52 protein-coding genes (2 of these 52 running past the window's edge) are annotated in these 56,588 nt (G+C 65.9%); 25 read left to right on the forward strand and 27 right to left on the reverse strand.

Going from position 1 to position 56,588, the window contains the following annotated elements; translation table 11 throughout:
* From MU449_RS15500 to MU449_RS15510, 3 genes are all read right to left on the reverse strand, one after another.
* On the reverse strand, nucleotides 1-508 hold the 5' portion of the coding sequence (locus MU449_RS15500; RefSeq protein ID WP_244739611.1) for a glycosyltransferase. It extends 623 nt beyond the left edge of the window; the window shows 508 of its 1,131 coding nt (coding positions 1-508); it begins with the start codon at nucleotides 506-508; its stop codon lies off the left edge, out of view.
* Complete coding sequence (locus MU449_RS15505; RefSeq protein ID WP_244739613.1) at nucleotides 505-1,788, reverse strand: glycosyltransferase; 1,284 nt, start codon at nucleotides 1,786-1,788, stop codon at nucleotides 505-507. Before MU449_RS15505 ends, MU449_RS15500 begins: the two co-directional genes overlap by 4 nt.
* 87 nt (nucleotides 1,789-1,875) lie before the next feature.
* On the reverse strand, nucleotides 1,876-4,677 hold the full coding sequence (locus tag MU449_RS15510; RefSeq protein WP_244739615.1) for a calcium-binding protein: 2,802 nt from the start codon (nucleotides 4,675-4,677) through the stop codon (nucleotides 1,876-1,878).
* Nucleotides 4,678-4,921: 244 nt separating this feature from the next.
* Here MU449_RS15510 and MU449_RS15515 point away from each other — a divergent pair, with 244 nt between their 5' ends.
* From MU449_RS15515 to MU449_RS15555, 9 genes are all read left to right on the forward strand, one after another.
* Nucleotides 4,922-6,646, forward strand: coding sequence for a type I secretion system permease/ATPase (locus MU449_RS15515; protein WP_244739617.1), 1,725 nt, complete (start codon nucleotides 4,922-4,924; stop codon nucleotides 6,644-6,646).
* Nucleotides 6,643-7,932, forward strand: a complete 1,290-nt coding sequence (locus MU449_RS15520; RefSeq protein WP_244739618.1) for an HlyD family type I secretion periplasmic adaptor subunit — start codon at nucleotides 6,643-6,645, stop codon at nucleotides 7,930-7,932. The genes MU449_RS15515 and MU449_RS15520 overlap by 4 nt, the downstream gene beginning before the upstream one ends.
* 127 nt (nucleotides 7,933-8,059) lie before the next feature.
* Complete coding sequence (locus MU449_RS15525; RefSeq protein ID WP_244739620.1) at nucleotides 8,060-9,556, forward strand: ABC transporter substrate-binding protein; 1,497 nt, start codon at nucleotides 8,060-8,062, stop codon at nucleotides 9,554-9,556.
* Between the two features lie 57 nt (nucleotides 9,557-9,613).
* Nucleotides 9,614-10,552, forward strand: a complete 939-nt coding sequence (locus MU449_RS15530) for an ABC transporter permease (protein WP_244739621.1) — start codon at nucleotides 9,614-9,616, stop codon at nucleotides 10,550-10,552.
* Complete coding sequence (locus MU449_RS15535; protein WP_244739622.1) at nucleotides 10,552-11,403, forward strand: ABC transporter permease; 852 nt, start codon at nucleotides 10,552-10,554, stop codon at nucleotides 11,401-11,403. Before MU449_RS15530 ends, MU449_RS15535 begins: the two co-directional genes overlap by 1 nt.
* 1 nt (nucleotide 11,404) lies before the next feature.
* The gene (locus MU449_RS15540) at nucleotides 11,405-12,529 is read left to right on the forward strand and encodes an amidohydrolase/deacetylase family metallohydrolase (RefSeq protein ID WP_244739624.1); all 1,125 of its coding nucleotides are present in this window, start codon (nucleotides 11,405-11,407) and stop codon (nucleotides 12,527-12,529) included.
* A gap of 16 nt (nucleotides 12,530-12,545) precedes the next feature.
* Entirely contained in the window at nucleotides 12,546-13,547 is a 1,002-nt protein-coding gene (locus MU449_RS15545; protein ID WP_244739625.1) for an ABC transporter ATP-binding protein, read from the forward strand.
* Complete coding sequence (locus MU449_RS15550) at nucleotides 13,544-14,506, forward strand: ABC transporter ATP-binding protein (protein WP_244739626.1); 963 nt, start codon at nucleotides 13,544-13,546, stop codon at nucleotides 14,504-14,506. Before MU449_RS15545 ends, MU449_RS15550 begins: the two co-directional genes overlap by 4 nt.
* A complete protein-coding gene (locus MU449_RS15555; protein WP_244739628.1) occupies nucleotides 14,496-14,993 on the forward strand; it encodes a RidA family protein in 498 nt (165 codons plus the stop codon). Before MU449_RS15550 ends, MU449_RS15555 begins: the two co-directional genes overlap by 11 nt.
* Here the strand turns inward: MU449_RS15555 and MU449_RS15560 are convergent.
* Nucleotides 14,981-15,775: an IclR family transcriptional regulator gene (locus tag MU449_RS15560; RefSeq protein WP_244739630.1), complete on the reverse strand. Its 795-nt coding sequence runs from the start codon at nucleotides 15,773-15,775 to the stop codon at nucleotides 14,981-14,983. The two genes, MU449_RS15555 and MU449_RS15560, sit on opposite strands and share 13 nt — an antisense overlap.
* 80 nt (nucleotides 15,776-15,855) lie before the next feature.
* Between MU449_RS15560 and MU449_RS15565 the strand changes: the two genes are divergently transcribed.
* Entirely contained in the window at nucleotides 15,856-17,082 is a 1,227-nt protein-coding gene (locus MU449_RS15565) for an aminotransferase class V-fold PLP-dependent enzyme (RefSeq protein ID WP_244739631.1), read from the forward strand.
* A 19-nt stretch (nucleotides 17,083-17,101) separates the two neighbouring features.
* Here MU449_RS15565 and MU449_RS15570 read toward each other — a convergent pair whose 3' ends face one another.
* The 10 genes from MU449_RS15570 to MU449_RS15615 all read right to left on the reverse strand — a co-directional run bounded on the left by MU449_RS15570 (nucleotide 17,102) and on the right by MU449_RS15615 (nucleotide 27,550).
* On the reverse strand, nucleotides 17,102-18,187 hold the full coding sequence (locus tag MU449_RS15570; protein WP_244739632.1) for an ABC transporter ATP-binding protein: 1,086 nt from the start codon (nucleotides 18,185-18,187) through the stop codon (nucleotides 17,102-17,104).
* Nucleotides 18,188-18,233: 46 nt separating this feature from the next.
* On the reverse strand, nucleotides 18,234-19,448 hold the full coding sequence (locus MU449_RS15575) for an ABC transporter substrate-binding protein (RefSeq protein WP_244739635.1): 1,215 nt from the start codon (nucleotides 19,446-19,448) through the stop codon (nucleotides 18,234-18,236).
* A gap of 16 nt (nucleotides 19,449-19,464) precedes the next feature.
* The gene (locus tag MU449_RS15580) at nucleotides 19,465-20,379 is read right to left on the reverse strand and encodes a carbohydrate ABC transporter permease (RefSeq protein WP_244739636.1); all 915 of its coding nucleotides are present in this window, start codon (nucleotides 20,377-20,379) and stop codon (nucleotides 19,465-19,467) included.
* Between the two features lie 10 nt (nucleotides 20,380-20,389).
* Nucleotides 20,390-21,268, reverse strand: a complete 879-nt coding sequence (locus MU449_RS15585) for a carbohydrate ABC transporter permease (protein ID WP_244739637.1) — start codon at nucleotides 21,266-21,268, stop codon at nucleotides 20,390-20,392.
* Nucleotides 21,268-22,428, reverse strand: a complete 1,161-nt coding sequence (locus MU449_RS15590; RefSeq protein ID WP_244739638.1) for a Gfo/Idh/MocA family protein — start codon at nucleotides 22,426-22,428, stop codon at nucleotides 21,268-21,270. The genes MU449_RS15585 and MU449_RS15590 overlap by 1 nt, the downstream gene beginning before the upstream one ends.
* Before the next feature lie 103 nt (nucleotides 22,429-22,531).
* Nucleotides 22,532-23,440, reverse strand: a complete 909-nt coding sequence (locus MU449_RS15595) for an ROK family protein (RefSeq protein WP_244739639.1) — start codon at nucleotides 23,438-23,440, stop codon at nucleotides 22,532-22,534.
* Nucleotides 23,416-24,513: an N-acetylglucosamine-6-phosphate deacetylase gene (gene nagA / locus MU449_RS15600; RefSeq protein ID WP_280517813.1), complete on the reverse strand. Its 1,098-nt coding sequence runs from the start codon at nucleotides 24,511-24,513 to the stop codon at nucleotides 23,416-23,418. The genes MU449_RS15595 and nagA overlap by 25 nt, the downstream gene beginning before the upstream one ends.
* The gene (locus MU449_RS15605) at nucleotides 24,507-25,589 is read right to left on the reverse strand and encodes an alanine racemase (protein WP_244739641.1); all 1,083 of its coding nucleotides are present in this window, start codon (nucleotides 25,587-25,589) and stop codon (nucleotides 24,507-24,509) included. The genes nagA and MU449_RS15605 overlap by 7 nt, the downstream gene beginning before the upstream one ends.
* A gap of 9 nt (nucleotides 25,590-25,598) precedes the next feature.
* Nucleotides 25,599-27,059 (reverse strand): M81 family metallopeptidase, encoded by a 1,461-nt coding sequence (locus MU449_RS15610; RefSeq protein ID WP_244739642.1) that lies wholly within the window; start codon nucleotides 27,057-27,059, stop codon nucleotides 25,599-25,601.
* The gene (locus tag MU449_RS15615) at nucleotides 27,059-27,550 is read right to left on the reverse strand and encodes a hypothetical protein (protein ID WP_244739644.1); all 492 of its coding nucleotides are present in this window, start codon (nucleotides 27,548-27,550) and stop codon (nucleotides 27,059-27,061) included. The genes MU449_RS15610 and MU449_RS15615 overlap by 1 nt, the downstream gene beginning before the upstream one ends.
* A 102-nt stretch (nucleotides 27,551-27,652) precedes the next feature.
* Here MU449_RS15615 and MU449_RS15620 point away from each other — a divergent pair, with 102 nt between their 5' ends.
* The 6 genes from MU449_RS15620 to MU449_RS15645 are packed head-to-tail and all read left to right on the forward strand — an operon-like array spanning nucleotide 27,653 to nucleotide 34,626.
* The gene (locus MU449_RS15620; RefSeq protein WP_244739646.1) at nucleotides 27,653-28,540 is read left to right on the forward strand and encodes a MurR/RpiR family transcriptional regulator; all 888 of its coding nucleotides are present in this window, start codon (nucleotides 27,653-27,655) and stop codon (nucleotides 28,538-28,540) included.
* A 3-nt stretch (nucleotides 28,541-28,543) separates the two neighbouring features.
* Nucleotides 28,544-29,311 carry an SDR family oxidoreductase gene (locus tag MU449_RS15625; RefSeq protein WP_244739647.1) on the forward strand — a complete coding sequence of 256 codons (768 nt, stop codon included), beginning with the start codon at nucleotides 28,544-28,546 and terminating at the stop codon, nucleotides 29,309-29,311.
* A complete protein-coding gene (locus MU449_RS15630) occupies nucleotides 29,308-31,206 on the forward strand; it encodes a beta-N-acetylhexosaminidase (RefSeq protein WP_244739648.1) in 1,899 nt (632 codons plus the stop codon). Before MU449_RS15625 ends, MU449_RS15630 begins: the two co-directional genes overlap by 4 nt.
* Nucleotides 31,206-32,636 carry a M81 family metallopeptidase gene (locus tag MU449_RS15635; protein ID WP_244739649.1) on the forward strand — a complete coding sequence of 477 codons (1,431 nt, stop codon included), beginning with the start codon at nucleotides 31,206-31,208 and terminating at the stop codon, nucleotides 32,634-32,636. Before MU449_RS15630 ends, MU449_RS15635 begins: the two co-directional genes overlap by 1 nt.
* Nucleotides 32,636-33,907, forward strand: a complete 1,272-nt coding sequence (locus MU449_RS15640; RefSeq protein ID WP_244739650.1) for an MFS transporter — start codon at nucleotides 32,636-32,638, stop codon at nucleotides 33,905-33,907. Before MU449_RS15635 ends, MU449_RS15640 begins: the two co-directional genes overlap by 1 nt.
* Nucleotides 33,904-34,626 carry a copper homeostasis protein CutC gene (locus MU449_RS15645; protein WP_244739651.1) on the forward strand — a complete coding sequence of 241 codons (723 nt, stop codon included), beginning with the start codon at nucleotides 33,904-33,906 and terminating at the stop codon, nucleotides 34,624-34,626. The genes MU449_RS15640 and MU449_RS15645 overlap by 4 nt, the downstream gene beginning before the upstream one ends.
* Here MU449_RS15645 and nagB read toward each other — a convergent pair.
* From nagB to MU449_RS15660, 3 genes are all read right to left on the reverse strand, one after another.
* Nucleotides 34,608-35,375: a glucosamine-6-phosphate deaminase gene (gene nagB / locus MU449_RS15650; protein WP_244739652.1), complete on the reverse strand. Its 768-nt coding sequence runs from the start codon at nucleotides 35,373-35,375 to the stop codon at nucleotides 34,608-34,610. The genes MU449_RS15645 and nagB overlap by 19 nt on opposite strands.
* Entirely contained in the window at nucleotides 35,372-35,776 is a 405-nt protein-coding gene (locus MU449_RS15655; protein WP_244739653.1) for a RidA family protein, read from the reverse strand. The genes nagB and MU449_RS15655 overlap by 4 nt, the downstream gene beginning before the upstream one ends.
* Before the next feature lie 64 nt (nucleotides 35,777-35,840).
* Complete coding sequence (locus tag MU449_RS15660; protein ID WP_244739655.1) at nucleotides 35,841-37,028, reverse strand: replication initiation protein; 1,188 nt, start codon at nucleotides 37,026-37,028, stop codon at nucleotides 35,841-35,843.
* Between the two features lie 506 nt (nucleotides 37,029-37,534).
* Here MU449_RS15660 and MU449_RS15665 point away from each other — a divergent pair.
* Nucleotides 37,535-38,911 (forward strand): AAA family ATPase, encoded by a 1,377-nt coding sequence (locus MU449_RS15665; RefSeq protein ID WP_244739656.1) that lies wholly within the window; start codon nucleotides 37,535-37,537, stop codon nucleotides 38,909-38,911.
* A 4-nt stretch (nucleotides 38,912-38,915) separates the two neighbouring features.
* On the forward strand, nucleotides 38,916-39,989 hold the full coding sequence (locus tag MU449_RS15670; RefSeq protein WP_244739657.1) for a ParB/RepB/Spo0J family partition protein: 1,074 nt from the start codon (nucleotides 38,916-38,918) through the stop codon (nucleotides 39,987-39,989).
* A 702-nt stretch (nucleotides 39,990-40,691) separates the two neighbouring features.
* On the opposite strand, the gene MU449_RS15675 is transcribed toward MU449_RS15670, so the two are convergent.
* Together MU449_RS15675 and MU449_RS15680 are read right to left on the reverse strand one after the other, a co-directional pair.
* Nucleotides 40,692-41,378, reverse strand: coding sequence for a superoxide dismutase (locus MU449_RS15675; protein WP_244739658.1), 687 nt, complete (start codon nucleotides 41,376-41,378; stop codon nucleotides 40,692-40,694).
* 60 nt (nucleotides 41,379-41,438) lie between these two features.
* Complete coding sequence (locus MU449_RS15680) at nucleotides 41,439-42,707, reverse strand: Hsp70 family protein (protein WP_244739659.1); 1,269 nt, start codon at nucleotides 42,705-42,707, stop codon at nucleotides 41,439-41,441.
* Between the two features lie 196 nt (nucleotides 42,708-42,903).
* Here MU449_RS15680 and MU449_RS15685 point away from each other — a divergent pair, with 196 nt between their 5' ends.
* The gene (locus tag MU449_RS15685) at nucleotides 42,904-43,455 is read left to right on the forward strand and encodes a CHAP domain-containing protein (protein ID WP_244739660.1); all 552 of its coding nucleotides are present in this window, start codon (nucleotides 42,904-42,906) and stop codon (nucleotides 43,453-43,455) included.
* Here the strand turns inward: MU449_RS15685 and MU449_RS15690 are convergent.
* Complete coding sequence (locus MU449_RS15690) at nucleotides 43,415-44,332, reverse strand: LysR substrate-binding domain-containing protein (RefSeq protein WP_244739661.1); 918 nt, start codon at nucleotides 44,330-44,332, stop codon at nucleotides 43,415-43,417. The genes MU449_RS15685 and MU449_RS15690 overlap by 41 nt on opposite strands.
* 97 nt (nucleotides 44,333-44,429) lie before the next feature.
* Between MU449_RS15690 and MU449_RS15695 the strand changes: the two genes are divergently transcribed.
* Nucleotides 44,430-45,932 (forward strand): catalase, encoded by a 1,503-nt coding sequence (locus MU449_RS15695; RefSeq protein WP_244739663.1) that lies wholly within the window; start codon nucleotides 44,430-44,432, stop codon nucleotides 45,930-45,932.
* Between the two features lie 28 nt (nucleotides 45,933-45,960).
* On the opposite strand, the gene MU449_RS15700 is transcribed toward MU449_RS15695, so the two are convergent.
* Nucleotides 45,961-46,827: an aldose epimerase family protein gene (locus MU449_RS15700; RefSeq protein ID WP_244739665.1), complete on the reverse strand. Its 867-nt coding sequence runs from the start codon at nucleotides 46,825-46,827 to the stop codon at nucleotides 45,961-45,963.
* Between the two features lie 113 nt (nucleotides 46,828-46,940).
* Here MU449_RS15700 and MU449_RS15705 point away from each other — a divergent pair, with 113 nt between their 5' ends.
* The gene (locus tag MU449_RS15705; RefSeq protein WP_244739667.1) at nucleotides 46,941-47,570 is read left to right on the forward strand and encodes a trimeric intracellular cation channel family protein; all 630 of its coding nucleotides are present in this window, start codon (nucleotides 46,941-46,943) and stop codon (nucleotides 47,568-47,570) included.
* Nucleotides 47,571-47,607: 37 nt separating this feature from the next.
* Here the strand turns inward: MU449_RS15705 and MU449_RS15710 are convergent, their stop codons facing one another.
* The 5 genes from MU449_RS15710 to MU449_RS15730 are packed head-to-tail and all read right to left on the reverse strand — an operon-like array spanning nucleotide 47,608 to nucleotide 53,195.
* A complete protein-coding gene (locus tag MU449_RS15710) occupies nucleotides 47,608-48,543 on the reverse strand; it encodes an ABC transporter substrate-binding protein (protein ID WP_244739669.1) in 936 nt (311 codons plus the stop codon).
* A 20-nt stretch (nucleotides 48,544-48,563) separates the two neighbouring features.
* Nucleotides 48,564-49,562 carry an ABC transporter permease gene (locus MU449_RS15715; protein ID WP_244739671.1) on the reverse strand — a complete coding sequence of 333 codons (999 nt, stop codon included), beginning with the start codon at nucleotides 49,560-49,562 and terminating at the stop codon, nucleotides 48,564-48,566.
* Complete coding sequence (locus MU449_RS15720) at nucleotides 49,559-51,046, reverse strand: sugar ABC transporter ATP-binding protein (RefSeq protein WP_244739672.1); 1,488 nt, start codon at nucleotides 51,044-51,046, stop codon at nucleotides 49,559-49,561. Before MU449_RS15720 ends, MU449_RS15715 begins: the two co-directional genes overlap by 4 nt.
* Nucleotides 51,043-52,146, reverse strand: coding sequence for a Gfo/Idh/MocA family protein (locus tag MU449_RS15725; protein WP_244739674.1), 1,104 nt, complete (start codon nucleotides 52,144-52,146; stop codon nucleotides 51,043-51,045). Before MU449_RS15725 ends, MU449_RS15720 begins: the two co-directional genes overlap by 4 nt.
* Entirely contained in the window at nucleotides 52,143-53,195 is a 1,053-nt protein-coding gene (locus MU449_RS15730; protein WP_244739676.1) for a sugar phosphate isomerase/epimerase family protein, read from the reverse strand. Before MU449_RS15730 ends, MU449_RS15725 begins: the two co-directional genes overlap by 4 nt.
* A 120-nt stretch (nucleotides 53,196-53,315) precedes the next feature.
* Here MU449_RS15730 and MU449_RS15735 point away from each other — a divergent pair, with 120 nt between their 5' ends.
* The 4 genes from MU449_RS15735 (at nucleotide 53,316) to MU449_RS15750 (ending at nucleotide 56,272) form a co-directional block, all read left to right on the forward strand.
* Nucleotides 53,316-54,320: a LacI family DNA-binding transcriptional regulator gene (locus MU449_RS15735; protein ID WP_244739677.1), complete on the forward strand. Its 1,005-nt coding sequence runs from the start codon at nucleotides 53,316-53,318 to the stop codon at nucleotides 54,318-54,320.
* A gap of 102 nt (nucleotides 54,321-54,422) precedes the next feature.
* On the forward strand, nucleotides 54,423-54,983 hold the full coding sequence (locus MU449_RS15740) for a transglycosylase SLT domain-containing protein (RefSeq protein ID WP_280517815.1): 561 nt from the start codon (nucleotides 54,423-54,425) through the stop codon (nucleotides 54,981-54,983).
* A 90-nt stretch (nucleotides 54,984-55,073) separates the two neighbouring features.
* Entirely contained in the window at nucleotides 55,074-55,781 is a 708-nt protein-coding gene (locus MU449_RS15745) for a cytochrome c oxidase assembly protein (protein ID WP_244739679.1), read from the forward strand.
* The gene (locus tag MU449_RS15750; protein ID WP_244739680.1) at nucleotides 55,778-56,272 is read left to right on the forward strand and encodes a CopD family protein; all 495 of its coding nucleotides are present in this window, start codon (nucleotides 55,778-55,780) and stop codon (nucleotides 56,270-56,272) included. The genes MU449_RS15745 and MU449_RS15750 overlap by 4 nt, the downstream gene beginning before the upstream one ends.
* Here MU449_RS15750 and MU449_RS15755 read toward each other — a convergent pair.
* Nucleotides 56,250-56,588, reverse strand: partial view of a DUF2231 domain-containing protein gene (locus MU449_RS15755; RefSeq protein ID WP_244739681.1) — the 3' portion only. Its footprint extends 180 nt past the window's final position; 339 of the gene's 519 nt are visible here — the last part of the coding sequence; its start codon lies beyond the right edge, outside the window; it ends in the stop codon at nucleotides 56,250-56,252. The two genes, MU449_RS15750 and MU449_RS15755, sit on opposite strands and share 23 nt — an antisense overlap.

Raw genomic sequence — 56,588 nt, forward strand, 5'->3', positions numbered from 1 at the left:
ACATCCGGTCGGCAAGGTCCGCCCAAGCCGGCTGGTCCAGTGCGGGATGGAACGGCGCAAGAAGCCCCGCCGCTCCGTCATAGGCCGCGCGATGCCCCGGATCGCTGCGGTCGCCATGCTGGATCACCTTCACATGCGGGACCGAGCAGATGCGGGCCAGCTGCGCCACCTCGGCCGATACGTCGCTGATCATCAGGGCGGGGTTGGCCTCCATGAACCAGGCGGCCATGCGGCCCATCGCCATGCGAATGCCGGGCCAACCGACCGGGGCGCAGTGCAGGGTGTGGGGGGTGGGGATCCAGTCCATTCCCACCTCGGCCCCCGACGGTTCGAACAGGGACGGGATGCGGTGAACGGTCGCGCCGGGGCGCAGGGTGGGAAACATGTCGTCGCGCGCGCAGAAAATCGTCACCGGGCGGGTCGCGGGCAGGGCGTTGACCACCGCCGCACACCGCTCCGCATGGCCCCGTCCCTGATGGTGGACGAAATAGCCGATGGGCCGCGTCATGCCGCGCCCTCGGCCATCATCCGACGGAGGGGGGCGGGCCGCGCCGTGCGCAGGCTGCGATACAACGTCAGGCTTTCCAACGCATACCGGTCCCAGTCGTAGCGCCCCACCCCCGCACGCGCCTTGGCCGAGGCGCGATCCCAAGCCGCGGCATCACCGATCAGCGCGCGGCAGGCGCGGGCGATGTCAGCGGGGTCTTGCGGGTCGATCAGGTGGCCGTGGTCCAGATCGCGCAGAATGGCCGACGGGCCGCCATGCCGCGTGGCCACCACGGGCAACCCTGCCTGCGCCGCCTCCAGCAGGGTCAGGCCGAACGGTTCGAACAGGGCGGGATTGACGAACACGCCACGGGTTTCGGCGGCCAGACGATAGAGCCCCGCCACGTGGTGCGACGTGTGGGCCGGGGGCAGCGCGAAGATCTCCTCCATCCCCGCGCCCGCCTGCCGCAAGTCCTCCACCAACCGGCGCGCGGCGGGTTCGGCGGTGGCGTGCTGGCCCGCAAGGATCACCAGATTGGCCCGGTCGCGCAGCGCCGCATCGCAGGCAAAGGCGCGCACGAGGGCGATCAGGTTCTTCTTGGCCACCGGCCGCGCGATGGCCAGAACCATGGGCCGGTCCATATCCGTCAGCCCACCGGCCAGAAGCGCGCGCGCATCCTTTGCGTCGCCCTCGGGCAGAAGCGTCACGCCGGGCGATATGCGTCGGGCGCGGACCATGGCGTTGGGATCATAGGCGGTGATCTGACGCTCCACCTCATCCCGGCTGGACACGATGATGGCTGCGGCGGTGCGGATGGCCCGGCGTTCCGCCTCGATGCGGCGACGCTCCACCCCGCCGCCGACCTTGTCCAAGGCCAGCGAGTGGGGGGTATAAACCACCGGAATGTCGAACGAGCGTCCGACGGCCAAGGCCACCTCCGCCGCGTCGGCGAAATGGGCGTGGATCACGTCGGGCCGGGGCCCCTTGCGCAGATGGTCGCGAAGGGCGGCGGTCAGGGCGGGAACCTCGTCCCACAGGGCGGCCTTGGTCAGATAGGTCGGGGTCTGCGTGCGCAGGCGGATGATGTGGCCGTTGGGGGCGAACGCCTCACGCGCCGTCATGTAATGGGGGCCGAAGGTGTCGAACGCGCGGGTCACGATATCCACCCGCGCGCCGCGCTGCGCCTGCCGCGTCGCGGCCCCGAGGATATAGGCGATGTGGCCGCCCGTATCTTCGGACAAGCCGTATTCGACGGGCGGTGCCTTGAGGCAACCGCCGAGGGCGACGTGCAGGATGTGCATGGATGATCTCACGAATTGGTGACTATCAACGTGGCGTCGCGTGAATGGTTCCCCGCCCACGCGACGCATCGTCGCATATTCTGCGCGTCAGAAGTAATCGACGTGGTTTTCGGTCAATGTCCCTTGGAAATTCTGCAGGAACAGCAGGTCGCCGTTGTCGAAGGTGATGGTCGTTCCCAACCCGTTGACCGTCATGCGGTCCTGCAGTGCGGCCAGGGTCATATCCCCGCCCACAAGCTGGGCGTTGATATGCAGGATGTCATTCTCGCGGAGGGAGAAGTCGGTGACCGTAAGCTGATCGTCGCCGAAATCGAACACGAATGTGTCCGACCCGCTGCCGCCCGTGGCCACATCCTGACCGGAACCGCCCGAGATCCAGTCGTTGCCGCCACCGCCCAGCAGGATGTCGTTCCCCGCCTCGCCATAAAGACGGTCGTTCGCCAGACCACCGTCCAGCACGTCGTTGCCGTCGCCGCCATGAAGCGTGTCGGTCCCGCCCCCGCCGTTCAGCGTGTCGTTCCCGGCCTCGCCGTATAGGAGGTCGCTCGAATCCTCGCCATACAGCTGATCGTCGTCGGCGCCGCCGTAAAGCGTGTCCTGACCCAGACCGCCATAAAGGACGTCATTGCCACGATCGCCATACATGAGGTCGTTCGACCCTTCGCCATAAAGGGTGTCGTTGTGGTTGCCCCCGTACATCGTGTCGTTGCCGTTGCCGCCGTACATCAGATCGTTGCCGCCCTCACCCAGCATCATGTCGCTGCCATCGCCCCCCTCCATGACATCGCTGCCGCCGCCCCCGTTCAGAAGGTCGTTGCCCGCCCCGCCATAGATGGAATCGTTGCCGTTCTCGCCATAGATCTCGTCATTGCCCCCGTCGCCATAAAGGACGTCGTTGTGCAGGCCGCCATAGATGGTGTCGTTGCCATTGCCGCCATAGACGGTGTCGGTCCCCACACCGCTGTGGATCCAGTCGTTCCCGCCGACGCCATAGATGAGATCGTTGCCCGCCCCGCCGGTGATGCTGTCATCGCCGAAGCTGTTTTCCGGGTCGCCATAGATGGTGTCGTTGCCGTCCCCGCCTTCCAGCGTGTCGGGGCCCTGACGGCCCTGCAACAGCTGATCGGACGAGATGGGATCGACCGGTTCGACATTCCCTTCGGCGGGCAGAAGGGCGCCCACCACCTCGTCGATCCGCTCGCCCATGCCGATGATCACGATCTCGCCCCCGCCGGGAAGGGTGACGCGCAGATCGAGGGGGCCGGTGCCGTCGAAATCGAACGCCTGAGCGTTGGCGCGAAACGCGTCCGGCCCGAAGTTCCGTTGGTTGACGATCAGCGCATCGCCTTCGGACGGGGCGAAATCGACCAGAATCGTCCGACCGTGCGGATGGGCGACGAAGGTGTCGCCGCCCGCGCCGCCATACATCTGGCTGATGCCCGCGCCGCCGAATATGCTGTCATCGCCCCGGCCCCCGAACAGGTGATCGTGACCGCCGGCACCGCCATGCACCGTGTCGTTGCCGTCCTGCCCATACAGGAAATCGTCATAACGGCTGCCCATGACGCTGTCATTGCCCGTGCCGCCATAAAGGAAGTTGTTGGCCTGATCGCTGCCCGTCAGCGTGTCGTTGCCGCCATGGCCGAAGGCGACACCAAGATATTGCGCGATGTCGAACGGGTTGCCGGGATTGTAATCGGGGTCGTTCGTCTGATTGCGCAGAAAGCCGCGGATCAGTTGCACATCGACATTCTCGGCCCCCGCATGGGCCGCATCCTCCCCGCCAAGCGAAAAGGCGTCCATCGCGGCGGCATAGCTGCCCTGCTGCACGAAGCGCAGCGTGCCGTCCGGGTCCATCCGGGACAGGTTGGATTCGCCATACTGGCTGCCCGTGAACCAGCTTATCGCCACGCCGTGATCGGCAAACCAGTCATAGGCGCCGGTGAACCCCTGCACCTCGGGCCGGTCCGAGATCAGGTTGTAGGCCTGATTGCCCTGGGCGTTGGTCTCGGTCAGGATCATCTCATCGGCCAGGATCGGTCCATAAATCTCGTCCAGACGCGCGCGCACGTCATCGGGATCGGACATGCCGCCCGTGCCCAGCCATCCGGGATAGAGGTGCGCGGACCACACGAGGCTGTCGCCCAGACCCTCGCGGATGTAATCAAGCGCGCTGCCCGACCCCATGGAGATATCGGCCAGCTGCTGGAATTGCGCGGAATAGTTCCAGCCGCCCACCATGATCTTGGCATCGCCCGCCCGCTCCTCGATCATCTGCCCCAGCTGGACCATGTGTTCGGCATAAAGGGCCACGAACTCGTTCAGGGCCTGCGGGCGGTTGGACGACAGCTGGGTGGCGGTGTTGTAGGCGGCGGGTTCGTTGACGATCTCATAGCCATAGACCGCGTCCTGCACCGCGGGATGCCCGTCCATCCAGTCGAGCATCTGGGTCCAGGCCGTCTCCATCGAGGTATAGACCTCTCCGGTCAGGGCATCGCGCATCTGGCCCACGGCATCCGGGCCGCTGGCGGTCAGCTCCTGCGCCTCGCCGTTCATCTGGACCATGATCAGGGTGAACCCCTCTTTCACCGCCGCTTCAAGGAAGCGTTCGTATTGCGGATGAAGGGTGCCGTCGGCGTTGAAGCTGTGGGTGTTGAACGGCATCCGCAGCGTCGTCACCTCGGGCAGGGCGTCGCGCAGGCGCGCGGCATAAAGCTCCGGGTTGCCCGTCATCGCGACCGGGATCGTCTGGAAGTCGCTCTGCCACAGGTAGTATTTGCTGTTCGACGCCTGATTTTCCGCATAGGTGCCGTTCGCCTGGTCGATGGCGATCTGATCCTCGGCCATGACCTGAAGGTTGATGATGTTCAGATGAGATGTGCTGGCCATACGTACCGTCTCCATACAATGCAGGATGGGTTGAAACGAAAGGGCGCGCGGAGCCGGAACGAAAAAGACGACCTGCGCACCGGGGAATGCCTGTTCAAACGTCGATCTCGGATTAAAATACAACTTAGGGTTGAGTAGCGGGGGATGCAAGAGTGGCCCATCGGCACATTCGAACGCATGGCAAGGGCCGGACCACCCGCAGCCCACGCGTCGCGCCAGGGGCGGGTCAAGGCGGCCAATGTCGATGACCGGACCCTCTGCCGCGCGCGGGCGCTTCGAATTGTGGCGGACCCTCCGGCGATCGGGTTGGATCGGGGGGGCGATCCTGATCTTCTCGGGTCTTGCGAACCTTCTGGTGCTGGCCGGACCGCTCTATATGCTCCAGGTCTATGACCGGGTCCTGCCGTCACGGTCCACGTCGACGCTGGTCGCATTGTCGGTCCTTCTGGTGGTGTGCTTCGTGGCAATGGGGCTTCTGGATCATGCCCGCGGGCGGCTGGCGGCGCGGGTCGGGGCGGCGTTTCTGGATGATCTGGATCTGCGGGTGCTGCGGGCCGGGACCGAGCTTGCGCGAACGGATCCGAAGAACCCCGCCGCGGCCTCTGCCCTGCAGGATCTGGAAAGCGTGCAACGGGTGATCGCTTCGCCTGTGTTGCTGGCCCTGTGCGACATGCCATGGGTGCCGATTTTCGCGGGGATCATCTTCGTCCTTCATCCGGTGCTGGGGGCGGTGGCGGTGGCGGGCACCGTGGTGCTGGTCGTGATCACCCTGCTTAACCAGTGGATGACCAAGAAGCCGTTAATCGCCGCCGGGCGGCTGGGTCTGGCGGCCGATGGACTTGCCACGACCTTTCGCCGCGATGCCGACACGTTGCGCGGGCTGGGGATGCAATCGGCGGCGCAGGAACGCTGGATGGGCATCCGTCGGCAGGGCAAGGGGGCGGGCCTGCGCGCCAGCGATCTCTCGGGCGGATTTTCGGTGCTGACCAAGACGTTTCGCCAGCTTTTGCAGTCGATCATGCTGGGCGTCGGCGCATGGCTCGTCCTGCAGGAGGAGATCGGGGCGGGCGCGATGATCGCAAGTTCCATCCTGATGGGCCGGGCGCTGGCCCCGACCGAGATGGTGATCGGCCAATGGGCGCTGGTGACCCGCGCCCGCGAGGGCTGGCGGCGGCTGTCCGGCCTTCTGACGGCGGTGCCCCCGGCCCCGGCGCGCACCGCCCTTCCCCGCCCGGCGGCCCGGATCGTCGTGCGGGAACTCGCGATCTATCCGCCGGGCGAGGCGAAGGCGCTGCTGCGCAACATCGGGTTCGAGGTGCGGCCCGGTCAGGCCGTGGGCGTCATCGGGCCGTCCGGGTCGGGAAAATCCACGCTGGCCCGCGCGCTGACGGGGCTGGCCCGCCCGACCGCGGGCGACATCCGGCTGGGCGGCGCGGCGCTGGATCAATACGACCCCGACACCTTGGGCGGGCTGATGGGATATCTGCCCCAGCAGGTCACCCTGTTCGAGGGGACGGTGGCCGACAACATCGCCCGCCTGACCCCCGATCCCGACGCCGCCGCCGTCGTGCGCGCGGCGGAACGGGCGGGGGCGCATCAGATGATCCTTGGCCTGCCCCATGGGTATGACACGCCCCTGTCCCCCACGGGCGCCCCCCTGTCGGGCGGGCAGGTCCAGCGTCTGGGGCTGGCGCGGGCGCTGTTCGGCGATCCGGTCTGCCTGGTGCTGGACGAGCCGAATTCGAACCTCGATCAGGACGGGACGGCGGCGCTGAACGGGGCCATCCGCCATGTGAAGGCGGCGGGCGGGGTCGTGTTCATCATGGCGCATCGGCCCGCCGCGATTCAGGAATGCGATCTGCTTCTGGTGCTGGACAAGGGAACGCAGCGCCTGTTCGGCCCGCGCGACACGGTTCTGCGCGACATGGTCCGCCCGCGCGAGGCCGCCGGCGAACGGGGTGTCGCATGATCGCCGGAACGCGCAAGGCGCTCATCACCGGGTTCGTCACCGCCCTTCTGTTGTTCGGGGGCGTGGGGTCATGGGCCACATTCTCGCGTCTGGACGGGGCGGTGATCGCCCCCGGCGTCGTGCAGGTGCAGCAGAACCGACAGGTCGTGCAGCATCCCGATGGCGGGGTGGTGGACCGGATCTTCGTGCAGGAGGGGGACACGGTCGCGGCGGGCGACATTCTGGTCCGGCTGGACGATGTCGATCTGCGCTCCGACCTTACGGTCGTGGAGGGGCAGTTGTTCGAACTTCTGGCCCGCAGCGCCCGGTTGGAAGCGGAACGCGACGACGCCAAGGCCCTGACCTTTCCCGACGATCTGCTGAGCGAGGCACCCGGCCATCCGGCCATCGCGCCCCTGATGGCCAGCCAGACCGCGCTGTTTCAGGCGCGGGCCGACACGCTGCGCCAGGAAATCGGGCAGATCGAAGAACGCGGCGCGCAGGTGCAAAGCCAGATCGAAGGCATCGACGTTCAACTGTCCTCGATGGAAACCCAGCAATCCCTGATCGCGCGCGAACTGGATCTGCAGCGGCAGTTGCTGGATCAGGGCCTGACGCAACTGTCGCGGGTTCTGGCGCTGGAGCGCGAGGAGGCGCGCCTGATCGGGGAGGTCGGAAGCCTGATCGCCGAGCGTGCACAGGCGCGAAGCCGCGCCGCCGAATACAATCTGGAAATCCTGAGGCTGGAAAAGGGCCGCCGCGAAACCGCCCTGACCGAATTGCGCGAACTGGGGTTTCAGGAACTGGAACTGGCCGAACGGCGCCACGCCCTGATCGGTCAGCTGTCGCGGCTGGACATCCGCGCCCCGGTCGACGGCGTGGTGCTGGATCTGGCCGTCACCGCCCGGCGCGCGGTGCTGAAACCCGCCGATCCGCTGCTGTTTCTTGTGCCGCAGGACCGTCCGCTGCGGGTCGTGGCGCAGGTGTCGATCGGCGATGTGGACGAGGTTCGGCCGGGCCAAGAGGTTCGGCTGCAATTCTCCGCCTTTCCGGCCCGGACCACGCCCCAACTGAGCGGCCATGTCCTGACCGTGTCCGCCGATGCGCTGGAGGATCGACCCTCGGGCCAGTCCTTCTACCGCGTCGATATCGCCCCCGACATGGATGACATCGGGCTGCCGGGGGATTTCCGTCTGGTCCCTGGAATGCCGGTGGAGACGTTCATCCGCACCGGCGAACGCTCTCCTCTCGCCTATCTTTTGCACCCGTTGGGCGTTTATTTCGACAAGGCGTTCCGCGACAGTTGACCGCGACGGCCCAATAAGGGCGAAATATAATCCGCAGCTATGGAACATGATTGACAGCAATGGGTCATTGCGCGCTGAATATTATTGCGCACTATATGTCATTATAAAAGAATACAGGGAGCCTTCGATGTCATTCCGCGCCACCTGCCTCGCCTCGGCCGCCGTTGCCCTTTGCGCCGGCCCGCTGTCGGCCCAGACCGTGATCGACGTGGCCATCATCGGCGATGCCGACACGTTCGATCCCATGATCTCGACCAAGGATGTCGTCAGCATCGTCACCCAGCATATCGTCGAAACCCTTTATACATTCGACGAAAACTGGCAGGTCGTCCCGCTTCTGGCCGCGGCCCTGCCGCAGGTCGGCGACGATGGCACCACCTATGTCATTCCCCTGCGCGAAGGCGTCACCTTCCATGACGGGTCCACGATGGACAGCGCGGACGTCGTCGCCTCATTGACGCGCTGGACCGAGGTGGCAAGCCGCGGCATGGCCGTCGCGGACAAGATCGCCGCGATCGAGGCGACCGGCCCGTCCGAGGTGACCATCCGCATGACCGAACCCTACGCGCCGCTGCCGACCCTTCTGGCGTTCTCGAACTCGGCCGCCGCGATCTATCCCGAAGAGATCATCGCCCCGCAGATCGCCGAACCCGTGGGCACAGGCCCCTACAAGCTTCAATCCTATCAACCCGACCAATACACGCAACTGGTCCGGTTCGACGACTATACCCAACCCGTCTCGGGCGACCGGGCACAGACCCCGGACGAGATCCGTTTCGTGCCCGTGCCCGACACCAACACCCGGGTCGAAGGCCTGCTGTCGGGCCAGTTCGATTATGCCGACAGCCTGTCCACCGAAGCCTTCGACCGGATCGCGGCATCGGACGTGGCCGAACCCGTCCTGCTGGAACCGTTCGGCTTTCCGTTGATGGCCATCAACCACAAGCAAGGGCTGATGACCGACCTGAACATCCGGCGCGCGGTGCAGGCCGCCCTGCCCTATGACGACATGCTGTTCGCGGCCTTCGGGGACGAGAAGTTCTTTCAGACCGACGGGGCGCTTTATCCCGAAGGATGGCCCTGGCACACCGAGGCAGGGACCGAGCTTTACAACATCAACGACCCCGAAAAGGCCGCCGAATATCTGGAGGAGGCCGGATATGACGGCCAGCCCCTGCGCATCCTGACCTCTCGTCAATACGAGTTCCATTACCAGATGGCCGAGGTCGCGCGCATGGCGCTGGAGATGGCGGGCTTCACCGTTCAGATGGACGTGGTCGATTGGGCGACGCTGGCACAGAACCGCGACAACCCCGAACTCTGGGACATCTACATCACGCATTCGCCCTTCCTGCCGGAACCGACGCTGACCTCCTCGCTCTTCTCCACCGCGCGGGAAGGATGGGCGAACCCGACCAAGGACGAGATTCTGGACCGGTTCACCCGTGAAACCGATCCGGCCAAGCGGGTGGCGATCTATGCCGAGCTGCAACAGCAGGTCTATGAGGATGTCGGCATGTTGAAAGTCGGCAATTTCAACGCGCTGCAAGGCAAATCACGCGCCCTGTCGGGGGTCGTGCCCTCGCCCTGGCCCGCCTTCTGGAACGCCGACATCACGCAGTGACGCAACGCCACGGGGCCGGCACCGGTCCGGCCCCTCGCAAGGCATCATGAGAGACCCATGCGCTATCTTCTGAACCGTCTGATCGGGATGATCGTCGTCATCCTGCTGGTGCTGACCATCGCCTTCATCCTGGTTCGTCTGGCCCCGGGCGATCCCGCGTCGTTGATGCTGGGCCCCGACGCCACCCCGGAGGAGGTGAACGCCCTGCGCCTGCGCCTTGGCCTGGATCAACCGATCATCGTGCAGTTCGGGACGTTCCTGTCCAATGCCCTGCGGGGCGATCTGGGACAATCGCTGTTCTTCAATCAGCCGGTCACGACCGTTCTGGCCAGCCGGGCGGAACCCACGATCTTTCTGGCGCTGTTCTCGCTTCTGGTGGCGCTGGTCATCGCCACGCCGGTGGGGATCTGGGCCGCCTATCGTCGCGGATCGTTTCTGGACCAAAGCTCCATCACGACGGCGATGCTGGCGGCCTCGGTGCCCAGCTTTCTGACCGGTCTGATCTTCCAGCGATATCTGGCGACGGATCTGGGATGGTTCCCCGCCTCGGGCTATGGCAGCGCAGGCGCCGATTTCGCGGAACGGATGCGGCATCTCATCCTGCCGTCGATCACGCTGGGCATCACGAATTCGGCGTTGATCCTGCGCTTCACCCGCGCCTCCATGCTGGAGATCTTGGGCGAGGATTACGTGCGCACCGCCCGCGCCAAGGGTATGCGCGAACGGCGCGTGATCCTGCGCCACGCACTGAAAAACGCGGGCATTCCGATCATCACCGTCGTGGGGCTGACCTTTGCCCTTCTGGTGTCGGGCGCGGTGGTGACCGAACGGGTGTTCAACCTTCCGGGCATGGGAAATCTGGTCGTGAACGCCGTTCTGCGCCGGGATTATCCGGTGATCCAGGGGACGTTGATCGTGGTCGCGGCGCTGTATGTGCTGGTCAATCTCATCACCGATCTTCTCTATCTCGTCGTCGACAAAAGGGTGAAATACTGATGGCCGCCGCAAGCTCCGCCCCCGGCGTTCGCCGCCTTTTGCTGCAACGTCCGTCGGTTCTGGTCGCCCTGATCGTGTTCGTGACCATCGTGGCCGCGTGCTTCCTGTTGCCCACCCTTGGGGTGACGCAGATCGGGGGCATGTCGGTGCGCAACCGCCTGACGGGGCCGGGAGGAGAATATTTGCTGGGCGCCGATGCCTTTGGCCGCGACGTGCTGGGGCGGCTGATGGTGGCGGGGCAGACCTCGCTCGGGATCGGGCTGGGGGTGGCGCTCCTGTCCTCGGCGGCGGGGATCGCCATCGGCCTGGTGGCGGGGTTCTTTCGCCGCCTGGACACGTCGCTGTCGCGCGTGATCGACGCGATGATGGCCTTTCCCGACATTCTTCTGGCGCTGTCTCTGGTGGCGATCTTCGGCGGGTCGATGATCAACGTCATCCTGGCGCTGTCCATCGTCTATGCCCCGCGGATCGCGCGGATCGTTCGCGCCTCCACCCTCGTGATCCGCGAACTGCCTTATGTCGAGGCCGCCCGCGCCTTGGGAACCCGCACCCCCACGATCATGATCACCCATGTGCTCCGCAACATCCTGTCGCCCATTCTGGTGCAGGCCACCTTCATCTTCGCCTATGCCATGCTGGCCGAGGCGGGCCTGTCCTTTCTGGGCATCGGCGTCGATCCCACGATCCCCACCTGGGGCATCATGGTCAACGAAGGGCGGCAGTATATCGACAACGCCTTTTTCCTGATCCTCTTTCCCGGCCTTGCCATCGCGCTGTCGGTCCTGTCGCTGCAGATCGTGGGCGACGGATTGCGCGACGCGCTGGATCCGAAACTTGCCAAGGAGACGTGACGTGCCGCTCAGACTGACCAACTTCAAGGCCGTGGGGTTCGACGGCCACGCCACCGAAATCCACGTGGATGCCGATGGTCGCATCGCGCCCGGCGCGATCGACGGGGCGAAGGTCCTGGATCTGAACGGGGCCTTCCTGTCCCCCGGATGGTGCGACCTGCATGTGCATGTCTGGCACGGGGGCACCGACATTTCCGTCCGCGCGGCCGAGGCGGGGCGGCCCACGGGCGTCACGGCCATGGCCGATGCGGGATCGGCGGGCGAGGCGAGTTTCCACGGCCTGCGCGAATACATCATCGACCCGGCAAGCGAGACGATCAAGGCCTTCCTCAACATCGGATCCATCGGGCTTGTGGCCTGCAACCGCGTGCCCGAACTGATCGACTGGCGGTCTATCGACATCGACCGCACCCTTGCGGTCATCGAGGCGAACCGCGACGTGATCTGCGGCATCAAGGTCCGCGCGTCGGGGGTGATCGTGGGCAGCTGGGGCATCACCCCGGCCAAGATCGCCAAGCGCGTGGCCGAGATGACGAACCTGCCCCTGATGGTGCATGTGGGCGAACCCCCGCCCCTGATCGACGAGGTGTTCGAGCTGCTGACCCCCGGCGACATCGTCACCCATTGCTTCAACGGCAAGGCGGCGGGGTCGATCCGCGACACGGCGGCGCTGTTCCAGATGGCGCAGGACATGGCGGCGCGCGGGATCCTGATGGATATCGGCCACGGCGGCGCCTCGTTCAACTTCAAGACGGCCCGCGACTCGATCGCCGACGGGCTGCGGCCCTTCTCCATCTCCACCGACCTGCACCAGCATTCGATGGCCAAACCGGTCTATGACCTGGCCACCACCGTGTCCAAGCTTTTGGCCGTGGGTCTGGATTTCGACGATTGCGTCGCGGCCACGACCAACGCCCCGCGGTCGGTTCTGGGCCTGACGGGGGCCGAGGGCCTGTCCCCCGGCCTCCGCGCCGACTTCACCGTCTTCGATCTGGAGGAGGCGGCCATCGACGTGCTGGACAGCCAGGGCAACCACATGGTGATGGATCGCGTCTTCGAACCCCGCTGGACGATCCTTGGCGAGGACGCGCAGACGGCGGCCCGCCGCCTGCCACCTGAAAGCTGACGTGAAGGAGACCGCGATGCAGATGCCCGATGACACGATCCTGTCGGTGCAGGGCCTGAGGGTAGGCTTCGGGCGGGGACAGGCAGCCGTGGCCGCGCTACGCGATGTCAGCTTCACCCTGGGGCGCGGGCGCACGCTGGCTCTTGTGGGCGAAAGCGGGTCGGGAAAATCCGTGACCTCGTTGGCGCTGATGGGTCTGCTGCCCCCTTCGGGACGGGTGATGGCAGGGCAGATGCTGTTTCGCGAACGCGACGGGCGGACGATCGATCTGGCGACGCTGGACACCGCCGGATACCGCCGCCTGCGCGGGCCGGGCATGTCGATGATCTTTCAGGAACCGATGTCCTCGCTCAACCCCCTGTTCACCATCGGCGACCAGATCGGTGAGATGCTGGTGCTGCACGAACGCCTGACCGGGGCCGAACGCCAGCGCCGCGTGATCGAGATGCTGGAACTGGTGGAGATTCCGGGCGCCGCGGCCCGCGCCCGCGCCTATCCGCACGAACTGTCGGGCGGGATGCGGCAACGGGTGATGATCGCGATGGGAATGATCTGCCGCCCCGACCTCTTGATCGCGGACGAACCGACCACCGCGCTGGACGTGACCATCCAGGCGCAGATCCTGGACCTGATGCGCCGGCTGCAAAAGGACATGGGCATGTCGATCCTGTTCATCACCCACGACATGGGCGTCGTGGCCGAAATGGCGGATGAGGTGGCGGTCATGTATGCCGGCGCGGTCGTCGAACAGGCGGGGGTGGAGGATCTGTTCGATCATACGCGCCACCCCTACACGCAGGGCCTTCTGGCCTCCATCCCGCGCGATGGCATGGCCGAGGGCGCGCGATTGGTCCCCATTCCCGGCAGCGTTCCGCCGCTGGTGGCCCTGCCGCCGGGCTGCGCCTTTGCCCCCCGATGCCCTCATGCGCAACCCGTCTGCCGCAATCCGGTGACGCTTGAACCCAAGGCGCCCGGCCACCTGTCGGCCTGCCTGTTCGATTTCGCGGGGGCCGCATGACATCCCCCTTGCTGGAAATTCGCGGCCTTACCAAGCATTTCGCCACCCCGTCGGGGGTCGTTCAGGCGGTGGGTGGGGTCGATCTGGACATTCCCCGCGGCTCCATCACTGGGCTCGTGGGCGAAAGCGGGTCGGGCAAGACGACGCTGGGGCGAACCGTCCTGCGTCTCATCGAACCGACCCGCGGCACGATCCGCTTCGACGGCACCGAACTGACGGACCTGAACGATAAGGCGATGCGCGACATGCGCCGCCGGATGCAGATCATCTTTCAGGACCCCGTCTCGTCCTTGAACCCGCGCCTGAAGGTGGGCGACCTGATCGCCGAAGGGCTGGTCGCCTATGGCATCGGCACACGGCGCGACCGGCGGGACCGGGTGGCGGCCCTGCTGGAGGAGGTGGGCTTAAGCGCGGATCACATGACCCGTTATCCCCACGCGTTTTCGGGCGGGCAGCGGCAGCGGATCGGCATCGCCCGCGCGCTGGCGCTGGAGCCGGAGTTCATCGTCGCCGATGAAAGCGTGTCGGCGCTGGACGTGTCGATCCAGGCGCAGGTTCTGAACCTTCTTCTGGACCTGCGCCAGCGTCGCAACCTGACCATGCTGTTCATCGCCCATGACCTGTCGGTCGTGAACTATCTGTGCGATCAGGTGGCGGTGATGTATCTGGGCCGCCTGATGGAAGTGGGGCCGACCGCCGGGGTGCGCGACGCCTCGGCCCATCCCTATACCCGCGCCCTCACCTCGGCCATCCCGGTGCCGGACCCGCGCGCGGCGCGCCACCGCACCCTGTTGCAGGGCGATATTCCCAGCCCCCTCTCCCCCCCGTCGGGCTGCGTGTTCCGCACGCGATGCCCTCATGCCGAGGACATCTGCGCCCAAGGGGATCCTGCGGCCCATCGGGTCGGCCCCCATCACGACAGCTACTGCAAAAGAACCGAGGCCTTGTATGGACAGTGACACCCTGGCGACCACGCCCGAAACCCGTCTTGCCGCCATGGGCATCGACCTGCCCCGCGCCGCGCCGTCCCCCATCGGATCGTTCCGCAACGTGCGGCAAAGCGGCGGCCTGATCTACGTCTCGGGTCAGGGGCCCGTCCGGGCCGATGGCACGCTGATCCGGGGCAAAGTCGGCAGCGACGTCACCGCCGAGGAGGCGCGCGACCATGCGACCCTGGTCGCCGTGAACATCCTGTCCGCCTTGCGCGACGCCTATGGCACGCTGGATCGCGTGGGCGGGGTCGTGAAACTTCTGGGTCTGGTCAATGCCGCCCCCGATTTCGAACGCCATCCCTTCGTGATCGACGGGGCGTCCGATCTTCTGGCGCAGGTGTTCGGCGAACCGGGGGTTCATGCGCGATCTTCGTTCGGGGTGGGATCCCTGCCCAACCGCATCACGGTGGAGATCGAGGCGATCTTCGAACTGGCGCCGGATCAGCCGCGATGATGCAGGCCAAGCGCCCGTTCGACCGAAAAGGCCGCATCCCGCACGGCGCGGGCGATCAGATCGAACCGATCCTGCACCCGATGCTTGGGCATGACGACCGACATCGTCAATTCGCACGTTCCGTCCAGCCCGCGGATCGGCGCGGCGATGCAGGCGACCTCGTCCTCGGACGTGTCGATCTGCACCGACAGGCCGTCGTGGAAATCCCGGTGGGCCATGCGCGACAGTTTTTCGGGGTCGGTTTCGGCAAGGCCGGTATTCGATGGTCGGGCGCAGGCGCGGAACACCGCCAGACGCGCCTCGTCCGGCAGATGGCCTACCAAGAGCCGCCCCGAGGCGGTCCAGTTCAGCGGCACCCGCGTTCCCACATCCGAGGTGACGCGAAACGGTCCGGTCCCTTCCGCCATGGCCACGACCTGCATCATGCCCTCATCCCGGGCGCAGATCTGGACCATTTCGCCCACCCGTTCGTTCAGGGCGAACATCGCCCGCTCCGCCTCGCCGAACGCGCTCATCCGCGCGCGATAGGCGAGGCCGTAGCGCATGAGGCGCGGTCCCAGCCATGCCCGCCCGTCGCTGCCGCGCGACAGCATCGCCCGCTCCTGCAGTTCGTCGATCAGCTTGTAGACGGTGGAGGGCGGCGCGCCCGTGACCTTGGCCAGTTCATACGCCGTCATCGGCTGATGCCGTTCGGTCAGGATATCCAGAATCTGCAATGCCCGGTCGATGCCGCTGGTGCGCGACCGGCGTGCCGGATCGGTCGGTGTGCCCTGATCGTCCATGTCGCCCCTGCCCCATATCCATGCTATTGGGCCACCTATCACAGTTATGGAACTTTCCGCAAGAACCCGGAGATTGTCGAATGATACGAAACACCCCCCATCCCGTCGATTGGTCCTGGCACGATGCCGCAGGGTATGGCCGGATGATCAACGTATCGGGCACCATGACATCGCTTGGCGGGTCGATCACCACCGCGCGGGTGGCCGAGGCGACGGCCGCCGTCATGCCCCGCTTCGTGCGCATCCACGAATTGCAGACCCGCGCGTCCGAGGTCATCGCCCGCCTGACGGGGGCGGAAGCGGGGTTCCTGACCGCGTCGGCCAGTGCCGGGATCACGCTGGCCGTCGCCGCGACGATAACCGGACTTGATCCCGCCCGCGCCGAGGCGCTGCCCACCGACCCCGGCCCGCGCAACGCGGTGGCGGTGCAGATGGGGCATCTGTGCGAATACGGCGCGCCGGTGTCGCAGGCTATCGCGCTGGCCGGGGGGCGCACCCGCATCGTGGGGCAATCGACCTCGGTCAAGGATTACCAACTGGACGCGGCCCTGGACGACACCTGTGCCGCCGCGCTCTATGTCGTGTCGCACCATGTAGTCGATTACGGGATGATCCCGTTGGAAACCTTTGCCAAGATCGCCCATGCCAAGGGCATTCCGGTCATCGTCGACGCCGCGTCGGAATACGACCTTCGCGGGTTTCTGGAAAAGGGGGCGGATATCGTCATCTATTCCGGTCACAAGTTTCTGGGGGGACCGACCTCGGGCATCGTGGCGGGGACGAAGGATCTGGTCCGTGCGGCCTATCTGCAGAACACCGGAATCGGTCGGGGGATGAAGATCGGCAAGGAAAGCCTGGCCGGGGCCATCGCCGCCATGGAACAGTGGATGGAGCGCGACCACGCCGCCATCCGCACCGAGGAGACGCGGGCCCTGACGCTGTGGCAGGATGCGATAGCGGGACTGGACGGGATCACGCCGATGCGCATCCCCGATCCAACCGGCAACCCGCTGGAGCGGCTGCAGATCTGGATCGACCCCGCGCAGGCCGGCGCCTCGGCCGCGCAATTCGCCGAAGCGTTCGGGCGGGTGGACCCCCCCCTGATCGTGCGCGGGCACGAGGTGGAGAAGGGATATCTTCAACTGGACCCGTGCAACCTCATGCCCGGACAGGCCGAGATGGTGCGCGACATTCTGGTGCATGTCCTGTCGGACGGGCCGACGGCGGCGGCCATCGACGCCGAGGCCGCGCGGGCGGCGGCCCGCAACGGGGGCACGGACAGCTATCTGAACTGGCTGGCGGACTGAACCTCCGCCGCCTTCGGGGTCACGGGCGGGGCAGCGCCTGCCCGTCCGATCCGAACAGATGACAATCGGCCGCCGCGAAGCCCACGGACAAAGGACGGTCCGGCACGACGTCGGCATTGCCGGGCAGCAGAAGGCTGAACGTCGTGGCCCCCCCGTCCAGACTGGCATGGGCCACCGTCTGCTGGCCCAGATGTTCGACCACCGTCGGCGTCACCTCGATCATCGCATCGCCGGGTCCGGGGTGGATGTGTTCGGGCCGAATGCCAAGGGTCATGTCCTGACCGACCCGCCCCGGCCCGCCCGGAATGGCCAACGCCAGCCGTTGGCCCAGAAACTCCACCGTCAGGCCGCGGGCATCTTCCTCCACGCAGCGCACGGGGATCATGTTCATGCGCGGGCTGCCGATAAACGTGGCCACGAACATGTCGCGGGGGTTGAGATAAAGCTCCAGCGGCGTGCCGATCTGGGCAATGCGCCCCTGCCCCAGAACCACGATGCGGTCGGCCATCGTCATCGCCTCGACCTGGTCATGGGTGACATAGATCATCGTCGCGCCCAACTGGCGGTGCAGGCGGGTCAGTTCCACGCGCATGTCACCGCGCAGCGCGGCGTCGAGGTTCGACAGCGGTTCGTCGAACAGGAAAATCTTGGGTTCGCGCACGATGGCCCGCCCGATGGCCACCCGCTGGCGCTGGCCGCCCGACAACATGCCGGGTTTCTGCTGCAAACGCTCTTCAAGATGCAGGATCCTGGCCGCCGCCTGCACCTTGTCGCGGATGACCGCCTCGGGCGCCTTTTCGACCCGCAGGGGAAAGGCGATGTTTTCAAACACCGACATGTGGGGATAAAGGGCATAGCTTTGGAACACCATCGCGATGCCGCGCTTTACCGGCGGCAGGTCGTTCACGCGCGCGCCGTCGATCAGGATGTCGCCTTCGGTGGTGGAATCCAGCCCCGCGATCATCCGCAGCAAGGTCGATTTCCCACAGCCCGACGGGCCGACGAAAACTACGAATTCCCCATCCGCCACATCGAGCGAGACATCCTGCACCGCGTCATAGGTGCCGAAGGATTTTACGATATTCTTCAGGGAAAGCTGTCCCAAACCCGTCTCCTTGAAAAGGGTGGGGGGCAGGACGCCCCCCGCGCGCTTATTTGTAGTCTTCCAGCTCGTCTGCGGCCTTGGTCAGTGCCGCCTGCGGTTCGGCCTGACCCGTCACCACCGACTGCACCATCGCGATCATCACGTTCTGGAACCCCTTGTAATCGGTGAACAACGGCTCCGGCCCGCCATATTCGATGCCCGCGATCAGCGGCCCCCACCACGGGGTGTCTTCCACCAGCTGGTCCACCCCGGCCGAGGGGCGCAGCGGCGTCAGCCCCGCATCGGAGGTGGATTCGTATTCGAACTGGATATCGGGCGAGGTGATGTATTTGGCGAACTCGATCGCCTTGTCCTCCACCCCCGACCCGTCGAAGATCGCCAGACTGTCGGTGATCAGAAGCGTGCCCGGCCCCTGCGCCGACGGACCGAGCGGCAAGGGCGCGATGCCCCATTCCATGTCGGTTTCCAGCAGACGCACCGCCGCGCCCGACCCGTTGTGGATCATCGCCACCCCGCCATCGAGGAAGATCGCGCGCACCTCGTTTTGTTCATACGCGGTCGGCCCTTCCTCGGACCACGGCACCATCGCCTTGTAACCTTCCAGCGCGGCCAGAACCTCGGGGCTGTCGAGCGTGATGTTGCCGTCCGCGTCGATCACCTGCCCGTTGTTGGTATACACCCAGTGCAGGAACTGGTGCATCGTGTTGTCGAAGGTTTTCGCGACCAGACCGAAGCCGGGGGTGCCGGTCTTTTCGGTGATGATCTTGGCGAACTCGATCTCCTCCTCCCACGTTTTCGGGGGGGTGTCGGGGTCCAGACCCGCCTCGCGGAACAGGCCCTTGTTCCAATAAAGCGCCTTGGTGGAAAATGCGATCGGCACGCCCCACTGGGTCCCGTCGAACGTCACCGTTTCGGGGATGTTGGGGTAGTAGCTGGCCTGCTCCTCCTCGGTCATCGGCACTTCGACGATGAGGTCGGACAGGGCGAATTCCTTAAGGGTGCGCGACCCGACATAGGCCATGGCGGGCGGGGTTCCGGCGGCGGCCAGCGTCGTCGCCTTGTCCTGGCATTGCGCCCATCCCACCACCTCGGGCGAGACGGTCCAGCCCTCGTTTGCGGCCTCCCATTCGGCGATGTATTTTTCGTGCACGGGATCCAGACGGTCCCCGCAATAGATCCAGCTGATATCCTCGGCCGACGCGGGAATGGCGGCCAGGGCGGTCGTGCCGGTCAGCGCCAGCGCGAATACGGATGGTTTCACGATACTCTCCCGTTGGTTATTGTTTCACCGCGCCGGCGGTCAGACCGCCGACGAGATACCGTTGCAGAAAGAAGATGATGATCAGCGCCGGGGTGATCCCCACGAAGGACGCGGCCATCAACTCGTTCCAGATCACCTCCTGCTTGCCGAAATAGGCGAAAAGACCCACCGGCAGCGGCATGTATTCGGTGCGCGAATTGAAGGTCAGCGCGAAGATGAACTGCTGGGCATAGGCGCCGATGAAGGTGGTGATCGCGACAACGGTGATGCCCGGCGCGGCCACCGGCAGGATCACGCGGCGCAACGTATAGAGCTGCGACGCGCCGTCCATATAGGCGGCCTCGTTCAATTCCTTGGGGATGCGCATCATGTAGGTTCGCAGAAGCCAGATGGCCGACGGGATCAGGAACGCCACCCCCGGCACGATCATAGCCCAATAGGTGTTCAGCATCCCGAAGGTCCGCATCAGGCGGAACAGCGGGATCAGCAGCACCGCGCCCGAAAACATGTTGATCGCCAGAAACGCCCCCAGCACCGGCCCCATCCCCTTGAACGAGAACCGCGCGAAGGCATAGGCGGCGGGAATGACCAGCGCCAGCACCACCACCGTCACCACCGACGAGATGAGGAACGAGTTGACGATATACCGCCAGAACCCCGGCACGCTGGTCCACATGGTGCGATAGGCGGCGAAGGACCCGTTCTCCGGCCAGAAGCTATAGGGGGTGGAGAACAGTTCCGACAGGGGTTTGAGGCTGACGAGGAAGCCTTCGACAAAAGGGGCGAGGATGAAGATCAGGAACAGCACGATCCCGGCATAGATCCCCACCACCTCCCACCAGCGGTAGTGGTCGATCATCGCGCCGTCGCGCGCGCGTTTGCGGCGGCGTGCGGGGGGCGGGACGGGAACGGGCTGGGTGGCTTCGGTCATCGCGCGCCTTTCAATGCTGGGCCGACAGGCGGCGGGTGACACGGAAATAGGCAAGGCAGAACAGCGACAGGAAGATGCAGATCACCACCGCCCGGGCCGCCCCCTCGCCATAGCGTTTGGATCCGATGGCTGTCTGGTAAGTGTCGATGATCATCGTCGTCGTCTGTCCGCTGGGGCCCCCTTGGGTCAGGATCCAGATGATGTCGAAACTGTTGAACGTGGCGATCAGCGACAGCATCGACATGGTGATGATCGCGGGCGCCATCAGCGGCAGGGTGATGCGGCGGAACCGATACCAGCGCCCGGCCCCGTCGGTCCATGCCGCCTCGTAAAGATCGCGGGGGATGGATTGCATGGCGGCCAGGAAATAGATCGTGACCATCGGCACCCCGATCCACACATCGGTGACGATGGTGGCCCAGAAGGCCGTGCTGCCATAGGCCAGAAACGCCACCGGCCCGTCCGTCAGCCCGAACCGCTGCAACAGGCCCGAGATCATGCCGAACTGGCCGTTGTACATCCAGCCCCACATGAAGATGCCGATCGCCATCGGCACGATCCACGGCGGCATGGTCAGGATGCGGAACAGGCTGCGCCCCGGCACGGCGGAGTTCAGAAGGACCGCGCCATACATGCCGATCACCATCTTCAGAAGGACCGAGCAGAAGGTCCAGACGAAGGTGCGCAGGATCACCTCGGCAAAGGTCGCGTTGAAGATGCGTTCATAATTGCGGGTGCCGACCCAGTTTGTCACCCGGCGCAGGGACGCGTCGGTGAAGGACAGTTGGAACGTCGCCACCAGGGGATAGGCGACGATGATCAGCACGTAAAGGATGGCCGGGGCCAGCAGCAGCCATGCGAAGATGCGGGTGGCACGGGCGTCCAGCATCAGGCGGCCTTTTCGTGAAATGCGGTGTCATAGCGGTCCCAGACCGGCGCAAGGTCCACCACCGTCCGGCTGCGCCGCGCCTCGTCCATCGCCATGGCAAGGATCCCCGCCTCAAGTGCATCGAGGGGGGAGACGGGCAGCGGACCGCCCTGCATCACATGCGCCACGATTTCGGCCGCCATGCGTTCATCCGCGCCGTAATGCTGCGACAGTTCGGTGCGGGTGGGATAGGTCTTGTGGGTGATGCGACTCTCGCTCAGTACATCATGAACGGCGAAATCGCCGCGGATGAAGTCGCCTTCGGCCTGGCCGCGCGTGCCGAAGACGGCAAAGCGGCGAAACTGGTCGGGCGCGTTCAGGTTGGTGTGGAAATTCATCCCCACGCCGTTGGCGTATTCGACGATCGCCACCTGCCAGTCGATGATGTCGCCATCGCTGTCGAACACCGCCTCCGCCCCGTTCCAGCCGGAGGGTTTGCGGTGAAACAGCGCGACATCGTTGATGCCCTGCGCCTGCGGATCGTTCTGGGGCACGAAGGTCTTGCGCCCACCGAAGCTGGCGACCCGCAGGGGCCGCGCGCCGATTACGCCGTTGTAAAGATCCAGATCGTGGCAGCATTTCTCCAGCATGAAGCTGCCCGACCATTTCTCATGCCGCCGCCAGTCCCGCATGAAGAACGCGCCGTGATAGGGGAAGATATGCTCCGCCGCCTCGATCGAGACGATGTCGCCCAACTGTCCCGCATCCCGCGCCGCCAAGAGGTCGCGATACATGGGCGCATAGCGCAGGACGAGGCCGACCAGCAGCCGATCCGCCCCGTGCCGCCCCAGAAGCGCCGCCAGTTCGAACGTCTGTTCCAGCGTGGAGACGACCGGCTTTTCGGAAAACACCTTCACCCCCGCCTCCAGCCCCAGACGGATGTGATCCAGATGCATGTGGTTGGGTGAACCGATCATCAGAAGGTCGAACCCACCGGCGCGGATCAGATCCTCGGGCGTGTCATGGCGCAGGCCGGGATCGATCCCACGTTCGGTCAGTATGGACAGGCCGGCGGGGGCCGGATCGACATAGCCGACGATGGAAAAATCCGGGTCGATGGCGCTGAGGACATGCCCCAGATAGCCGAGCCGGTATCCCAGCCCGATGATGCCGACCTTCATGTCCGGCGCCCCCTGTGTCGTAATTCTTTTTCGAAAGACTGCCAGCAGGTCGGATACCGGTCAATATAATTTTACCTGCACGGCAGGGATGTGTAATTCTTTTTCAGAAAGCCGCGGATCGGCCCAAGGCGGCGGCCCCGATCAGGCCGGGTTCGACGCGACATTGCGCCGGCACGATCAAGGGGTGGGCGGAGGGCGAAAGCCGCCGCGCGCGCACCGCGACGTCCAGCGCCGCGATCAGGGCGGGCGTGTTCGACAAGCCGCCCCCCACCGCGATGATGCCCGGCCCCAGAAGGTTCGAGACCATGGCCAGGGGCCCCGACAGGATGTCCAGCCACAGGGCGATGGTGCGACCCGCCCCCGTCTCGCCCGCCGCCCAGGCGGCGACGATCGCCTCGGACGCGCGGGCGGGGCCGTTCAGGTGGGCATCGATCCGCTCCACCCCACGGGCCGAGGCGAGCGCGTCGAGACAGCCGGTCTGCCCGCAGCCGCAGCGGATGATCGGCAGCGCCGGGTCACGCAGCACCGGCCCGTGCCCCCATTCGCCCGCAAAGCCGCCGCCTTCGTTGATCAGGTGGCCACGCACCACCACCCCGCCGCCGACGCCGGTCCCCAGAATGACACCGAAGACCACGTCATGGCCCCGGCCCGCGCCCTCCACCGCCTCGGCCAAGGCAAAACAGTCGGCATCGTTGGCGATGACCACGGGCCGGTTCAGCGCCGCCTCCAGATCGCGGCGGACATGGCGGCCCGTCAGGCAGGGAATGTTCGCCGCCGTCGCCACACCCGCCCCATCCACGATTCCCGCAAGGGAAAAGGCCAGCCGCGAAGGCGGGGCCGAGGCGGCGGCGATTGCCCCGCGCAGGGCCGCCACGAAGGCGTCGAAGTCATGCGCCGGGGTCGGGATGCGTCCGGTGGGGCGGACGGGGGCGTCGGGCCAGGCCTCCGCCGTCTTGATCGCGGTGCCGCCGATGTCGAAGCACAGGATCACGCCGCCACCCCGCCGATCCATACGCCCTTCAGCCCAAGATCCGGGGTGACGGACAGGAAATCGGCGCGCTGGCCGGGGTGCAGCCCCCCGCGCGCGGGATCGGCCACCGCCTGCGCGGGATAGGTGGAGGCCATGCGCAACACCTCCTCCACCGGGGTGCCGAGGGCCAGAAGGTGCCGCGCCGCATCGATCAGCGCGATATCCGCGCCCGCCAGCGTTCCGTCCGCCAGCCGCAGGCACCCGTCCGCCCGATGGACCGCCCGCCCGTTCAGGGTGAACCCCGTCCGGTCCGACCCCACCGTCGCCATGGCGTCGCTGACCAGAAACAGGCGTGCGGGACCGCGTTTGGCGCGCAGCGCGATCCCCAGGGCCGCGTCGTCCAGATGATGCCCGTCGGCGATGATGCCGGTCCAAAGACGCCCGTCGTCCAGCGCCGCCCCGACCAGACCGGGGGTGCGGTGGGACAGCGGGCTCATGGCGTTGAACAGATGCGTGACCATCGTCGCCCCGCCCTCCGCCGCCCGCCGCGCCTGCGCCAATGTGGCGTCGCTGTGGCCAAGGCTGACGATGGCCCCCGCCCGGACCAGCGCCGCGATCGCATTCGGCCCCACGATTTCGGGCGCCAGCGTGACGATGAGGCGCAGGCGGCGGGCGGCCTCGGTCAGGCGGTCCAGATCGCCGTCCGCCATGGGGCGGACCAGCGCGGGGTCATGCGTGCCCACGCGGGTCGGGGCGAAATGGGGGCCTTCCAGATGCAGGCCCATCACATCGCTGGCCGCCGCCGCGTCGATGGCGCGGGCGGTCACCTCGGGCCGGTCGGTGATCAGCGTCACCATGAGGGACGTCGTGCCGAACCGCGCATGTGCGGCGGCGATGGCGGCGATGCCCTGCGGTGTCGGATCGTCGTTGAACTGGACGCCCCCGCCCCCGTTCACCTGCAGATCGACAAATCCGGGCACGATCCACCCGTCGACCGGCACCGCGTCCGCCGCGGGGCCGATCCGGTCCACGCGGCCATCCGTCACCACAAGGCAGGTGTCGTCGTGCCAGCGTTCTCCGTCGAAGATACGGGCGGCGCGAAAGGCCGTCACCAGACGGTGCCCCGCGCGGCCACCGGAACCACGCGCGTGACCACGCCGCCCTGGTGAAACACCACGCGGTCGAACAGGTTCGTCACGGGACAGACGTGGTTCGGCAAAACATGGACGATCTCGCCAATGGCGGGCCGCGTCGCGCAGGCCGACAGATCCACGACGGCGTGTTCTTCGGACAGGGACACGATCCGCGCTTCGGGGTATTCGGCCAAGGCACCGAAGGTGTCGAACCCCGACAGATCGTTGGTCAGGGCCTTGGAGCCCGCATCCAGCACCGCACGATCGGGCGTGGGACGGGACACGACCGTGACCTGCACGCTCAGCGCCAGATCGTCCAAGGTGCAGGCGCCCGCGCGGACCTGTGCGCGGTCGTTGTAGATGCAGGTGCCTGCCCGGTATTCGGTGGCCGACGGCATCCCCCCCGCCTGCCAGATATGCGGCGACCCGCCGGCCGACCGGACCGGACAGTCAAGGCCCGCCGCCGCCAGCAATCCCATGGTCTGGCGAAAGAAGGCCTCGACCTCGGCCACGCCGCCCTTGGCGGGATAGGTCATGATGCCGTGAAACCGCAGCGTGGGGTGCGCCGCGATGCGCTGCGCCAAGGCCAGCGCCTGATCCGGGGTGGTGACACCGCAGCGGTTCGCGCCGGTGTCGCATTCGACCAGAACGCGCAGGGGGCGATCCACCGTCCCCGCCGTGGCCAGCCCGGCCACGACCTCGGCGCTGTCGGCGACCACCGTCAGGTCGATGCGGGTGTTCAGGGCAGCCAGACGGCGCAGGCGCGCGGCCCCAAGGATGTTGTAGGTGATGAGGATGTCATCCAGCCCCACATCGGCGAACACCTCCGCCTCGGTCAGTTTCTGGCAGGTGATGCCGATGGCCCCGGCGGCGATCTGCGCCCGCGCCAGATGGGGCAGCTTGTGGGTCTTGACATGCGGGCGGGCCAGAAGGCCGATCTTGTCCATATGCGCCTGCACGGCGGCGATGTTGGCCGCGACTCGCGCCTCGTCGATGACGGGCATCGGGGTGATGACATCGGCCAACGGGGTGCCGGGGTCGGGCCAGGGAAAACTCATCGCATCACCTTAGGGCTGGTCGCAGAACGGATCGGGGCAGATGGGCCAGATGTCGCGCCGCACATGCCGGTAGGGGGTTGTCGCCGGATCATTCGGATACGGCTTTCCGGCGGAACAATAAAGGATGTCCTTGGCGATGGGGGCAAACGCCGCGTGGAAATGGTTGGTGGACTTGATGACCAGAATGCGCGCCGCCATGGGATCGACCCCCATGGCGGTGAACAGCGACGGATCGAACCCTTGGGCGCGCACGGTGTTCAGGATGACCTCCACCCCCGCAAACCCGATGCGGGCGGCGGGGCCGAAGGGAACACGGCTGTCGCCGAAGCGCATTTCGGCGGTAGGGTTCAGGGCAAGGACGCGCACCCGCGCATCGACCGGTGCGCCGGTGTCGGGGGCGGATTTCGCGCCGAAGCGCAGCGGAATCTCCGCCCCCTCCCCCGCCGCGAAGCACAGTTGCACGGCGATGGGGTCCCAGATCGTGCCGATCACGGCCCCCGTCACCCCTTGGGCGATCAGTTCGTGCAGGATCACGGTCGCGTCGCCCGCCGTGCCGCCGCCGGGATTGTCCCACATGTCGGCGATGACCACCGGCCCGGTTGGCGCGGCACGGGCGCGGGCCACGGCCTGATCCGGGGTCAACGCCGGCATCAGGTGCCGCCCGCGATTGGCGAACAGCTCGGCCCCCAGATCGGCGGCGATGCGCGCGCCAAGGGCAGGGTCCCCATCGGTGACGGCGATCACCTTCGTGCCCATTTCCGGCACGTCGCCCGCCATGAACCCGTGAATGACCGACAGCGACAGCACCGGCCCCCGTTCCATCGCGATCATCCGGTCCACGAATCCCCGCATCGGCGCGCGGGATGTGGGGAAGACGTCGATCATCCGGCAATCGAACACCGACATCACGGGGGCGATCCGCCCCTCCAGCCGGTCGGCCAACAGACGCCACAGATCCTCGGCCCGGTCCACGAAATCGGTATGGGGAAATTCCTTGAAGGCGATCAGCACATCCGCCGCCGCCACGCGTTTCGCGGTCAGATGGCTGTGAGGATCAAGGCCCGCGAAGATCGCCACCTCCGGCCCGACCAGCGTGCGGATGCGGGCCAGAAGATCGCCCTCGGGATCGTCGCAGCCTTGCGCCACCATCGCGCCGTGCAGGCCCAACATCACCCCATCCACCGGAAGGGCCGCGCGCAACTGCTCCAGAATCTCGTCCCGCAGCCCTTCGTGGGTGGTGCGTGCGACCAGTCCTGCGGGATCGGCCCAGGCCGCCGTGCCTTCGATCAGGGTCCAGCCGCGCGCCGCGCAGACCCGCCGCCCCACGGTGATGGGGGCCGTGCACAGCGTGGGCGTGTCGGGATGGGTTCCAGGCGGGGCGTAAAGCGACGCCTCGAACGCGCGCTTGTCGATGACGATGGGGGAAAAGGTGTTCGTCTCGGTCGCCATCGCCGCGGTGAAGATGCGCATCACGCGTCCTTTATATGCGGAAGATAGCCGAGAAACCCCGCGATCCGCCAATGCCCGCGGTCGCGCCGGCACCAATAGAGCGTCTGCCAGTTCATCCGATCCGTTCCGCCATCCGCGCGCCGGATATGGCCGTCGAAGCGTTTGCGGGCCAGGGCGGTGGGTCCGGTGATCTCGATCTCCTCCAGCCGGGTGGCGGCGAAGATCTGGTCGCGGGGGGGGCTGGCATAGGATCCCGCGGCGAAATCCTGCGCCTGCCGCACCCATTCGACGCGATAGGTGGCAAGGTCGGGAAAGGCCAGCGTGTAGCGTTCGGGATCGGGCTGGAAATGGGCGCTGAGCGCGGTGAACCCGACGGTGACGAAATCGTCCATAACCGCGTCGAAATCGGCCGCAAGAAACGCGTCGATGTCGCGTGGCACCAGCATGTGCCAGATGGCGGCGCGGTCCGGGTCGGAAAAGGGGCAGAGGAAGGGATCACGCGACGGGGTCATGAAAATTTTTTCACATTCGGAACGTTTCTTCTGGATTGATCCGGTATGCTGTGGCTTTCTGTCAAGCGTATAGAAAATAAATTTCTGACCATGCCCCCGAACATGCCCCCCCCGCAGGATCTGATCGCCGCCCTTGCCGATGAGGAGGGGCACCTGTCGGGTCTGGAGCGTCGGCTGGCGGGGATCGTGCTGGAGGATATGGAATTCGCCACCAACGCCTCGATCACGGATCTTGCGACGCGGGCGGGCGTGTCGCCGCCCACGGTCACGCGGTTCTGCCGTCGCCTGGGGTGCAGCAGCTTTTCCGACTTCAAGGTGCAGCTGGCCCGCAGCCCGTATGTCGGCCTGCGCTATCTTCGGCCCGATACGTCCGTGGGGGGAGCGGCGCGCGGGGCGGCGGATGTGGCCGAAGACGTGGTGACAAAGGCGCAGAATGCCCTGCACCAGATGTATCGCGCGCTGGATGTGGACCGGATGGAGGAGGCTGCCGACCTGCTGCGCGGCGCGGACATGATCTATGCCTTCGGGTCGGGGGGAAATTCGTCGATGATCGTCAACGAAGTGCAGAACCGACTGTTCCGGCTGGGGTGCCGCATCGCCGCGTCGAACGATCACGGGATGAACCTGATGCTGGCGGCGGCGGCGGACCGGCAGACGGTGGTCGTCGGGTCGTCCTTCACGGGGCGCAATGCGGAACTCGTGCGCTGCTTTCGCCTTCTGGCGGATCGCGGGGTGCGCACCATCGCGCTGACGCAGTCGGGGTCGCCGGTGGCGCAGGCCGCGGACATCGTTCTGGCCGTCGATCTGCCGGAGGGGCAGAACATCTTCCGTCCCACCGCCTCGCGCTTTGCCTATCTGGCGCTGGTGGATGTGCTGGCGAGCCTTGTCGCGCTGGCCGATCCGGGCCGCGCGCAGCGGACCTTGCGCGGCATCAAGGAGCAGTTGATCCGCCACCGCGACGGCAACGACCGTCAACCCATGGGAGATTGAGCCATGACAACCGGCACCGCCATCGTGACGGGGGCTGCGGGCGATATCGGCCAAGCCATCGCCCGGCGGCTGTTGCAGGACCATGCCGATGTGATCCTGGTCGATCGGGACGCGGAAGGGCTGGCCGATGTGGCGGCGACCCTTGGCCCCCGCGCGCGGACCGTGGTGGCCGATGTCACCCGCGAGGCGGACATGCCGCGCATTCTGGCGGCGATGACCGGACCCTTGCGGACCTTGGTCAACAATGCGGGGGCCGCGCGGGGCGAAAGCCTGGCCGCGACCGACCCCGAGGGGTGGGCGGCGGATCAGGCGCTGAACCTGACCGCGCCATGGCTGATGTTTCGCGCCTGCGCGCCGCATCTGACCGGGGGGTCGGTGGTCAACATCGCCTCGGTCAACGGGATGGGGGTGTTCGGGCACCCGGCCTATTCGGCGGCGAAGGCGGGGATGATCCATCTGACGCGGCTGATCGCGGTGGAATACGGATCGCGCGGCATTCGCGCCAACACCGTGGCCCCCGGCACCGTCCGCACCCGCGCATGGGCCGCCCGCGCCGCCGCCAACCCCGACGTCTTTGCCGAAGCCGCCGCCCATTACCCCCTTGGCCGCATCGCCACGCCCGAGGATGTGGCCGAGGCAGTGGGGTTTCTGGCCTCGGATCTTGCCCGTGCGATCACGGGCGTCTGCCTGCCCGTGGATGGCGGGCTCACGGCGGGCACGCCATCGCTGGCCCGCACCTTCACCCAAAGCGACGATTACAGGAGCGTATGATGCTGCATCTGGACAACGCCTGGCACCCGGACCCCGCCCCCGCAGGAACGTGGGAAATGAGCCTGACGAACCTGACCGATGCGGCGATATCGGCGTTCACGTTGCAGGTGACGTCCATCACGCGCGTCGTGGGGGAAGGGGAGCCGGAGAACGGCCGCCTGCTGCACCGCAACGCAAACTATCACAGCTTCGCCCCGCCCGAGGGGTTGGTGCTGGCCCCCGGTGCCGCCTGGACCTTCCGCATCGCCGGGCTGAACCGCTCGCCCTTTCACCGCAACGACGCGGCCAAGACGGCGTGGGTGACGATGGACGGTGCGCATCATCCGGTGTCGGTGGGGGACCTGATGCTGAAAGGGTCGGTGCCTGCCCTGCCCCCGCCGCGCCTGCCCGAAGGTCGGCTGACCGTGCCCGTGGCCCTGCTGCCCTGGCCGCAAAAGATCGAGGTGGACACCGCACCCGCCCCCGTCATCCTGACCGCCGCCGAAGGGACGAGCGTGGCGGATCGCCGCCTGATGCTGGCCGTCGATGGTGTGCACGCGCGGCTGTTTCCCACCGCGCGGCGGGTGTTCACGCTGACGCGGGCCGACGGGGACCGGGCGCTGGTCTTTGCGCAGGGCGAGATGCCCGCGGGCGGCTATCGGCTGGATTTCGGCGCCACGGTGACGTTGACGGCGGGCGATGAGGATGGGCGGCGGCACGGGCTGGTCACGCTGGCGCATATGCTGCACGGCGCGTTCACCGATCCGGCCTTCGGATTCCCTGTGTCGGGCCATATCGAGGACGCGCCGCGCTATGACTGGCGCGGGTGCCATCTGGACGTGTCGCGCGCGTTCTTTCCCGTGGCGGACGTCTTGCGTTTCGTGGACATTCTGGCGTGGCACAAGCTGAACATTTTCCACTGGCATCTGGCCGATGACGAGGCGTTTCGCCCCGAAATCCTGGGCCTGCCGCAGGTGACGACGGTGGGGGTGACGCGCGGGCCCGACCTTCCCGCGATGCTGCCGCAACTGGGCAACGGGGTTGCGGTCGTGGACGGGCATTACACGCAGGACGACCTGCGCGGCGTGATCGCCCATGCCACGGCCCTGGGCGTGGAGGTGGTGCCCGAGATCGACATTCCCGGCCACTGCGCCGCCCTTCTGGCCGCCTGCCCCGAGCTGGTGGACCCGGACGAACCGGCCGAAAGCTATCACCCCGTGCAGGGGTTTCCGAACAACGCCCTCAACCCCGCGATGCCCGCCACCTGGACGGTGCTGGAGACGATTTTCGACGAATTGTGCGCCATCTTTCCGTCCGAATACTTCCATATCGGCGGGGATGAGGTGGCCAAGGGTGCCTGGCTTGACAGTCCCAAGGCGCGGGCCCTGATGCAGCGCGAGGGGCTGGCCGGCACGTTTGAATTGCAAAGCTGGTTCCTGACGAAGGTGAAGGCGATGCTGGCGGCGCGTGGCAAGACGCTGGTCGGCTGGAACGAGGTGGCGCATGGCGGCGGCGTTCCGCCCGAGGGGACCGTGCTGATGGCATGGGAAAAGCCCGAGGTGGGGATCGAATTGGCACAGCAGGGCTATGACGTGGTGATGACCCCCGGTCAGGCCTATTACCTCGACATGGTGCAAGGAGCCGACTGGCTGGAGAACGGCGCGGGTTGGGCGGGGCCGGTGCCGCCCGAACAAACCTACGCCTATGAGGCGGAGGGCGATTTCCCGGCGGATCTTCGGTCCCACATGCGCGGGGTGCAAGCCTGCATCTGGTGCGAGCATTACACCACCCGCGCCTGGTTCAACGATCTGGTCTTCCCCCGCCTGCCCGCCGTGGCCGAAGCGGCCTGGACACAAGGCGCGGCCAAGGATTGGCTGCGGTTCGCACGGCAGGTTCGCCTGCATCCGGTGCTGTGATGCGGATCGCGGTCGGGGGTCTGCACACCGAATGCTCCACCTATTCCCCCGTGCTGATGAGGGAGGAGGATTTCCGCATCCTGCGCGGCGAAGGTCTGGTGGCGCACGACTATTTCGCGTTTCTGGCAGATCATGATGTGACCATCGCCCCGCTGCTGCACGCGCGCGCCATTGCGGGCGGGCCGGTGGCGGGCCCGACCTATGCCGCGTTCAAGGCCGAGTTTCTGGAGCGGCTGACGGCAGCCTTGCCGGTGGATGGCGTCTATCTGGCGATGCATGGCGCGATGTATGTGGACGGGATGGAGGATGCGGAGGGCGATTTCATCACCGCCGTGCGCGATCTGGCGGGCGATGTACCGATTGCCGCAAGCTATGACCTGCACGGCAATGTCTCGGCCCGGATCGTGGATGCGCTGGACATGTTCGCCGCCTATCGCACCGCGCCGCATATCGATGTGGGGGAGACGATGCAGGCGGCGTTCGGAATGCTGCTGCGGGCCCTGCGCGAGGGGGAACGCCCGGGGATCGCCTGGGCCAAGGTGCCGCTGCTTCTGCCCGGCGAGCGATCCTCGACCGAGGATGCGCCGGCGGCGGGGTTGTATGCCAGCCTGCCCGCGCGGGACCATGGCCCCGGTGTGTGGCGCGCCGATCTGATGATCGGCTATGTCTGGGCGGATGAGCCGCGCGCGACGGCCTGCGCCGTAGTGACGGGCACCGACCGCGCCGCCGCGGCGGACACCGCCCGCGCCATTGCCGCCGACATGTGGGCCGCGCGCGAGGCCTTCGGCTTCGGCCCCGTGACCGGCCCGCTGGAGGAGATGCTGGACATCGCCGCACGAACCACGACCGCGCCCGTCATTCTGGCCGACAGCGGCGACAATCCGACCGGCGGTGGCGTGGGCGACCGGGCCGATGTGCTGGCCGCATTGATCGCGCGGGGGTGGCGGGATGCGCTGGTGGCGGGGATTGCCGATGCGCCCGCGACCGCCGTCTGTTTCGACGCAGGCCCGGGGGCCGAACTGTCGCTGCGGATCGGCGCCACGCTGGACCCCTCGGGTGTGCGGGTGGAACATGCGGCGCGGGTGCTGCGGCTGGGGGAGGCGCCCTCCCCTGCCGAGCGGCAGGCGGTGATCGCGATCGACGGGATCACCGTGGTGCTGGCAGCGAAACGGCGGCCGTATCACAACCTGTCGGATTTCGCGGCACTGGGTCTGGACCCGACGGGGGTGCGGCTGTTGGTGGTGAAATCGGGATATCTGTCGCCGGATCTTGCGCCGATCGCGTCCCCCAACCTGATGGCCCTGACGCCGGGGGTGGTGGATCAGGATATTCCCCGCCTGTCCAACACCCGGCGCCCGCCGGGAACCCTGCCGTTCGACATCCGACAGGACTTCACCCCGCAGCCCAAGACATCGGTGCGGTTTCCCTGATGCTGTCGGCCCTTGCGCCCCTGCGGCGGCATCGCGTGGTCCGCGCCTCGGCGGCGGCGATCTTTTGTTACGGCTTTGCCGGGGCGGCGACGAACCCCTATCAGTCGGTGCTGGCCATTCGCGATCTTGGGTTTTCCAACAGCGGATATGCCACCATCGCGCTGGCGGCGGCGGTCGCGAACGTGGTGTCGGCCATCGCCATCGGCATGGTGTCGGACCGGTTCCACAGCTATCGTGCGCCGCTGATCTTCGTGGCGCTTCTGGGGGTGCTGAGCTATGGGGCCATCTGGCTCGCCCCCCATCCGATCATCTTCGCCGCCGTCACGATCGGGCCCATGGCGGTCTTTCATGCGACGAATTCGTTGCTGTTCGGCAATGTGCGCGCCCATTCCGCCCGATATTCCACGACCGAGGCCGATGACATCAACGCCCTGATGCGCATGACGATCTCGCTTGCCTGGGTGCTGGTGCCGGGGGGCGTTGCGTTGATCCTGCGTGATGGCAGCCGGTTGATCGACGCGTGGCTGATCGCCGCCTGTCTGGCGGGGGCGTGTCTGGCCGTGATCCTGTTCTGGCTGGAGCCGGACCGCCGTCCTGTGCCCGAAGCCCTGCCGGCGGGCGGCACCGGCACCTCGCCCGTGGCCCCGACCACTGGACGGCCCGACCGCCCGGCGCAGGTGCGGGGCGCGAAGGGGGCGGCGATGGTGGAACTGGCGCGCCTGCTGAACATGCCCGTGATGGTCCGCATTCTGGGCGTGGCGCTGGTGTCGCAGGCATTGACGGTGAACGGGATGGCGCTGCCCTTGATCACGACCGGACGCGTGGGGGGCACGCTGGCGGATGTTGGGGTCGTCGTGGGGATGGTGGCGGGGATCGAGGTCGTGTTCATGATCGTCTGGATCCGTCTGGCGCGGCGGATTCCGATGATGGCGGCCTTGGCGGCGGGGATGGCGCTTTACGCGGCCTATCTCCTGTGGCTGGCGGTGGCGGGCGCCCCGTGGGAGGTTTATGCCGCAAGCGTCATCGGGGGTGTGGGGGCCGCGGGGATCATCGCCCTGCCCATCGGATTCCTTCTGGACCTGATCCGCGATCGACCGGGGCTTTCGGCGTCGTTGATCGCCGTGAACATGTTTCTGGGATCGGCCATCGGCGCGGGCATTTTCGCGGTGGGATCGGCGCTTGGGGGATACGGCATGGCCACCGCCCTGTCGGCGGGGGTCGGGATGGGCGGCACGGGCCTGCTTGCTTGGCTGGAACGGAGGCGGGAATGAGGATCGCGCTTGAGATTTGCGTGGATGACGCGGCGGGTCTGACCGCCGCACGGGACGGCGGCGCGGACCGGGTGGAGCTGTGCGCCGCGCTGGCGCTTGGCGGGCTGACCCCGTCGCCGGGGATGATGCGGCTGGCGGCGCAAGCGGGCCTTCCGGCGATGGCCATGATACGCCCGCGCGCCGGGGATTTCGTCTGGTTCCCGGCCGAGGTGCGGGTCATGGCCGACGACATCGCCGCCGCCCGCGCGGCGGGGTTGGCGGGGGTGGTGATCGGCGCGTCCCTGCCCGATGGCCGTCTGGATGTGGGTGTGCTGGCCCTTCTGATGCAGGCGGCCAAGGATATGGACGTGACCTTGCACCGCGCGGTCGATCTCTGCCCCGATCCGGTGCAAGCGATGCGGACCTGCGTGGATCTTGGCATTCGGCGTGTGCTGAGCTCGGGCGGGGCCACGAGTGCCGCCGCCGGGTTGGCGCGGCTGCGGGCGATGATCGGCCACGGCGTGACGGTGATGCCGGGGGGCGGCGTGACGGCGCAGACGATCGGCGCCTTGGCCGGATTGCCCTTGACCGAGGTTCATGCCTCGGCCTCCGTTCCCGCGCCGGAGCCGACCGATGCGCGGTTGGCGGCGTTCGGGTTTCAGCCGCCGGGTGCGCGCCAGACCGACGCCGCGCGCGTGGCCGCCCTTCGCGCCGCGTTGGATCACATGCCGCCGGGGTGAATATCCTCGTAATAGTCGCGCAAGGCCAGCTGTCCCGCCGCCGCATCGTCAAGGATCACGGTCACCCGCCGATGCGTCTGCAGGGCCGAGGCCGGGCAGAAGGCCGAGACCGGCCCTTCGATCATGCGCGCCACCGCCTCGGCCTTCGCTTCGCCCACGGCCAGAAGCACCACCTCCTCCGCCCGCAGGATGGTCGCGATGCCCATGGTGATGGCCAGACGCGGCACATCCTCGGACCCGGAGAAGAAGCGGGCATTGGCCGCGCGGGTGGCGCGGGCCAGCGTCTTCACCCGGGTCAGGGAGGCGAGGCTGGAGGTCGGTTCGTTGAACCCGATATGTCCGTTCGCCCCGATCCCCAGAAGCTGCAATCCGATGTCGCCCGCCGCGCGGATCGCGGCCTCGTAACGGTCGGCCTCGGCCTGCGGATCGGGGGCATCGCCCTGCGGCAGATGGGTGCGGTCCGGCGCGAAATCGACATGGCCGAACAGATGCTCGCGCATGTAGCGCCAGTAGGAACAGGGATGATCCGGCGCAAGGCCCACATATTCGTCAAGGTTGAAGCTGCGCGCGGCGGCAAACCCGCAATCCCCGGCCCGGTGGCGGGCGATCAGCGCGGCATAGACCGCTTCCATCGTGCCCCCGGTGGCGAGGCCCAACGTGGTCGCGGGGGCGCGGCGCAGGCGGGCCGCGACCAGATCCGCCGCCCGCCCGGCCGCCGTTTCGGCCCCGCCGCAGATCAGGACCTTCACGGCGCGGGGTCCAGCGGCTTCCAGGCCAGCGCGTCGATCTCCACCTTGGCATCCACCATCAGCCGCGATTGCACCGTGGACCGCGCGGGCGGATGGTCGATGAAATGCCGTTCGAACACGGCGTTGAAGCTGGAGAAATCGCGCGGATCGTCCAGCCAGACCGTGACCTTGATCACATCGGCGAGCGTGCAGCCCGCCAATGCCAGAACCTCCTTGATGTTGGCGATGACCTGTTCGGTCTGGGCGACGATGCCGCCGGACACGACCTCGCCCCCCACGGTGGGCACCTGACCCGAGACGTGAACATAATCCCCCGCGCGGACGGCCTTGGCGAAGGGACGCCGTTGCCCCCCCGCTTGCGGATCGGCGGTGTCGTAGCGAACAAGGCGGCTGTCGGTCATGTCGGTATCCATGGTTGTTCGCACCATAATGCCCGCATTGGCCCGTCGATCAAGGGCCCCTGCCCTATTCGTCGAAGGCGCCGGGATAGAGATCCTGCCAGAAGGCGCGGATCGCGTCGGCGTTCAGCGCGCTCATCCAGCCGTGGCGTTCGAAATCGTCGCGCAACGTTCCGGACAGGCGGCTTTGGAACAGGCGGCGGTCGGCATCCCGCTGGGTCGGGCTGCGCGCGGCCACCAGATCCTGGATACGGCGCAATTGCGAGGCGCGCGCGGTCAGCGCGGGGGCGGTCACCTCCGGTGCAGTTGCGGGCGGGGCCGCAAAATTGCCCTTCAGGGCCGCGGAAAGATAGCGGACCGGATTGCGCACACCCCCCTGCCCCGCCACATAGTCCAGCTGGCCGCCGACATGCGCTTCCCCATGCTCCGCGATCCATTGCCGCGCCAGGCGGTCCGACGCGCCCATCTTCATCAGACGATCATACACCGGCGAGCGGCGCGCCCCTTCGCCATCGTCCAGATCCAGAATGGCCAGCTGGGGGTTCTCCTCGATCAGAAAGCGGATTTCCGTCACCGTGCGCCCCATTTTGCGGATTTCCGGCGTGATGATGATGTTGGAACTCTTGTTCACCTCGGCCACGGCCGGTTTGATGATCTTGGCGTTCAACTGCTTGAACACCTCGTAATAGGGGCTGTCGGCCACCCCCATCAGGCGGCGAAAGATATCCAGCGTCCACCACCCCGTGCTGCCCGTCCGAACGAACCGATAGCAGTTTTCATAAAGTGCAAGCGCGTGCCCGCTGCTGAACCGCCGCTGAATGTTCAGATTGATCAGGGCGAAGACCTTCGGATCGTGCAGCTTTTCGGCGAGCGCGGGGGAATAGGCGTATTCGCAGACCCCGCCCTTCAGTTTGGCATAGCTCAAAAGGCTCGACACGCCCCATTCCTGCCGTCCCTGCGCGTCCAGCATATCCCACTCGGCCACGGTTTCGGCCAGGCCGCGGAGCGCCGCCTTCAACGTATCGGTATCGTTCGAATTGTAGCCGATCATCAGACACAGGGTGCGCGCGTCGATCCGGTGGATCGGCTGTGTGACCAAGGTGTCGTAGGCGTTGAGCAGGAGGACATTCGACAAGCGCCGCTGCAGCAAGGTCAGTTTCCCCGACACATGGATGGCCGCCACGTGTTTCTTGACCGCCCCCCGCCGGAGGGCGCCCGTCAGTTTCTCGCGCGGGATGTCGGCGGTCTTGTCCATGGGCGTGATCCGAATCTGTTCTGGGGCGCGTCGTCCTCCACGATACCGTGAAGGGTGCCTTTCATCAATCGAATGACGGGCACCTTTCTAGGCACCTGTTAACGGGATGATCCTTACGTTGGCGCTGGTCGAAAGGTGCCCGTTTACGGGTTTGCAGGATTCCGGAGTCATGGAAAAAGCGAAAAAGGTGGCTTCGCGTTGCGTTTGAGGGGGCAGATCAGGGACATTCCCGCGAATCGGCCCCGTTGATCCTGCAAACAGGTGCTTTTGAGCCTGACAACCGGCGCCTCTTATCCTGAATATGGGTGCTTTTATCTCGCTATGTCTTTGTATTCGCTGGCCGAACCGAACCCAAATACCTTAAAGACTCATAAAAGAACAAAACACACGGTTGGCGCAGTTTTTGCTGATTTTCTGAATATTGTTGGATATCGATTCCATCGCGACGGCGAATGTGCGATGAATTCCCGCATATCATTGAAAAACGACGACACGAAGGGTTCGACATGAGCGGTAAACCCGATCTCCCTCCCTACTTCGGAATAGACCCGATGGAGGCTGCAGGCAAGCTGGCCGAGCCCATCGATACGGCGCGATTTGCCAAAGCTGCGGCCTTCGCCGCACGCGGGCGGGACGATTTGGCCCGTCGCGGCTACGCGCCCGACGGCAAGAAGCGATTGCGTAAGTTTTCCATCTGGGAAATCTGCAAGTATCTGATCCCGGTCAACCCGGCGCATCTGCGGCGGGTGCTTAAGGCGAACCCCTCCCTGCCCCAAGGCGATGGAGAGGGCGCGGCCAAACGGTTCAGTCTGGAAGAGGTTCTGGTTCTGCGCGATCATTTCGCGACCGAGGGTGCCGGATGGCGCGAGTACAAGACGTGGCGTCCCGAGGGGGTTCCGGCCAAAATTCTTGCGGTGGCGAACTTCAAGGGTGGCGTCGGCAAAACCTCCACCTGCGCACATCTGGCCATGTCTGCGGCGTTGGATGGTTACAAGGTGCTTGTCATCGATCTGGACAGCCAAGGATCCATGACCTCCATCATGGGCGGCAAGGTCGCGGATGAATGGCAGACGGCCTTCCCCCTTCTGGCCCGAGATTTCGCACGGAATCTTCAGCAGGAGAATGCCGTGCGCGTGGCGGCCGGGCAGCCAGAATTCCCGCTGGACGAAACCTTGACGGAGGCGCTGAAGGTTTCGCCGCGAAACCTCATCCAAGAGACGCACTGGCCCAATATCGATCTGATCGGGGCGCAGTTGAATCTGTACTGGGCGGAATTCCAGATCCCGGTCTGGCGTATGCAATCGCGGGGGTGGCCGCTATGGGACGCTTTGGGAAATGCGCTGACCGAGGCCGGCATCTTGGATGACTATGATATCGTATTGCTCGATACGCCCCCGGCCTTGGGATACCTGACGATCAATGCCCTGTCTGCTGCGGACATTCTGTTGGTTCCGCTTGGGGCTTCGTTTCTGGAATTTGATTCCACGGGCCGCTTTTTCGATATGATCTATTCCACCTTCGCGTCCATCGAGGAGGGTGAAAACCGCGCACGGCGCGATGCGGGCCTGCCCGAGGTCGGCTTCCAATGGGATGCCGTCCGCGCGCTGATCACGCGCTTCGATCCGGCGCAACAGACGGACCTTGCAAATGTCGTCCAAGCGTATTTCGGTGATTTCATGACGACCTTCCGGCAGGAGATGACGGCGATGGTCGGGCAAGCGGGAGAACAGGTCTCGGGGATTTACGAAACCGATTATCGCAACTTCAATCGTGACACGTATGTTCGTGGGCGCGAGACGTTCGATCGCACATGGGCCGAGGTGAAGGAGATCATTCTTGGCACCTGGTGGCGGGACATGAAACTGGCAGAGGCGGAGGAGTAACGTCATGGCAAAGCGTATGAAGCTTGAAGCGCCGAGTTCCGAGGACTTGATTCGGATGGAGGGGGAGTTTCGCCGCGAAACCTTGGCGCGAAATCCCTTGGCCGTTCCCATTGCCCAAGTGGCCGCCGACAGTGCGCGGGCCCATGATCCGCGAACGGCGACGGAGCGGGCAGACGTGGCTCGTGATCGGGCGGATGCGGAGAGGATGCGCCTGTCGGAAGAAAAGGGTCTGGTGCTTCTGGAAATCCCGGTGGATCGGATCGACGCCGACGCGCTTGTGCGTGACCGGATTGCCTTGGATCCCGAAGCGATGCGCGAATTGCAGATGTCCATATCGGCCCAGGGGCTTCGTCTGCCAATTGAAGTCTTTGTGCTTCCGAATGACCCGACGCGCTATGGACTTCTGTCGGGATACCGCCGTCTTCGGGCGGTTCAAAACCTGCGCGGGCTGAAAGGGCAGGGCGGTCACGACACCATACGGGCCATCATTCGTGAACCGGACGCCATGGGCGGCACCTTCGCCGCCATGGTGGAGGAAAACGAGATCCGGGCGGGACTTTCCCATTTTGAACGGGGAAGGATCAGCGTCATCGCCGCACAGCAGGGTGCATTTCCGAATGTCGAGGCTGCGGTGGCGGCGCTGTTTCCCGTCGCCTCAAAGGGGAAACGATCCAAAATCAGGTCTTTCGCAACTATTTTTGAGGAGTTGGGGGATATGCTGCTTTTTCCCGACTCCCTCCGGGAAAAAGACGGACTGAAACTGGCGGCAGCATTGCGGGACGGACGGGAAGGGGCGCTGCGCAAGGCCTTGGCGGACGCATCTCCCGCTGACCCCGCAACAGAATGGGAGGTGCTGGACATGGCGCTTGCTTCGTTCGGACCGGCTGCAATACGTCCTGAAAGGGGCGGTCGCCCATCCGTCAAGACCCGAGACTCAACCGTTGCAAAGCGGCGCGTCGACCTCGAGCTTGGGCATGATCAGAGCGGATGGTTTATCCGCCTTCAAGGGGCCGATCTTGACGAGATCACGGCCAAGGCGGCGGTGCGCGAGCTTCAGCGTATCATGAATCAGCCGTGACAATGGCTGAAGGCAGGGGGATCAGGCTTCCTGTCTCACCCATGCGCCTCGAGTATCGTGGACGCGACCAACGCAATGTCCCGCGAAAGCCCAGAAATAAAAAGAACATAAACAGAACAGGCGCTCTTGTAACCGGTGCACGTCCATACCCCTCCTGTCATAGGAAAAAGTTTCGTCTCCAATTCACCGCCGGCATGTCCGCATCCAACGCGGCTTTCGACCGCAGAATGGGTCATAGAGTGCGCATTATCTTTATGGATTGTGCCCGGATGACGACGTCAGTGACCTATCCATTTGCATGTTGGCATGGCGGCTCGGCACCGGGCAGCCTCTGAGAACGCGACCGGCCCCGATAACCAATAAAATGCAGAGAAATCCGATGCATAAGCGTTATGTCAAAGGTTTATTCCAGAGCGGACGCGCCATCATGACGAGGTTCCTCCACACCGCTGCCAGAATGTGAGCCATCCCTGACGTCTTGAAAATTTCCCAGGAAAGCAATGAGATCGGTCTACACGGCTTACCGTTCCTCACGACCTTTGGATAGGTGTTCCAATGGCGAGCGGCTTTCACCTGCCAAAGTGCCGCATGGAAAACTCGTCTGATGCCGGACCTTTCACCAGACGTGCGACAGGCCTCGGCAATGTGCGCCCACGTGGCACGAATCCCGATCGGAACCGTGCCACGCGCCGAACACGCAGTTTATTCCGCCATGGCGGCGTTGTAACGGTCGGAAACTTCGGACCAATCCACAACGTCCCACCATGCGCCAAGATAGTCCGGGCGACGGTTGTTGTAGGTCAGGTAATAGGCGTGTTCCCACACGTCATTGCCCAAAAGCGGGGTGCCCGGGGTTTCGGCGACATCCATCAGGGGGTTGTCTTGATTGGGGGTGGAGGTGATTTCCAGTTCGTCCCCTTCATTGACAATCAGCCAGACCCAGCCCGAACCGAACTGACCCGCTCCGGCGTCCTCGAAGGCCGTCCGGAACTCCTCCTCCGATCCAAAGGCGGCGGTGATCGCGTCCGCCAAGTCCGACGACATCTCACCACGCTCGCCCTCTGGGGCCATGCTTTCCCAGAAGAAGGTATGGTTCCAATGACCCCCCGCGTTGTTGCGGATCGCATCGGGATAGATTCCGGCATTCGCTACCAAATCCTCCAGCGAGGTTCCTTCAGGCGCATCCCCGTCGGCCATCGCTTTGTTCAGATTGGTGACATAGGCCTGATGGTGCTTGTCATGGTGCAGTTCCATCGTATCGGCACTGATGACCGGGGCCAACGCGTCCTTGGGGTAGGGCAGATCGCCCAAGGTAAAAGGGCCGTCCTGTGCCGCGACAAGGCCCGGAACGGCGATCAGGGCGGTGGCGATAATCGATTTGTGAAACATTGGTATCCTCCTCGTGGTCTCCAAACCAACACGAAGACAAGGTCGATGTTCCGATTTTCGTCATGTGGCGGATGGCCGCGACCCCTCCGGGTGCCCCGTGGCCAGGGCCAAGCCATCGATGATCGCGGTAAAGGCATCCGACCGATGCTGCGTGGCGCGGGGGAACAGCGCCGCGGCTTCCGCCCCGACCAGCGCCATGGCACTGGCACCGCCCACAAAGATCACCGCCCCCACGCGTTCGGGCGACACCTCCGCCATGTGCAGCGTCTCCACCATGGCCGCCCGCAGGCGCGGGCCGAAACCCGCCATCGCGCTGTCCAACGAGGCTGTATCTATCTCGACCGAAAGGCGGGGTTCGACGCATCCCATGTCGATCCGCGCCCCCGCTTCCCCCCGATTGGCCGCGATTTTTCCGGCCTCGGTCGCGAAAGCCAGTTCGTGGCCAAGCTGGTCCGTGACCACGGTCTCCAATCGGGCCAGACGCTCCGGCTCCACCGCGTGCCGCCGCATGTCGACAACACTGCGGCGCGTGTCGGGGGTATAGACGAAGGGGATTTTCGACCATGTCGCCAGTTCCGTGAAAATCGCGTTCGGCACGGGAAGGAGACCGTCCCCCAGACTGCGGCGCAACTGGCTTCCAAAACCCAGATGCGGCATCACATGCGAAAGCGAGATGGCATGATCGAAATCCGTCCCCCCCAAACGTATCCCGTGGCTGGCCAGAATGTGCGGACGCGGGGAGGCCGCTTCAAACACGGTGAAGTCCGAGGTGCCACCCCCGATGTCCACGATGAGCCCCACGCCCCCCGCGGGACCAAGGCCATGGGTGGCATAGGCGGCGGCCTCAGGCTCGTAAAGAAAGCCGATGCGTTCGAAACCCGCCGCAGAATAGCATTCCCGCAGATCAACCTCGGCCTGCGCCTCGCGGACGGGGTCGGCGGAATGGAAATGCACGGGGCGGCCGGACAGGACATGGTCGAACGGCACACCGGCCTGCGCCTCGGCCCGTGCCTTCAGTGTCACCAGAAACGCCGTGACGATCTGGGCCAATGTCCGCCTTTTGCCGCCGATCATGCGCGGTTCGCGAAACAGGGCCGTCCCCAGAACACTTTTGAGCGCGCGCATATACCGCCCGTCCTCGCCGCCAATCAGCGCGCGGGTCGCCTGATGTCCGATCTCCATCCCGCCTTGGTCTGCCGGAAAAAAGACGGCGGTCGGCAGCGTTTCGGCGCCGTCCTCGATCATCAGGCGGCGGACGGTTCCCCCATCCAGAAATGCGGCGGCGGTGTTGGACGTGCCGAAGTCCACGGCAAGGGTGCGGGCGGGCATGACAGTCTTCCTGTTGAAAGCAGGGCGGAATACGGGCACGGGCGGATTAAGGCAAGGACGCATCGGTCTGTCGCGAATCCCGGTTTGGTTCCCAACCTCGTCGTCGATAGGCGAATTCTCGCGTGCGCGAAGTCCCGCGTATTGCCGGATAGGGCGATTTGCCGGAGTTTCCAGTCCAAACGGCAGGGGACTTATCATGATCGGGAAACGCGTTCTGGGCGCTTTGGCGGCGCTGGCGACCATGGTTTGCTTTGGCGGTCAGACCATGGCGGCAGGTGGTGCCAATACGGTGCAGGTGGCATATGTGTCGCCGACCGACATGGCGCAGGCCACGCAGGATGCCATTCGCGTGGTGGGAGGCAAGCGTCGCATCTGGTGCGTGCCCTTCGCGCGCGAAGTCTCGGGAATCGAGATCAAGGGCAACGCCTCCACCTGGTGGAACCAGGCGGCGAACGTCTATCCCCGTGGTCAGACACCGATCGCCGGCGCGGTGTTGAATTTCCGGTCCTCCAACCACATGCCCATGGGCCATGTCGCGGTCGTGTCCGAGGTGATCGACGCGCGCACCATTCGCGTGGTGCAGGCCAACTGGACCCGCAACCGCATCACAACCGATGTGGTCGTGGACGTGTCGGGCGACAACACCTGGTCGCAGGTGCGGGTGGAAAACGCCAACAGCTTCGGTCGCGTCAATCCGGCCTACGGGTTCATCTATCGTCCGGCAGCGCAACGCGTGGCATCGCGCTGATCGTCTGCGCCGCCGCCTGAAGTGCCGCAGACAGGTCATCGAACCAGCCCTCGGTCGCGGCCAGTGGCGTCCCGACCAACATGATCTGACGTGAGGGTTGCGGATCGGCGAACCGCGCCAGGCGAATGGCGGGCTGCGCCGCCGTTTCGACCGCGATCGAGATTTCGGGCAGGAACGTCAACCCCATCCCCTGTGCCACCAGCCCCGACAACGTGCTCAACGATGAGGCGCCCAAGGCCAGGCGCGACTCTTCGCGGCCCAGCCCGCATACCGCCAGCGCCTGATCGGCCAGACAATGCCCCTCATCCAGCAGCAAAAGGTGGTCGGGGTCCAGATGCGCCGGACGCAACGCCTCGATCCGGGCGGAAAGCCCAGCCATCCGACGGCGGTTTCCAGCCAGCAGAAACCGATCCTCGAACAGCGGGCGGCCATGCAACCCCGGGGGAGGGGGGGTGGCGATGACGGCGGCGTCCAGCGAGCCATCGGCCAGCTTTGTCAGCAAGGCATGGGTCTGCGCCTCGTGCACCCCCAGCTCCAAGGTCAGCTTGGGCAGCAGATGCGGCAGGATATAAGGGGCGACCGTCGGAATGAAGCCGACATTGATGCGCCCACCAAGGGTCTTTCGCCGGGCCATCGCCTCGATATCGGCGACCTCGGCCAGAATGCGGGCAGCCCGCTCCGCCACGCTGCGCCCGGCCGGGGTCAGGCGGATTTCGCGGCCCCGTTCGATCAGGGCGCAGCCCAGCCGGTCCTCCAGATCACGGATCTGCATCGACAGCGCGGGCTGGGTCACGTTCGCCACATCGGCCGCGCGCCCGAAATGCCGCTCGCGCGACAGGGCCAGAAAGTATCCCAGGTGTTTCAACGTCAGCGCCATGTCATCAGAATACCTGATGGACGATCCAAGTAAATCGGATTTCCACTTATGCCTTGCGCCCTACATACTGCGCAGCATGCCACCCGAGGAGGAAGCCATGACCGACAAGACCCCCCGCCTGACCACCACCGGCGGCGCGCCGGTTCCCAGCAACAACACGACCCAGACCGCCGGCGAACGTGGCCCCGCGCTGCTGCAGGATTACCAGCTGATCGAAAAGCTGGCCCATCAGAACCGTGAGCGTATTCCCGAGCGTGTGGTGCACGCCAAGGGATGGGGCGCGTTCGGCACATTCACCGTCACGAACGACATCACGCATCTGTCCCGCGCCAAGGTGTTCGACACCGTGGGCAAGAAAACCGAAATCCTGTCGCGGTTTTCCACCGTTGCAGGGGAACTGGGCGCGGCGGATGCCGAACGCGACGTGCGCGGGTTCTCGGTCAAGTTCTATACCGAGGAGGGGAATTGGGATCTGGTCGGCAACAACACCCCGATCTTCTTCGTGCGGGACGGTTACAAGTTTCCCGATTTCATCCGCACCCAGAAACGCCACCCCAAGACCAACCTGCGCAGCCCGGAGGCGATGTTCGACTTCTGGTCGGCCCACCCGGAATCGGTCCATCAGGTGACGATCCTGATGTCCGACCGCGGCATTCCTGTAAACCCGATGCACATGCATGGTTATGGCAGCCACACGTTCAGCGTCTGGAACAAGGACGGTGTGCGGCACTGGGTGAAGTTCCACTGGCGCTCGCAGCAGCCGATCAAGAACTACACCAATGCCGAGGCGGAAAACCTGATCGGCAAGACGCGCGAAAGCTATCAGGAGGACCTCTACAACGCGATCGACGAGGGCAATTTCCCCAAATGGAAATTGTGCATCCAGGCGATGCCGGAGGAAGACGCGCTCAAGGTTCCCTACAATCCCTTCGATCTGACGAAGGTCTGGCCCCATGCCGACTATCCGTTGATCGAGGTGGGCGAGATGGAGCTGAACCGCAACCCCGAGAATTACTTCGTCTTCGTGGAAAACGCCGCCTATTCGCCGTCCAACATCGTGCCGGGCATCGGCTTCTCGCCCGACAAGATGCTGCAGGCGCGCGTCTTCGCCTATGCCGATGCGCACCGTTATCGCCTTGGCACGCATTATGAGGCGCTGCCCGCCAACGCCGCCAAGAACGCGCCGGTGAACCATTACCACAAGGATGGTTCGATGCGCTTCTTCACAAACGATTTCGGCAATCCCGACGCCTATTACGAACCCAACCAGTGGAACGGCCCAACCGCCGACCCCGAGGTGAAAGAGCCGCCGCTGAAAATCTCGGGTGATGCCGACCGGTATGTCCAGGAAGACAAGGACGCCGATTACGTCCAGCCGCGCGCCTTGTTCAACCTGCTGCCGCAGGATGAAAAGGAACGGCTGTTCAGCAACTTCGGCGCGGCGATGGGTCCGTGCTCGGATGGGGTGAAGGAACGCTGGCTGGCGGTGCTGAAGCGAGTGCACCCGGATTACGAGGCCGGTGTGCGCAAGGCGCTGCAAACCGACAGCGACGTGAATGCCATCTCGGTCACGGACGATACCGAGGTGACGGCGAAATAAGATTGGGCCGGGCGCACGCCCGGCCTTGTCATATGTCGTGAAGGCGGAAGGTGGCGGTGCCTTGCATCGTCTCGTTCGGGGCAAGGGGGGTCATCGCCCCCTTTCGCGCCACCTCCGGCCGGTTCACCGCGTCTGGCAGGTGGCTCACCGGCTCGATGCAGAACACCTCGCGCGCGGCGGGCACGAACAGGTGCATATGCCGGAATGCGCCCGAGGCAGACATCTCCAGCCGGGCCCCTTGATCGGGCCAGACGATCGTGGCGGCATCGGCGTCAACCATGGCCTCATCCACGCCGATCCAATCCTCGGCCGACCGATGCCGTTCGTCCGGCGTCTGCGGCCGAAAAGGAAGGCAGGGCAGGGCGCGGTCGTCCAGACTGAACCTCCCCTCCGCCGGAAGGGTCAGCACGGTCCTGTCCCGGCGCGGAAACCACGGATGCAAGCCAAGGCCGAAGGGCAGGCGGTCGGGGCCGAGGTTGCGCAACGCCAAGGTGACCTCCAGCCCCCCCTCCGTCACGGCAATCTCCTGCCGGATGGCATAGGACCACGGCACCCCCTCCTGCCGCACATCATCTTCAAGGATCACGCGTTCGGACGTCTGCGCCGCCACCCGCCAGGCCCGATCGCGCGAGAACCCGTGGATCGCCACATCCTGCGCCGGACGGTTCATGGGGAAAACGTGGTCCTGCCCGTCAAAGGTGAACCGCCCGCCGACGATCCGGTTGGTGAACGGCGCCATCACGAAACAGCCGCCGTTCTTGGAAACCTCCGGCGTCTCCAACGGCACGAATATCGGCAGAGATCGCCCGCCGACGGTGCCCTCGGCAAACAGAATGGTTCCCCCCTGTTCGGCCGACACGCCCACGCGATATCCGTATCCTTCGATGACGATCATGGCATCCTCCCCCGCCGCATTCCTCTCCGATCTATCAAATCCAGATCCCGCCGCAAAGGCTGGTTGCATCCCCCCCGGTGCCACGCCTATCTCCTCCCCAAGGAGATCGCCCAATGACCCCGGACACGATCCAATCCCTGACGCACTCCGTCCTGCCATGGCTGGATGTCGCGGGCATCTCGGTCTTTGCGATGTCGGGCGCGCTGGCGGCGGCACGGGCGGGCCAGACGATGGTGACGCTCATCTTCTTTGCCGCGATCACCGGCGTGGGGGGCGGCACCCTGCGCGATCTTCTGATCGGGGCGCCGGTGTTCTGGGTCCACAATTCCGTCTGGATCACGGCCTGCATCGTGGTGGCGCTGATCGTGTGGTTCACGCCCCGGCGGTTCTGGGTGGAACGGGCGGTGGACTGGTTCGACGCGGTGGGGCTGTCCGCCTATGCCGTCTATGGCGCGGCCAAAGCCATGGTCTATGGCATCCCGCCGCTGCCGGCCGTGATCATGGGGGTGTTCACGGCCTGCATGGGCGGGGTGATCCGGGATGTCATGGCGGGGGTGCCCTCCATCATCATCCGGCCCGAGATCTATGTGACGGCCGCCGCGGCGGCATCGGGAAGCTTCGTGCTCCTCGCCACGCTTGGCCTGCCCACCCCGATCGCGGCGATCGGCGCGGCGGCGTTGGGGTTCGGTTTGCGGGCCATGGCCATATGGAAAGGGCTGGCCCTTCCGGGATACCATCGATGACGCCGCCCCGCCCGAAGGGGCAGGGCGGCTCAGGGCCTCAGAACGGGCTGTCTTCGAAATAATAGGATGCGGCGTTGTCGGGCGTGATCAGTTCCGACCCGATGATGAACCGCCCCGTCACCGGCGCGGGCGAGGTGAAGCGCATCGCCGTCAGCTCGATCGCCGTCGCGATCATCGCGGGGGGATAGGTCACGTCCACCGGCAGCATCGGATCGGCATCGCGGATGCGCGCCACGATCTCTTTCATCCCGGCACCGCCCACGACCCACATCTCGTCCGAACGGCCGGCTTGGTCGATGGCCTGCAACGCGCCGGTCGCCATGTCGTCATCCGCCGCCCAGACGGCGTCGATCTCGGGAAAACGCGACAGGTAATCCTGCATGACGGTAAAGGATGTGTCGCGGTTCCAGTTGCCGTGCTCCATCGCCAGCACCTCGATGCCGGACCCTTCGATGGCGGCGTTGAACGCCTCCACCCGCTCGTTGTCGACGGTGGAGGCGATGCCCCGCAGCACCACGATCTTGTCGCCCTCCTCAAGGTTGTCGGCGAAATATTCGCCCGCCACGCGCCCGAAGCCCTCGTTGTCACCAGCGACATACAGATCCTCGATCCCGTCCTGCGACAGGCCGCGATCCACCACCGTCACGAAGGTGCCCGCGTCCTTGACCCGCGCGACGGGCGCGGTCAGCGGCTCGCTCTCGAACGGCAGGATGACCAGCGCGTCGATATTGCGGGTGGCGACCATGTCCTCGATGTCCGACACCTGCTTTGACGGGTCGGAGGCGGTGGTCAGCACGAATTCCAGATCGGGATGGGCCTCCGACAACCGCTCCACCGTGGCCTGCGCGTGATAGTTCAGGCCCCCGGCCCAGCCGTGCGTGGCGGCGGGGATGGAGATGCCGATGGTTTCCGCCCCTGCGGGCAAGGCCACGGCCAAAAGTGCGGCCGTGGTCAGCGTGATACGTCCCGTCATGATGTCCTCCCTGATGACAGTCAGTGCCCAAGACGGCGTTCGCGTTGCAGAACAACCGCCAGAATGATGATGATGCCCTGAATCGCCCCGTTCAGATAAGGCGACACAAGGTCCGTCAGGTTCAGGATGTTGCCGATCAGGCCCAGGATCAGCACCCCGACCACGGTGCCCCAGACCCGGCCCGAGCCGCCCTTCAGCATGGTGCCGCCGATGATGACCGCGGCAATCGCCTCCAGCTCCCACAACACCCCCGTCGTGGCCGAAGCGGACCCGAGGCGCGGCACATACATGACCGTCGCCACCCCCACCAACAGACCCAGCAGCACATACGTCAGCGCCCGCACCCGAAGCACGTTCACGGCGGAATACCGGGCGACCTGCTCGTTCGAACCGATGGCCGCGCAATGCCGCCCGAACGGGGTGTGGCGCATCACGACCTCCCCCCCGATGGCCACAAGGGCAAAGACGATGATCGGCCAGCTGACCCCCAGAACCGTGCCGTAATAGACGGGGCGATAAACCTCCGACAGCTCGTAGTTCAGGGACAACGTTCCCCCATCCGCCAGCCAGGTGATGAGCGAGCGGTAGATCCCCATCGTGCCCAGCGTGACGATGAACGCCTCGATCCGCGCGCGGGTGATCAGAAGGCCGTTCACCAGCCCGCCGAACAGGCCCGTGACCAGCCCGACAAGGATGCCGACCAGAATGACCCCGATCCCGCCGCCCATGATCGGCAGCAGGGCGTTCATCGCCATGATCATCACCCCCGCCACGAAGGCCGCCATCGACCCGACCGACAGGTCCAACCCGCCGGCGGTGATGACGAAGGTCATCCCCACCGCGATGATGCCGATGAAGGCCGACCGCGCCAGGACATTGGTGATGTTGGCATAGCTGAGGAAGTTGTCGTTCAGTCCCATGCCGATCAGCACCAGCACGACCAGTGCGATCAAGGGTCCCACGGCATGAAGGTTGATCGTGCGGCGGGGCGGGGCCTTGCGGGTGTCGGTTTCGGTCATGCCATCTCTCCCTCAAGGCCCATCGCAAGGCGCACGATGGTTTTCTCGTTCACGTCTTGCCCCGTCACCTGCCCGGCGATGCGGCCCTGGCGCATGACCAGCACGCGATCGCACAACCCGATCACCTCGGGCAGCTCGGAGGAGATGACGATGACGCTCACCCCCTCCGCCGCGATGCGGTGGATGAAGCGATAGATCTGCTGTTTCGTGCCGATGTCGATCCCGCGGGTCGGTTCGTCGATGATGACGATCCCGGGGTCCACCAGCATGGTCTTGGCCAGAAGCAGCTTCTGCTGGTTCCCGCCCGACAGGTTGCCCGCCAGAACCGCGCGATGCGGCACGCGGATGTCCCAATCGGCGATCGCCCGGGTCAGGGCCTCGTCCTCGGCCCGGCCACGGATCGTCAGGCCGGAGAACCGACGCAGCGCCAGCAGGGTCAGGTTTTCGCGCAGGGGTTTGTCCAGCAGCAGCCCGCGGTCCTTCCGGTCCTCGGTCAGATAGACGAGGCCCGCCGCCAGCGCGGCCTGCGGATCGTTCGGGGGCAGGGGACGGTTCGCCACCGTCACCGCACCGTCGCGGGCGCGAAGCCCGGCGATCGCCTCCATCAACTCGGTCCGTCCGGCGCCGACCAGCCCCGCTAGCCCCAGAATCTCGCCCCGATGCAGGTCGAACCCCGCGCCGGTCACGAAACGCGGAACATGAATGTCGCGGGCCGACAGGACGACCTCGCCATGGGCCGCCCGCTTGGCGGGAAACAGATCCTCCAGATCGCGGCCGACCATGGCGGTGGCCATCCTGTCCTCGGTCATACCCTGCGCGGGACCGGACTGCACCCGCCGCCCGTCGCGCAGCACCGTCACGCGGTCCGCCAGCCGCCGCACCTCGCCCAGTTTGTGCGAGGTATAAAGGATCGCGACCCCTTCGGCCTTCAGCCGTGTCACCTGTTCGAACAGCACCTCGGTTTCCCGGTCGGTCAGGACGGCGGTCGGTTCATCCATGATCAGCACGCGGGCGCGGCGCGACAGGGCCTTGGCAATTTCCACCATCTGGCGGTCGGGGACCGAGATGTCGGCGATCCGCGCGTCGGGATCGGCGCGGCATTGCAGCCGGTCCAGCAACGCCACCGTGGCCGCGCGCATCCCCGCATGGTCCAGAAACGGTCCCTTGCGCATTTCGCGGCCCAGAAAGACGTTCTCGGTCACGCTCAGATGGGCGGCCAGATTGAATTCCTGATGGATCATCACGATCCCCGCCGCCTCGGCCTCGGCCGGGGTGCGGAAGGGGGCCGGGGCACCGTCCAGACGCACCTCGCCCGTGGTGGGCGCCAGAAAACCCGACAGGATCTTCATCGTGGTCGACTTGCCCGCACCATTTTCGCCGATCAGGGCGTGAACCTCGCCCGCGTGCAGGTCTAGGTCGATGCCGTGCAGGACGGTGACGGGGCCGAAGGCGCGGCTGACATCCTGCAAGGACAGCACGGTCATGGCGTCACCCACGCGCCATTGGCCGCCGAGGATCGCTGGCAGGCGGCGATGAAGGCCATCCCGTCCAACCCGTCCTGCAATCCGGGCACGTCGCCCTCGCCCGTGCGGATCAGGCGCGCGGCCTCGGCATAGAGGTTGGCGAAGGCTTCCAGATACCCTTCCGGATGCCCCGCCGGCACGCGGGAAACCTGCGTCGCCGCCTGAACCGCGCCGGGCCCGTTCTGCACCAACCGCTGGCGCGGCGACCCGAAGGGCGTGAACCACAGGTGGCCGGGGTCGTCATGGGTCCAGTCCAGCCCGCCCTTGTCGCCAAACACGCGGATACGGACGGTATTGTCGTGGCCCGGCGCGACCTGGCTGGCCCAAAGCGCGCCCCGCGCCCCGCCTTCCAGCCGCAACATGGCCTGCACGTTGTCATCCACCCGCCGCCCCGGCACCATGGACGACATGTCCGCCGCCAGTTCCGTGATCCGCAGGCCGGTGACAAAGCGCAGAAGATGCCAGGCATGGCTGCCGATGTCGCCCACCGCCCCGCCGCCCGCCTTGTCCGGATCCACCCGCCACATCGCCTGCGCCGAGGTGCTGTCTTCGGTCAGCCAGTCCTGCGCATATTCGACCTGCACCACGCGAATGCGGCCCACGGCACCCGCCGCCACCATCGCGCGGGCCTGCCGCACCATCGCATACCCGGAATAGGTGTGGGTCAGCAGAAACCGCGCAGGTGAGGTCCGCGCCACATCGGCCAAGGCCTGCGCGTCCGCCATCGTCGCCGTCAGCGGCTTGTCGCAGATGACATGGATGCCCGCCTTCAGGAACGGGATCGCCGCCGCCGCGTGAAGATGGTTCGGCGTGACGATGGACACCACCTCGATCCCGTCCGCCCGCGCGGCCTCCGCCTCGGCCATCTGCGCGAAATTGGTATAGATGCGGTCTTCGGCCAGCCCCAACTCCAGACCGGAGGTCCGCGCCCGGCCCGCGTCCGACGACAGCGTCCCCGCCACCAGATCGAACCGCCCGTCCATCCGCGCGGCAATCCGGTGCACGGCCCCGATGAAGGCCCCGGTGCCACCGCCCACCATCCCAAGACGCAGCGGCCTCATTCCCCGATCCCCAGCATCTTGCGGTTCGCGGCAGTGTCGGTGCCGACGGCGGCGAAATCGTCAAAGGCGCGGTCGGTCACGCGGATGATGTGATCCTTCACGAACCGCGCCCCTTCGCGCGCGCCATCCTCGGGGTGCTTCAGGGCGCATTCCCATTCGACGACGGCCCAGCCGTCAAACCCCTGCGCGGTCAGTTTGGAGAACACCGCCCCGAAATCCACCTGCCCGTCGCCGGGCGAGCGGAAACGTCCCGCACGGTCCACCCACGACTGATAGCCGCCATAGACGCCCTGACGGCCCGTGGGGTTGAATTCGGCATCCTTCACATGGAACATCCCGATCCGTTCGGCATAGATGTCGAGGTTTGCTAGGTAATCCAGCCCCTGCAAGACGTAATGCGACGGATCGTAAAGCATTTTCGCCCGCGGATGCTGCCCCACGCGGTCCAGGAACATCTCGAAACTGATGCCGTCATGCAGATCCTCGCCCGGATGGATCTCGAAACACACGTCCACGCCGCAGTCCTCGGCATGGTCCAGAATGGGGCGCCAGCGGCGGGCCAGTTCGTCGAACGCGTCCTCGATCAGGCCCGGAGGGCGCTGTGGCCAAGGATAGACATAGGGCCAGGCCAGCGCCCCCGAAAACGTCGCCATTGCCGTCAGACCCATCCGGGCGGATGCGGTCAGCGTCTTTTTCACCTGATCCACCGCCCACTCTGTCCGCGCGGCGGGGTTTCCGCGCACGGCCGCAGGCGCAAATCCGTCGAAAATCGCATCATAGGCGGGGTGAACGGCCACCAACTGGCCCTGAATGTGACTGGACAGTTCGGTCACCACCACACCGCCCGCCCGCCCCAACAGATCGTCGCGATACGCGTCCGACCCCACGGCCAGATCAAGGTCGATCAGACGGTCATCCCCGCTGGGCACCTGCACACCCGCATATCCGCAGCCCGCCGCCCAGGCGGTGATTCCATCCCATGTGTCGAACGGCGGGGCATTCCCCGCGAACTGGGCCAGAAAAAGCCCTGGGCCTTTCATGGTGCGCATAGAATTCTCCCTTGGCCGACACACTCCCCATGTAATCGGTTGCAGAAAGCGTTGCACACTCGCCTTCGCTTTACAAGCGTCGCGTTTCACGCGATGCCATCCCCGTGCGAAAGGGCGGTCATGACAAAGAACCATACCCCACGGGTGCGCGACGTTGCAGAGTTGGCGAACGTGTCGACCGCGACGGTCAGTCGCACCCTGTCCCGGCCCGACCTCGTGTCCGAAGCCACGCGCGATCTGGTGCTGCGCGCGGTGGAACAGACGGGCTATACCATCAACATGGCCGCGCGAAATTTGCGGCGGCAGCGAACGGGCTGCATCCTCGCTTTGGTTCCAAACCTCGCCAACCCCTTCTTCGCGGCCATTCTGGCGGGCATCAATTCCGAATTGCGGGGCAGGGGGCTGAGCCTTCTGGTGGCCGACACCACCGCCGATCCCGATGCGCCCGACATGCTGGTGGAATTCGCCCACCGGTCACGGACGGACGGGCTGATCGTGCTGGACGGGTCGATCCCCGCCTCGGTCCTGACGCGGGCGGCCTGCCCGCCCGTGGTTCTGGCATGCGAATGGATCGAGGGGCTGACGATCCCGCGTGTCATCGCCGACAATCAGGCGGGCAGTGCGATGGCCGCGCGCCATCTTGTCGATCTGGGGCACCGGCGCATTTTGCATCTGACCGGCCCGTCTGGCAATCCGCTGACCGTGGCCCGCCACGCGGCGGCGATGGCCGCCCTGGCCGATGCGGGCGTGGCGCCCGATCCCGCCCTGCGGATCGAAGGGGATTTCACGCTCGCCTCGGGCCAGGCCGCCGCCACGGCGATTCTGGCGATGCCCACGCGTCCGACCGCCGTCCTGTGCCACAACGATGAAATGGCCTGCGGGCTTATGGGGGCGTTGCAGGAGGGAGGGCTGCGGGTGCCCGACGACATCTCGATCATCGGGTTCGACGATATCGCCATGTCCGCCCATGTCTCGCCCGCCCTGACCTCCATCCGACAGCAGCGCGACAATCTGGGGGCCGTCGCCGCGCGCACCCTTCTGGCGCTGCTGGACGGGGACGAGGTCGCGCCGGAAACCGTCCTGCCCGTCGATCTGGTTCTGCGCGGCAGCACCGCGCGGCCCTGACGGCTTTCCCGCCGATGCGCGGATGCGCCCTTTCCCCATGACCCGACTCGGCTTAGGCTGGGAAAAAAGAAGACGAGGTGGGCAGTGATCAGGTTTTTGCAGATGGCGCTTCTGGCGCTGGTCCTTTCGGCGTGTTCAAGCGACAGCACACCGCCGCGCAACACCGAAAACGCCTGCGCGATGCTGCGCGAACGGCCCGATTACGCCCGCGCCATCCGTGCGGCGGAACGCAAATGGGGCATTCCCGCGCATCTGCAACTCGCCACCATCTATCAGGAATCCAGTTTCGTCGGCAACGCCCGCCCGCCGCGCCGCTATCTTCTGGGGTTCATTCCGCGCGGGCGCGTGACCAGCGCCTATGGATATGCGCAGGCCATCGACGGCACCTGGGGCGACTATGTCGCGCAGGAAGGGGGGATGATGTCCCGCCGCACCCATATCGGCGACGCGACGGACTTCATGGGCTGGTACATGGCAGGAACCTCGCGCCAACTGGGCATTGCGCGGCATGACGCGACGAACCAGTATCTCGCCTATCACGAAGGGCGGCGGGGGTATTCCCGCGGGTCCTACAACAAGAAGCCGTGGTTGATCGCCGTGGCCCGCCGGGTCGAGGCGCGGTCCGAGCGGTATCGCACGCAGATGTCCACCTGCCGCTGGTGATCCGCGCCGCGACGTTCCGCCACATGATCCTTCGGGAACCGCGCGACATTTCACGGCATTGGCATCAGTGATGATCTGACGAGGGATAGGATGGACCAGACGACGGTGCCTTACTGTGGCCCCGCCCCAGTGGCGGACGAGCTTTGGGCCGCGTGGAATCTGGACCCTGTCGTCATTCTCGCCCTCTGTGCCGCCGCCGCCCTTGTCTGGCACCGGAACATCGCGCGCATGTCGGGCCTTATGGGGATCGCCGTGCTGGCGGTGGCCTTCGTGTCGCCCCTCTGCGCACTGTCCACCGCATTGTTTTCCGCCCGTGTCCTGCACCACGTCCTGATCATCGCGGTGGCCGCCCCACTGATCGTCCGGGGCCTGGGCCTGACCGCTCAGGCGATCGGCGCGGCGGTCCTGTTCCATCTGGCGGCCGTCTGGCTGTGGCACATGCCCGCCCCCTATCAGATGGCACTGCAAAGCAACGCGATCTACTGGCTGATGGAGGCGTCGCTGCTCGGCACGGCGATCTGGCTCTGGTCGGCGATGATGGCCGATGACCGGGGTGCGGCGTCGATCATCGCCGCGCTGGCCACGCTGGTGCAGATGGGGATGCTGGGCGCTATCCTGACCTTTGCCAACCGCCCCCTGTTCGAGGTTCATTTCCTGACCACCGACGCCTTCGGCCTGTCCCCGATCGAGGATCAGCAATTGGCCGGTCTTCTGATGTGGGTGCCCGCCGCCTTTCCGTATCTCGGGTTCGCATTGTGGCGACTGTGCGACGCCGTCCTGCCCCGGAAGGTCGCATGAGCGAGCTTCTGAAGGTGGTGCACATCGCGGCGATCGCCGTGTGGTGTGCGGGGCTGATCAGCCTGCCGTCGCTTTATGTGCAGCGCAAGACGCTGTCCGGTCCGGCCCTGCACCGGCTGCAGCGCATCGTGCGGGCGGCTTATATCGTCCTCGTCTCCCCCTGTGCCTTCGTGGCGGTCGCCTCGGGGACGGCGCTGATCTTCACCGAACAGGTCTATCAGCCCTGGTTCGCGGCCAAACTGGCCTTCGTGGGCGCGCTGGCGTTCCTGCATGTCCTGACCGGCCTCGTGGTCATTCGCCTGTTCCGTGAGGGGGAAACGTATCGCCCCGCCCGCTTCGTCGTGGCCACGGGTCTGGCCTCGGTGGTGATCCTGTCGATCCTCTGGCTGGTGCTGGCCAAGCCGGTCTTTCCCGGCCTGCAGGACGGATGGTTCCGTCCCGGCGCGCTGCAGGAAATCATTGCCCCCCTCAATCCTTGGGCGAGATCATGAGGCCGATGCCATGATCGAAAATCAGTTTTCCCCCGTGCCAGCCCGCGATGCCCGTCATGATGCCCCCCAGCACCGACAGCACCAGCCCATGCGGAAGGATCGCATCCGGGCTGGTCAGCCGCAGGCCCCAATTGGCCCCCGCGATGGCCACAAGCACCATGCCCGCGATCGCATGTGCCCAACTGGCCGCCCGCGCGCGGATGCCGGGCACGGCCAGCAGCTCCACCGTGCCCACAAGTGCGGCACCCACCCCGGCCACGAACGCCAGGCCGGACGACCATACGCTGACCCGCACCCAGAACGGATCCCCCCCCCA

This window comes from Falsirhodobacter halotolerans (assembly GCF_022899245.1).
Classification (GTDB): Bacteria; Pseudomonadota; Alphaproteobacteria; order Rhodobacterales; family Rhodobacteraceae; genus Falsirhodobacter; species Falsirhodobacter halotolerans.

What these genes read in the sequence shown, in the direction of transcription:
- MU449_RS15725 (WP_244739674.1), bottom strand. Translation starts at nt 52,146, where the DNA reads ATGAGGCCGCTGCGTCTTGGGATGGTGGGCGGTGGCACCGGGGCCTTC.
- MU449_RS15610 (WP_244739642.1), bottom strand. Translation starts at nt 27,059, where the DNA reads ATGCGCATCTTCACCGCGGCGATGGCGACCGAGACGAACACCTTTTCC.
- MU449_RS15690 (WP_244739661.1), bottom strand. Translation starts at nt 44,332, where the DNA reads ATGGCGCTGACGTTGAAACACCTGGGATACTTTCTGGCCCTGTCGCGC.
- MU449_RS15525 (WP_244739620.1), top strand. Translation starts at nt 8,060, where the DNA reads ATGTCATTCCGCGCCACCTGCCTCGCCTCGGCCGCCGTTGCCCTTTGC.
- MU449_RS15590 (WP_244739638.1), bottom strand. Translation starts at nt 22,428, where the DNA reads ATGAAGGTCGGCATCATCGGGCTGGGATACCGGCTCGGCTATCTGGGG.
- MU449_RS15695 (WP_244739663.1), top strand. Translation starts at nt 44,430, where the DNA reads ATGACCGACAAGACCCCCCGCCTGACCACCACCGGCGGCGCGCCGGTT.
- MU449_RS15640 (WP_244739650.1), top strand. Translation starts at nt 32,636, where the DNA reads ATGCTGTCGGCCCTTGCGCCCCTGCGGCGGCATCGCGTGGTCCGCGCC.
- MU449_RS15510 (WP_244739615.1), bottom strand. Translation starts at nt 4,677, where the DNA reads ATGGCCAGCACATCTCATCTGAACATCATCAACCTTCAGGTCATGGCC.
- MU449_RS15685 (WP_244739660.1), top strand. Translation starts at nt 42,904, where the DNA reads ATGATCGGGAAACGCGTTCTGGGCGCTTTGGCGGCGCTGGCGACCATG.
- MU449_RS15655 (WP_244739653.1), bottom strand. Translation starts at nt 35,776, where the DNA reads ATGACCGACAGCCGCCTTGTTCGCTACGACACCGCCGATCCGCAAGCG.
- MU449_RS15585 (WP_244739637.1), bottom strand. Translation starts at nt 21,268, where the DNA reads ATGCTGGACGCCCGTGCCACCCGCATCTTCGCATGGCTGCTGCTGGCC.
- MU449_RS15730 (WP_244739676.1), bottom strand. Translation starts at nt 53,195, where the DNA reads ATGCGCACCATGAAAGGCCCAGGGCTTTTTCTGGCCCAGTTCGCGGGG.
- MU449_RS15675 (WP_244739658.1), bottom strand. Translation starts at nt 41,378, where the DNA reads ATGTTTCACAAATCGATTATCGCCACCGCCCTGATCGCCGTTCCGGGC.
- MU449_RS15615 (WP_244739644.1), bottom strand. Translation starts at nt 27,550, where the DNA reads ATGACCCCGTCGCGTGATCCCTTCCTCTGCCCCTTTTCCGACCCGGAC.
- MU449_RS15560 (WP_244739630.1), bottom strand. Translation starts at nt 15,775, where the DNA reads ATGGACGATCAGGGCACACCGACCGATCCGGCACGCCGGTCGCGCACC.
- MU449_RS15670 (WP_244739657.1), top strand. Translation starts at nt 38,916, where the DNA reads ATGGCAAAGCGTATGAAGCTTGAAGCGCCGAGTTCCGAGGACTTGATT.
- MU449_RS15715 (WP_244739671.1), bottom strand. Translation starts at nt 49,562, where the DNA reads ATGACCGAAACCGACACCCGCAAGGCCCCGCCCCGCCGCACGATCAAC.
- MU449_RS15635 (WP_244739649.1), top strand. Translation starts at nt 31,206, where the DNA reads ATGCGGATCGCGGTCGGGGGTCTGCACACCGAATGCTCCACCTATTCC.
- MU449_RS15645 (WP_244739651.1), top strand. Translation starts at nt 33,904, where the DNA reads ATGAGGATCGCGCTTGAGATTTGCGTGGATGACGCGGCGGGTCTGACC.
- MU449_RS15565 (WP_244739631.1), top strand. Translation starts at nt 15,856, where the DNA reads ATGATACGAAACACCCCCCATCCCGTCGATTGGTCCTGGCACGATGCC.
- MU449_RS15665 (WP_244739656.1), top strand. Translation starts at nt 37,535, where the DNA reads ATGAGCGGTAAACCCGATCTCCCTCCCTACTTCGGAATAGACCCGATG.
- MU449_RS15530 (WP_244739621.1), top strand. Translation starts at nt 9,614, where the DNA reads ATGCGCTATCTTCTGAACCGTCTGATCGGGATGATCGTCGTCATCCTG.
- MU449_RS15750 (WP_244739680.1), top strand. Translation starts at nt 55,778, where the DNA reads ATGAGCGAGCTTCTGAAGGTGGTGCACATCGCGGCGATCGCCGTGTGG.
- MU449_RS15630 (WP_244739648.1), top strand. Translation starts at nt 29,308, where the DNA reads ATGATGCTGCATCTGGACAACGCCTGGCACCCGGACCCCGCCCCCGCA.
- MU449_RS15545 (WP_244739625.1), top strand. Translation starts at nt 12,546, where the DNA reads ATGCAGATGCCCGATGACACGATCCTGTCGGTGCAGGGCCTGAGGGTA.
- MU449_RS15605 (WP_244739641.1), bottom strand. Translation starts at nt 25,589, where the DNA reads ATGAGTTTTCCCTGGCCCGACCCCGGCACCCCGTTGGCCGATGTCATC.
- MU449_RS15625 (WP_244739647.1), top strand. Translation starts at nt 28,544, where the DNA reads ATGACAACCGGCACCGCCATCGTGACGGGGGCTGCGGGCGATATCGGC.
- MU449_RS15705 (WP_244739667.1), top strand. Translation starts at nt 46,941, where the DNA reads ATGACCCCGGACACGATCCAATCCCTGACGCACTCCGTCCTGCCATGG.
- MU449_RS15680 (WP_244739659.1), bottom strand. Translation starts at nt 42,707, where the DNA reads ATGCCCGCCCGCACCCTTGCCGTGGACTTCGGCACGTCCAACACCGCC.
- MU449_RS15555 (WP_244739628.1), top strand. Translation starts at nt 14,496, where the DNA reads ATGGACAGTGACACCCTGGCGACCACGCCCGAAACCCGTCTTGCCGCC.
- MU449_RS15620 (WP_244739646.1), top strand. Translation starts at nt 27,653, where the DNA reads ATGCCCCCCCCGCAGGATCTGATCGCCGCCCTTGCCGATGAGGAGGGG.
- MU449_RS15710 (WP_244739669.1), bottom strand. Translation starts at nt 48,543, where the DNA reads ATGACGGGACGTATCACGCTGACCACGGCCGCACTTTTGGCCGTGGCC.
- MU449_RS15505 (WP_244739613.1), bottom strand. Translation starts at nt 1,788, where the DNA reads ATGCACATCCTGCACGTCGCCCTCGGCGGTTGCCTCAAGGCACCGCCC.
- MU449_RS15660 (WP_244739655.1), bottom strand. Translation starts at nt 37,028, where the DNA reads ATGGACAAGACCGCCGACATCCCGCGCGAGAAACTGACGGGCGCCCTC.
- MU449_RS15740 (WP_280517815.1), top strand. Translation starts at nt 54,423, where the DNA reads ATGGCGCTTCTGGCGCTGGTCCTTTCGGCGTGTTCAAGCGACAGCACA.
- MU449_RS15535 (WP_244739622.1), top strand. Translation starts at nt 10,552, where the DNA reads ATGGCCGCCGCAAGCTCCGCCCCCGGCGTTCGCCGCCTTTTGCTGCAA.
- MU449_RS15595 (WP_244739639.1), bottom strand. Translation starts at nt 23,440, where the DNA reads ATGGATCGGCGGGGTGGCGGCGTGATCCTGTGCTTCGACATCGGCGGC.
- MU449_RS15550 (WP_244739626.1), top strand. Translation starts at nt 13,544, where the DNA reads ATGACATCCCCCTTGCTGGAAATTCGCGGCCTTACCAAGCATTTCGCC.
- MU449_RS15520 (WP_244739618.1), top strand. Translation starts at nt 6,643, where the DNA reads ATGATCGCCGGAACGCGCAAGGCGCTCATCACCGGGTTCGTCACCGCC.
- MU449_RS15515 (WP_244739617.1), top strand. Translation starts at nt 4,922, where the DNA reads ATGACCGGACCCTCTGCCGCGCGCGGGCGCTTCGAATTGTGGCGGACC.
- MU449_RS15735 (WP_244739677.1), top strand. Translation starts at nt 53,316, where the DNA reads ATGACAAAGAACCATACCCCACGGGTGCGCGACGTTGCAGAGTTGGCG.
- MU449_RS15580 (WP_244739636.1), bottom strand. Translation starts at nt 20,379, where the DNA reads ATGACCGAAGCCACCCAGCCCGTTCCCGTCCCGCCCCCCGCACGCCGC.
- MU449_RS15720 (WP_244739672.1), bottom strand. Translation starts at nt 51,046, where the DNA reads ATGACCGTGCTGTCCTTGCAGGATGTCAGCCGCGCCTTCGGCCCCGTC.
- MU449_RS15700 (WP_244739665.1), bottom strand. Translation starts at nt 46,827, where the DNA reads ATGATCGTCATCGAAGGATACGGATATCGCGTGGGCGTGTCGGCCGAA.
- MU449_RS15745 (WP_244739679.1), top strand. Translation starts at nt 55,074, where the DNA reads ATGGACCAGACGACGGTGCCTTACTGTGGCCCCGCCCCAGTGGCGGAC.